Origin of the sequence: Pseudomonas sp. Irchel s3f10, from assembly GCF_900187515.1 — a bacterium.
Lineage (GTDB): Bacteria > Pseudomonadota > Gammaproteobacteria > Pseudomonadales > Pseudomonadaceae > Aquipseudomonas > Aquipseudomonas tensinigenes.
In genome coordinates this window covers 682,563-740,233 of record NZ_FYDZ01000002.1, presented here as the reverse complement: position 1 = coordinate 740,233, position 57,671 = coordinate 682,563, and the positions used below count along the sequence as shown (strand labels likewise).

Annotated in this window: 47 protein-coding genes (2 of these 47 cut by a window edge); 21 read left to right on the top strand and 26 right to left on the bottom strand. The window is 59.3% G+C overall.

Going from position 1 to position 57,671, the window contains the following annotated elements; all coding sequences use genetic code 11:
• From ptsP to CKW17_RS08565, 4 genes are all read left to right on the top strand, one after another.
• Positions 1 to 103: the final stretch of a phosphoenolpyruvate--protein phosphotransferase gene (ptsP, locus tag CKW17_RS08580; RefSeq protein ID WP_095119518.1), read on the top strand. 2,759 nt of this gene lie to the left of the window's left edge; the window shows 103 of its 2,862 coding nt (coding positions 2,760-2,862); its start codon lies beyond the left edge, outside the window; its stop codon occupies positions 101 to 103.
• A complete protein-coding gene (gene pfkB, locus CKW17_RS08575; protein WP_095119517.1) occupies positions 103 to 1,044 on the top strand; it encodes a 1-phosphofructokinase in 942 nt (313 codons plus the stop codon). Before ptsP ends, pfkB begins: the two co-directional genes overlap by 1 nt.
• 11 nt (positions 1,045 to 1,055) lie before the next feature.
• Entirely contained in the window at positions 1,056 to 2,789 is a 1,734-nt protein-coding gene (locus CKW17_RS08570; protein ID WP_095119516.1) for a PTS fructose-like transporter subunit IIB, read from the top strand.
• 186 nt (positions 2,790 to 2,975) lie between these two features.
• Positions 2,976 to 4,517: an alkaline phosphatase gene (locus tag CKW17_RS08565; RefSeq protein WP_095119515.1), complete on the top strand. Its 1,542-nt coding sequence runs from the start codon at positions 2,976 to 2,978 to the stop codon at positions 4,515 to 4,517.
• 223 nt (positions 4,518 to 4,740) lie between these two features.
• On the opposite strand, the gene CKW17_RS08560 is transcribed toward CKW17_RS08565, so the two are convergent.
• Positions 4,741 to 7,269, bottom strand: a complete 2,529-nt coding sequence (locus CKW17_RS08560) for a sulfite reductase flavoprotein subunit alpha (protein ID WP_095119605.1) — start codon at positions 7,267 to 7,269, stop codon at positions 4,741 to 4,743.
• 214 nt (positions 7,270 to 7,483) lie between these two features.
• A complete protein-coding gene (locus CKW17_RS08555) occupies positions 7,484 to 9,799 on the bottom strand; it encodes a TonB-dependent siderophore receptor (RefSeq protein ID WP_095119514.1) in 2,316 nt (771 codons plus the stop codon).
• Positions 9,800 to 10,006: 207 nt separating this feature from the next.
• On the opposite strand from CKW17_RS08555, the gene CKW17_RS08550 reads away from it, so the two are divergent.
• Both CKW17_RS08550 and CKW17_RS08545 read left to right on the top strand, forming a co-directional pair.
• Positions 10,007 to 10,687 carry a Fe2+-dependent dioxygenase gene (locus CKW17_RS08550; protein WP_095119513.1) on the top strand — a complete coding sequence of 227 codons (681 nt, stop codon included), beginning with the start codon at positions 10,007 to 10,009 and terminating at the stop codon, positions 10,685 to 10,687.
• A complete protein-coding gene (locus tag CKW17_RS08545) occupies positions 10,684 to 11,424 on the top strand; it encodes a tetratricopeptide repeat protein (protein ID WP_095119512.1) in 741 nt (246 codons plus the stop codon). Before CKW17_RS08550 ends, CKW17_RS08545 begins: the two co-directional genes overlap by 4 nt.
• Before the next feature lie 73 nt (positions 11,425 to 11,497).
• Here CKW17_RS08545 and CKW17_RS08540 read toward each other — a convergent pair whose 3' ends face one another.
• The 6 genes from CKW17_RS08540 to CKW17_RS08515 form a co-directional block, all read right to left on the bottom strand.
• Entirely contained in the window at positions 11,498 to 12,640 is a 1,143-nt protein-coding gene (locus tag CKW17_RS08540; RefSeq protein WP_095119511.1) for an IS481 family transposase, read from the bottom strand.
• Between the two features lie 325 nt (positions 12,641 to 12,965).
• Positions 12,966 to 14,129, bottom strand: coding sequence for a type III PLP-dependent enzyme (locus CKW17_RS08535; RefSeq protein WP_016986476.1), 1,164 nt, complete (start codon positions 14,127 to 14,129; stop codon positions 12,966 to 12,968).
• A gap of 640 nt (positions 14,130 to 14,769) precedes the next feature.
• A complete protein-coding gene (locus CKW17_RS08530; RefSeq protein ID WP_095119510.1) occupies positions 14,770 to 15,927 on the bottom strand; it encodes a betaine/proline/choline family ABC transporter ATP-binding protein in 1,158 nt (385 codons plus the stop codon).
• Positions 15,924 to 16,577 carry an ABC transporter permease gene (locus CKW17_RS08525; RefSeq protein WP_007915307.1) on the bottom strand — a complete coding sequence of 218 codons (654 nt, stop codon included), beginning with the start codon at positions 16,575 to 16,577 and terminating at the stop codon, positions 15,924 to 15,926. Before CKW17_RS08525 ends, CKW17_RS08530 begins: the two co-directional genes overlap by 4 nt.
• A gap of 12 nt (positions 16,578 to 16,589) precedes the next feature.
• Positions 16,590 to 17,483: a glycine betaine ABC transporter substrate-binding protein gene (locus tag CKW17_RS08520; RefSeq protein WP_095119509.1), complete on the bottom strand. Its 894-nt coding sequence runs from the start codon at positions 17,481 to 17,483 to the stop codon at positions 16,590 to 16,592.
• Between the two features lie 21 nt (positions 17,484 to 17,504).
• Positions 17,505 to 18,194, bottom strand: a complete 690-nt coding sequence (locus CKW17_RS08515; RefSeq protein ID WP_169844036.1) for an ABC transporter permease — start codon at positions 18,192 to 18,194, stop codon at positions 17,505 to 17,507.
• Between the two features lie 358 nt (positions 18,195 to 18,552).
• Here CKW17_RS08515 and CKW17_RS08510 point away from each other — a divergent pair, with 358 nt between their 5' ends.
• From CKW17_RS08510 to CKW17_RS08500, 3 genes are all read left to right on the top strand, one after another.
• Positions 18,553 to 20,136 (top strand): peptide chain release factor 3, encoded by a 1,584-nt coding sequence (locus tag CKW17_RS08510; protein WP_064119440.1) that lies wholly within the window; start codon positions 18,553 to 18,555, stop codon positions 20,134 to 20,136.
• A gap of 976 nt (positions 20,137 to 21,112) precedes the next feature.
• Positions 21,113 to 22,309, top strand: coding sequence for an MFS transporter (locus CKW17_RS08505; RefSeq protein WP_095119508.1), 1,197 nt, complete (start codon positions 21,113 to 21,115; stop codon positions 22,307 to 22,309).
• Between the two features lie 160 nt (positions 22,310 to 22,469).
• Positions 22,470 to 22,733: a hypothetical protein gene (locus CKW17_RS08500; protein ID WP_095119507.1), complete on the top strand. Its 264-nt coding sequence runs from the start codon at positions 22,470 to 22,472 to the stop codon at positions 22,731 to 22,733.
• A gap of 209 nt (positions 22,734 to 22,942) precedes the next feature.
• On the opposite strand, the gene CKW17_RS08495 is transcribed toward CKW17_RS08500, so the two are convergent.
• The 9 genes from CKW17_RS08495 to CKW17_RS08455 form a co-directional block, all read right to left on the bottom strand.
• Complete coding sequence (locus CKW17_RS08495) at positions 22,943 to 23,923, bottom strand: peptide ABC transporter ATP-binding protein (RefSeq protein WP_007917625.1); 981 nt, start codon at positions 23,921 to 23,923, stop codon at positions 22,943 to 22,945.
• Complete coding sequence (locus CKW17_RS08490; RefSeq protein WP_095119506.1) at positions 23,923 to 24,891, bottom strand: ABC transporter ATP-binding protein; 969 nt, start codon at positions 24,889 to 24,891, stop codon at positions 23,923 to 23,925. The genes CKW17_RS08495 and CKW17_RS08490 overlap by 1 nt, the downstream gene beginning before the upstream one ends.
• Before the next feature lie 10 nt (positions 24,892 to 24,901).
• On the bottom strand, positions 24,902 to 25,828 hold the full coding sequence (locus CKW17_RS08485; RefSeq protein WP_095119505.1) for an ABC transporter permease subunit: 927 nt from the start codon (positions 25,826 to 25,828) through the stop codon (positions 24,902 to 24,904).
• A gap of 10 nt (positions 25,829 to 25,838) precedes the next feature.
• On the bottom strand, positions 25,839 to 26,849 hold the full coding sequence (locus CKW17_RS08480) for an ABC transporter permease subunit (protein ID WP_007953665.1): 1,011 nt from the start codon (positions 26,847 to 26,849) through the stop codon (positions 25,839 to 25,841).
• 73 nt (positions 26,850 to 26,922) lie between these two features.
• The gene (locus tag CKW17_RS08475; RefSeq protein ID WP_095119504.1) at positions 26,923 to 28,518 is read right to left on the bottom strand and encodes an ABC transporter substrate-binding protein; all 1,596 of its coding nucleotides are present in this window, start codon (positions 28,516 to 28,518) and stop codon (positions 26,923 to 26,925) included.
• A gap of 77 nt (positions 28,519 to 28,595) precedes the next feature.
• Positions 28,596 to 30,011 (bottom strand): OprD family porin, encoded by a 1,416-nt coding sequence (locus CKW17_RS08470; RefSeq protein ID WP_095119503.1) that lies wholly within the window; start codon positions 30,009 to 30,011, stop codon positions 28,596 to 28,598.
• Positions 30,012 to 30,186: 175 nt separating this feature from the next.
• The gene (locus CKW17_RS08465; RefSeq protein ID WP_095119502.1) at positions 30,187 to 31,785 is read right to left on the bottom strand and encodes an ABC transporter substrate-binding protein; all 1,599 of its coding nucleotides are present in this window, start codon (positions 31,783 to 31,785) and stop codon (positions 30,187 to 30,189) included.
• A 300-nt stretch (positions 31,786 to 32,085) separates the two neighbouring features.
• Positions 32,086 to 33,711, bottom strand: a complete 1,626-nt coding sequence (locus CKW17_RS08460) for an ABC transporter substrate-binding protein (RefSeq protein WP_095119501.1) — start codon at positions 33,709 to 33,711, stop codon at positions 32,086 to 32,088.
• Between the two features lie 260 nt (positions 33,712 to 33,971).
• On the bottom strand, positions 33,972 to 35,573 hold the full coding sequence (locus CKW17_RS08455) for an ABC transporter substrate-binding protein (protein ID WP_095119500.1): 1,602 nt from the start codon (positions 35,571 to 35,573) through the stop codon (positions 33,972 to 33,974).
• Positions 35,574 to 36,639: 1,066 nt separating this feature from the next.
• Here CKW17_RS08455 and CKW17_RS08450 point away from each other — a divergent pair.
• Positions 36,640 to 37,005 (top strand): DUF6124 family protein, encoded by a 366-nt coding sequence (locus CKW17_RS08450; protein ID WP_256586201.1) that lies wholly within the window; start codon positions 36,640 to 36,642, stop codon positions 37,003 to 37,005.
• Between the two features lie 171 nt (positions 37,006 to 37,176).
• Here CKW17_RS08450 and CKW17_RS08445 read toward each other — a convergent pair whose 3' ends face one another.
• A complete protein-coding gene (locus tag CKW17_RS08445; RefSeq protein ID WP_095119498.1) occupies positions 37,177 to 37,893 on the bottom strand; it encodes an SIMPL domain-containing protein in 717 nt (238 codons plus the stop codon).
• A 237-nt stretch (positions 37,894 to 38,130) separates the two neighbouring features.
• On the opposite strand from CKW17_RS08445, the gene CKW17_RS08440 reads away from it, so the two are divergent.
• The 4 genes from CKW17_RS08440 (at position 38,131) to CKW17_RS08425 (ending at position 42,707) form a co-directional block, all read left to right on the top strand.
• Complete coding sequence (locus CKW17_RS08440) at positions 38,131 to 39,393, top strand: ATP-binding protein (protein WP_038357512.1); 1,263 nt, start codon at positions 38,131 to 38,133, stop codon at positions 39,391 to 39,393.
• Positions 39,386 to 39,946 (top strand): response regulator transcription factor, encoded by a 561-nt coding sequence (locus CKW17_RS08435; RefSeq protein WP_003221630.1) that lies wholly within the window; start codon positions 39,386 to 39,388, stop codon positions 39,944 to 39,946. Before CKW17_RS08440 ends, CKW17_RS08435 begins: the two co-directional genes overlap by 8 nt.
• Positions 39,947 to 40,042: 96 nt before the next feature.
• A complete protein-coding gene (locus CKW17_RS08430; protein WP_095119497.1) occupies positions 40,043 to 41,770 on the top strand; it encodes an ABC transporter ATP-binding protein/permease in 1,728 nt (575 codons plus the stop codon).
• 190 nt (positions 41,771 to 41,960) lie between these two features.
• Positions 41,961 to 42,707, top strand: coding sequence for a FadR/GntR family transcriptional regulator (locus CKW17_RS08425; RefSeq protein ID WP_016984324.1), 747 nt, complete (start codon positions 41,961 to 41,963; stop codon positions 42,705 to 42,707).
• Positions 42,708 to 42,714: 7 nt separating this feature from the next.
• Here the strand turns inward: CKW17_RS08425 and CKW17_RS08420 are convergent, their stop codons facing one another.
• Together CKW17_RS08420 and CKW17_RS08415 are read right to left on the bottom strand one after the other, a co-directional pair.
• Positions 42,715 to 43,053 (bottom strand): hypothetical protein, encoded by a 339-nt coding sequence (locus CKW17_RS08420; RefSeq protein WP_141234560.1) that lies wholly within the window; start codon positions 43,051 to 43,053, stop codon positions 42,715 to 42,717.
• Positions 43,054 to 43,225: 172 nt separating this feature from the next.
• Positions 43,226 to 43,606 carry a hypothetical protein gene (locus tag CKW17_RS08415; protein WP_095119495.1) on the bottom strand — a complete coding sequence of 127 codons (381 nt, stop codon included), beginning with the start codon at positions 43,604 to 43,606 and terminating at the stop codon, positions 43,226 to 43,228.
• 296 nt (positions 43,607 to 43,902) lie between these two features.
• Between CKW17_RS08415 and kdgD the strand changes: the two genes are divergently transcribed.
• The 5 genes from kdgD to CKW17_RS08390 all read left to right on the top strand — a co-directional run bounded on the left by kdgD (position 43,903) and on the right by CKW17_RS08390 (position 50,619).
• The gene (kdgD, locus tag CKW17_RS08410) at positions 43,903 to 44,814 is read left to right on the top strand and encodes a 5-dehydro-4-deoxyglucarate dehydratase (RefSeq protein WP_034154457.1); all 912 of its coding nucleotides are present in this window, start codon (positions 43,903 to 43,905) and stop codon (positions 44,812 to 44,814) included.
• Between the two features lie 75 nt (positions 44,815 to 44,889).
• Entirely contained in the window at positions 44,890 to 46,335 is a 1,446-nt protein-coding gene (locus tag CKW17_RS08405) for an aldehyde dehydrogenase family protein (RefSeq protein WP_034154458.1), read from the top strand.
• Positions 46,336 to 46,478: 143 nt separating this feature from the next.
• Positions 46,479 to 47,840: an MFS transporter gene (locus CKW17_RS08400; protein ID WP_007915342.1), complete on the top strand. Its 1,362-nt coding sequence runs from the start codon at positions 46,479 to 46,481 to the stop codon at positions 47,838 to 47,840.
• A gap of 11 nt (positions 47,841 to 47,851) precedes the next feature.
• Complete coding sequence (gene garD, locus CKW17_RS08395; protein WP_095119494.1) at positions 47,852 to 49,405, top strand: galactarate dehydratase; 1,554 nt, start codon at positions 47,852 to 47,854, stop codon at positions 49,403 to 49,405.
• 272 nt (positions 49,406 to 49,677) lie between these two features.
• Entirely contained in the window at positions 49,678 to 50,619 is a 942-nt protein-coding gene (locus CKW17_RS08390) for an AEC family transporter (RefSeq protein ID WP_095119493.1), read from the top strand.
• 117 nt (positions 50,620 to 50,736) lie between these two features.
• Here the strand turns inward: CKW17_RS08390 and CKW17_RS08385 are convergent, their stop codons facing one another.
• The 6 genes from CKW17_RS08385 to gatC form a co-directional block, all read right to left on the bottom strand.
• The gene (locus CKW17_RS08385) at positions 50,737 to 51,117 is read right to left on the bottom strand and encodes a carboxymuconolactone decarboxylase family protein (protein WP_095119492.1); all 381 of its coding nucleotides are present in this window, start codon (positions 51,115 to 51,117) and stop codon (positions 50,737 to 50,739) included.
• Positions 51,114 to 52,175, bottom strand: a complete 1,062-nt coding sequence (locus CKW17_RS08380; RefSeq protein ID WP_095119491.1) for a calcium/sodium antiporter — start codon at positions 52,173 to 52,175, stop codon at positions 51,114 to 51,116. The genes CKW17_RS08385 and CKW17_RS08380 overlap by 4 nt, the downstream gene beginning before the upstream one ends.
• Before the next feature lie 46 nt (positions 52,176 to 52,221).
• Entirely contained in the window at positions 52,222 to 52,593 is a 372-nt protein-coding gene (locus tag CKW17_RS08375; protein WP_095119490.1) for a septal ring lytic transglycosylase RlpA family protein, read from the bottom strand.
• 148 nt (positions 52,594 to 52,741) lie between these two features.
• Positions 52,742 to 54,187 carry an Asp-tRNA(Asn)/Glu-tRNA(Gln) amidotransferase subunit GatB gene (gatB, locus tag CKW17_RS08370; RefSeq protein WP_095119489.1) on the bottom strand — a complete coding sequence of 482 codons (1,446 nt, stop codon included), beginning with the start codon at positions 54,185 to 54,187 and terminating at the stop codon, positions 52,742 to 52,744.
• A gap of 10 nt (positions 54,188 to 54,197) precedes the next feature.
• Positions 54,198 to 55,649, bottom strand: a complete 1,452-nt coding sequence (gene gatA / locus CKW17_RS08365) for an Asp-tRNA(Asn)/Glu-tRNA(Gln) amidotransferase subunit GatA (RefSeq protein WP_095119488.1) — start codon at positions 55,647 to 55,649, stop codon at positions 54,198 to 54,200.
• Between the two features lie 16 nt (positions 55,650 to 55,665).
• Positions 55,666 to 55,953 (bottom strand): Asp-tRNA(Asn)/Glu-tRNA(Gln) amidotransferase subunit GatC, encoded by a 288-nt coding sequence (gene gatC / locus CKW17_RS08360; RefSeq protein ID WP_007901429.1) that lies wholly within the window; start codon positions 55,951 to 55,953, stop codon positions 55,666 to 55,668.
• Positions 55,954 to 56,164: 211 nt separating this feature from the next.
• Here gatC and mreB point away from each other — a divergent pair, with 211 nt between their 5' ends.
• Positions 56,165 to 57,202: a rod shape-determining protein MreB gene (mreB, locus tag CKW17_RS08355; protein ID WP_002555108.1), complete on the top strand. Its 1,038-nt coding sequence runs from the start codon at positions 56,165 to 56,167 to the stop codon at positions 57,200 to 57,202.
• A 141-nt stretch (positions 57,203 to 57,343) separates the two neighbouring features.
• Positions 57,344 to 57,671 carry the start of a rod shape-determining protein MreC gene (mreC, locus tag CKW17_RS08350; RefSeq protein WP_095119487.1) on the top strand. Its footprint extends 800 nt past the window's final position, so only the first 328 of its 1,128 coding nucleotides appear in the window; its start codon is at positions 57,344 to 57,346; the stop codon falls past the right edge of the window.

The window sequence follows — 57,671 nt, the reverse complement described above, 5'->3', positions numbered from 1 at the left end:
GCGCATCCGCGAACTCAGCCTGACCCAGGCGCAAACCCTTGCTCAACAGGCCCTGGCCGTGGGCAGCGCCAATGAAGTGCGCGCATTAGTGGAGGCCCTGTAATGGCCAAGATTCTTACCCTGACCCTCAACCCGGCACTCGATCTCACCGTTGAGTTGCCACAGCTGGAGGCCGGTCAGGTCAATCGCAGCGACGAGATGCACACTCACGCCGCCGGCAAAGGCGTGAACGTCGCCCAGGTGCTCGCCGACCTCGGCCATCAACTGACGGTCAGCGGGTTTCTCGGTGAAGACAACCTGCAAGCGTTCGAAACGCTGTTCGCCAAGCGTGGTTTTGTTGACGCGTTTATCCGTGTGCCCGGTGAGACGCGCAGCAACATCAAAGTAGCTGAACAGAGTGGACGCATCACTGACATCAACGGCCCGGGGCCGGTGGTCGATGCCGCCGCGCAGCAGGCGTTGCTGGATCGTCTGGTGCAGATTGCACCGGGTCACGATGCGGTGGTGGTCGCCGGCAGTTTGCCGCGTGGCGTAACCGCGCAGTGGTTGCGTGAACTGATCGAGCGGCTCAACCAGCTCGGTCTGAAAGTCGCTCTCGACTCCAGCGGCGAAGCGTTGCGCGAAGCTTTGAAAGCCAGTCCATGGTTGATCAAACCGAACACCGAAGAACTCGCCGACGCCCTCGGTTGCGACGTGGTTTCTCACACGGCGGAAGCGCAAGCAGCGGCGCGTTTGCATGCGCAAGGCATCGAGCACGTGGTGATTTCTCACGGTGCTGATGGCGTGAACTGGTTCAGCGTCGGCTCGGCGCTGCACGCCACGCCACCAAAGGTCAGCGTTGCCAGCACGGTGGGTGCCGGTGATTCGCTGTTGGCCGGCATGCTCCACGGTTTGCTCAGCGCCGACACGCCTGAACAAACCCTGCGCACGGCTACCGCGATTGCGGCGATGGCGGTGACCCAGATCGGTTTCGGCATCAACGACGCTGCGCAACTGGCGCAGCTCGAACAGGGCGTGCGCGTGCGTCCCCTGACAGAACAATAAGAGGGTTTGTCATGAAATTAGCCATTGTTACGGCTTGCCCGAACGGCATGGTCACCAGTGTGCTGTGCGCGCGTTTGCTCGATGCGGCGGCGCAGCGTCAGGGCTGGAGCACCAGCGTTGAAGTGGTCGATGCGGCGCACCCCGAACGCGAATTGTCGGCGGCGACCATTGCCGCGGCCGAGTGGGTTTTGCTGGTCGCCACCGGCGCGGTCGACATGACGCGTTTTGTCGGTAAACGTGTTTTCCAGATTGCCCCGGCGCAGGCGTTGCAGGATGTTGAAGCGGTGCTGCGTCGTGGTGCTGAAGAGGCTGAAGTTTACGTCGCCGGCGCTGTTGAACCGGTTGCTGATGCGCCGCGCGCGCCACGCCTCGTCGCCATCACCGCGTGCCCGACCGGTGTCGCCCACACCTTCATGGCCGCCGAAGCTTTGCAGCAAACTGCCAAGCGTCTGGGCTATGAATTGCAGGTCGAAACCCAAGGCTCGGTGGGCGCGAAAACCCCATTGAGCGCAGCGGCGATTGCTGAAGCTGACGTGGTGTTGCTGGCGGCGGATATCGAAGTCGCCACCGAGCGTTTCGCCGGGAAGAAGATCTATCGTTGCGGCACCGGGATCGCCTTGAAGCAGTCCGAAGCCACGCTTAAAAAAGCCTTGGCCGAAGGTGCAGTGGAAAGCGCCGCGAGTGACGGCAAGGCACCGCCCAAGCAAGAGAAAACCGGCATCTATAAACACCTGCTGACCGGCGTGTCATTCATGCTGCCGATGGTCGTGGCCGGCGGTTTGATGATCGCGCTATCGTTCGTGTTCGGCATCACCGCGTTCAAGGAAGAGGGCACGCTGGCGGCCGCGCTGATGCAGATCGGCGGCGAGACCGCGTTCAAATTGATGGTGCCGTTGCTGGCTGGTTACATCGCTTATTCAATCGCCGACCGCCCGGGCCTGGCGCCGGGGATGATCGGTGGTTTGCTGGCGAGCACGCTGGGCGCCGGGTTTATCGGCGGCATCGTCGCCGGTTTCATCGCCGGTTATGCGGCCAAGGCGATCAGTCGTTATGTAGCGTTACCGCAAAGTCTTGAGGCGCTGAAACCGATTCTGATCATCCCGTTGTTCGCCAGTCTGTTTACCGGGCTGGTGATGATTTACGTGGTCGGCAAACCGGTCGCCGGCATGCTTGGGGCGCTGACGCATTTCCTCGACAGCATGGGCACCACCAACGCGATTCTGCTCGGCGTGTTGCTCGGCAGCATGATGTGCGTCGACCTCGGCGGGCCGATCAACAAAGCCGCTTACGCGTTCTCGGTGGGGCTGCTGGCGTCGCAGAGTTATGCGCCGATGGCCGCGACCATGGCGGCGGGCATGGTGCCGCCGATTGGCTTGGGTATCGCTACGTTTATTGCGCGGAGAAAGTTCGCCCAGACTGAGCGCGAGGCCGGCAAAGCGGCGCTGGTGCTGGGGTTGTGCTTTATCTCCGAGGGGGCGATTCCGTTTGCCGCGAAAGATCCGTTGCGGGTGATCCCGGCGAGCATTGCCGGTGGTGCGCTGACCGGTGCGCTGTCGATGTATTTCGGCTGCAAGTTGATGGCGCCGCACGGTGGCTTGTTTGTGCTGGCGATTCCGAATGCGATCAACCATGCGTTGCTGTATTTGCTGGCGATTGTCGCGGGGAGCCTCTTGACCGCCGTTGTCTATGCGACGGTCAAACGCCCGGAGGCCGTTGAGCTGGCGCTGGAACCGGCGAAGGCCTGACCGACAACACAAAACCCTTGTAGGAGTGAGCCTGCTCGCGATAGCGGTCTGTCAGTGACATGAATGTTGGCAGATATACCGATATCGCGAGCAGGCTCACTCCTACAATTGGTTCTGTGGTGTGTCTGGTGTCATGTCTGTTTCATGATCGCGTGCTTAAGTTTTCCTTTTTTCAGGGAGAACACCATGAGCGATTTCAACCCCGGTCGCCGGCTTGTCATGCAAGTCGTTGGTGCCGGTCTGCTGATGCCAAGCCTGGCGCCGGCGGTGATTGCGTCGGTCAAGGATCGGCCGCAACTGACCGATGGCGTGCAGTCCGGCGATCTGCAAGGCGACCGCGCGATGATCTGGAGCCGCAGCGATCGCCCCGCGCATATGGTGGTCGAGTGGGACACCCGCAGCCAGTTTCGCCACCCGCGCCGGGTGGTCTCGCCGCTCGCCGATGCCCGCAGCGACTTCACCGCCCGGGTCGAGCTCACCGGGCTGCCGGCCGATCAGGCGATTTTCTATCGCGTGTATTTCAAGGACGCCCGCACCGGCGTCGCCAGCGAACCGTGGTTGGGTCACCTGCGCAGCGCTCCGACGGCGCGGCGCAATATTCGTTTCGTCTGGAGCGGCGACACCGTCGGCCAGGGCTTTGGCATCAACCCGGACATCGGCGGCATGCGCATCTACGAAGCGATGCGCCTGCGTCTGCCGGACTTCTTTATCCACAGCGGCGACACCATCTACGCCGACGGCCCGGTGCCCGCGCAGCTCACCACCGAAAACGGTCGCATCTGGCGCAACCTCACCACCGAAGCCAAGAGCAAAGTCGCGCAGACTCTCGACGACTATCGCGGCAACTACCGCTACAACCTGATGGACGAAAACATTCGCCGCTTCAACGCCGAAGTGCCGCAGATCTGGCAGTGGGACGACCATGAGGTGGTCAACAACTGGTCGCCGGGCAAGCAACTCGACGAGCGTTATCAGGAGAAAGATATCCACACCCTGGTCGGGCGCGCACGCAAGGCGTGGCTGGAATATTCACCGATGCGTTTGCAGGCTGCCGACGGCGGCGGGCGGATTTATCGCAAGCTCAGTTATGGGCCGATGCTCGATGTGTTCGTGCTCGACATGCGCAGTTATCGCGGCGCCAATGACGACAACCTCGGCGCGGCGAAACCGTTTCTCGGGCGTGAGCAACTGGACTGGCTCAAGCGCGGTTTGAAGAAGTCGAAAGCGCAATGGAAGGTCATCGCCGCCGACATGCCAATCGGTCTTGGCGTCCCGGATGGCGAGGTCAGCCCGGGTGTCGCGCGTTGGGAGGCGGTGGCTAACGGTGATCCGGGACCGGCGCAGGGGCGCGAGGTGGAAATCGCCGAGTTGCTCGGTTATCTGCGCGCGCAGCAGGTGCGCAATTTTGTTTTCCTCACGGCCGACGTGCACTACTGCGCGGCGCATCACTATCACCCGGATAGGGCGGCGTTTCAGGATTTCGAGCCGTTCTGGGAGTTTGTCGCGGGGCCGCTGAATGCCGGGAGTTTCGGGCCTAATCCGCTGGATAAAACCTTTGGCCCTGAAGTGGTTTTCGAGAAAGCGCCACCGGCGCAGAACACTTCGCCGTTTGCCGGGTTTCAGTTTTTTGGCGAGGTGAATATTGAAGGGGGGAGTGGGGAGATGAGTGTGGTGTTGCGGGATTTGAATGGGGTGGCGGTTTTTGAGAAGAAGTTGCAGCCCGCTTGAAGATCAAAGGCTGACCCTCACCCCAGCCCTCTCCCGGAGGGAGAGGGGGCTGACCGAGTTGTCTTGCGTCATACATCGACCTGAGAGATCGAGTCGATTATGAGATCAGCACAAAGCCTTTCTCGATTATGGATTCGGTGAGGTACGTTCAGGTCGGCGTATTGCGTGAATCTCGCAAGGTCAGTCCCCTCTCCCTCCGGGAGAGGGCTAGGGTGAGGGGCTTTTAATAGACATCACGCCGATATCGACCCTGCTCAATCAACCGCTCCACTTCGGCTGCCCCGAGAATGTCGTTAAGCACCTGATCAACCCCCGAAGCCATCCCCTGCAAACTGCCACAAATGTAAATCACCGCCCCGTCCGCCAGCCACTTCTTCAACTCGTCAGCCGATTCACGCAAGCGATCCTGCACATAAACCTTCTCCGCCTGATCCCGCGAAAACGCCAGATCCAGCCGTTCCAGATCACCATTGATCAGCCACTCTTCCAGCTCGGCGCGGCAGAGGAAATCGTGTTCACGATTGCGCTCGCCAAACAGCAACCACTGGCGCTGTTGACCATCGGCAATCCGCGCCTTGAGCAAACTGCGCAGCCCGGCCAGACCCGTACCGTTGCCCAGCAGAATCATCGGCACTGGTTCGTTCGGCAGATGGAAGCCACTGTTGCGGCGCACCCGCAGACTGATGCTGCCACCGACCGGCGCATGCTCGGTCAACCAGCCAGAACCAATGCCGAGGGTGCCGTCGGCATGCTGTTCCTGGCGCACGATCAGCTCCAGCACGCCATCGGCGGCAATCGAGGCGATCGAGTATTCGCGCATGGCCAGCGGCACCATCGCATCGACCAGCGATTGCGCATGCAAACCGACCAGATGGGCGCGGTGCTCGGGCAATTGCCGCGAGGCCAGCGCGACTTCCAGAGGTTCGTCGAGGTCGTTGATTTTTACTGTGGTCTCGCCACGAATGCCGAGGCCGTCGAGGAAGTGTTCGATGGCCCACGGGCAGTTGCGTGGCAGTACTTCGACCAGGTCGCCGGCCAGCCAACTGCTGGTGTTCGGTGCGCTCAAACCCAGCAGGTAAACCGGCGCACCGCTGCTGTCCGGGTTCATCAGCTCACGGCGCAGAAGCGTCCAGTTGTCGTAACTCGGCGCCTGCCAAGTATCGATGGGGGCTTGCCCGGTGAGCAGGCCCAATTGAGTCTGCCAGTGGCGCAGCGCGTACGGATCGCCGCTGTCGACTTCCACCGGGGCGAACAGGGTCTTGCCGCCGTGCTCGCTTAGCCATTGATGCAGGCGTTTGGCGAAACCGCAGAAGTGCTGATACTGACGATCGCCGAGGCCAAGCACCGAGTAATTCAGGCTGTCGAGCGTTGCCGCCGTGCTCAACACCTTGCGCTCAAATCCGCGTGCGCTGTCCGGTGCTTCGCCGTCGCCAAACGTGCTCACCACAAACAGCGCGTTGTTCGATTCACGCAGATCCTGTTCGCTGACATTCGCCAGTGGTTGCACCTTCACCGGCAATCCGGCGGCCTGCAATTGCCCGGCGGTCTGCCACGCCAGTTGCTCGGCAAAACCGCTCTGGCTGGCGAAACCGATCAGCCACGCCGAAGCATCGCCGGCCGGTTGAGCGAGGCCTTTGCGTGCATCCTTGATCTGCTTTTTCTTGCGCCGACGATCGAGGTACAGCAGCCAGCCAGTGATGAAAAACAGCGGCATGCACACTGCCGCGAGGGTGATGATGATTCGCCCGACCAGGCCGAAGTAACTACCGACGTGCAGCGCATAAATGCTGGTCAGCAGTTGCGCCTTGAAGCTTTTGTCGGCGTAACGATCGACGCGTTTGACGATGCCGGTGGCCGGGTCGAGGGTGATCTGGTTCAGCGCCCGGTCATGCGGCGAGCTGTCGAGCAGGTAGAACACGGTCGCCGGTTGGCCAGCGACGGCCGGCATACGGATGTTGTACGCCGCCAGACCCGGGCCGGCAGCGCTGTAAATGCTGCTCCACATCGCTGCGTAATCGGCGATCGGTGCCGGGCCTTCCGGCGCCGGGCCGCGACCACCGCGCACGCGCTCGTTTTGTGGCGAGTCGGAAAGCAGTCGGGTCAGGCCTTTGTTGTACCACTCGTACGACCACGACAACCCGGTCAACGCCAGCAGCAGATAGACCAGCAGGCACCAGGTGCCGGCCACCGAGTGCAGATCCCAGTTGAAGGCGCGGCCTTTTTTCTTCCAGTCGAGCGTCAGCCAGACGCGCCAGCTGTTCCACTGACGCGGCCAGCGCAGGTACAGACCGGAGAGGCAGAAAAACAGCAGGATCAATGTGCAGGCGCCGGTGATATTGCGCCCGGTGTCGCCCATGGCGAGGAAGCGGTGCAGTTGCAGCATCAGGCCGAAGAAGTCCTGGCCGACGGCGTTGCCCATGAATTCGCCGGTGTAGGGATCGAAATAGCGCATCTCACCGCGACGCTCGCCTTTGGGCGGCGTGAAGAAGACGCGAGCCGCGTTGCCGCTATCGGTTTCGACCCAGAGCATCGAAACCTTCTTGCCCGACGTGGCTTCGATGCGCTCGACCAGCTCCACCGGTGGCAAGACACCGGCGACCTGTTTTTCTACTTGCAGGACGGACGGATTCAGCGCCCGCAGGATTTCGTCCTGAAACGAATAGGCCGCGCCGGTGATGCCCATCAGGGCCAGCACCAGGCCTGCGGTGATGCCAAAAAACCAGTGCAACTGGAACAGGGTTTTCTTCAACACGTCACTCGCCGTCCATTCGGAAATTGTCTTCACGGCGCGCATTATGCCGTGGGTTATCGAGAAGCGTTCTTTCTTACGCACAAAAGCCCCGTTCAATTGAATGAACGGGGCCCACTGTTTTTTGTAGGAGTTGCCGAAGGCTGCGATCTTTTGATTTTTTTTCAGAATCAAAAGCAAGATCAACAGATCGCAGCGTGCCGCAGCTCCTACAGGATCAGAAGTGGAAGTTGGTGCTCAACAGTGCCGTACGGCCCGCCGCCTGATTGGCGAAGTGGGTCGAGAAGGCTTTGTCGTAGTAGGTTTCGTTGGTCAGGTTCTGCACGTTGAGTTGCAGGTCGACGTTCTTGGTCAGCTTGTAAGCCGCCATCGCGTCGTAGCGGACATACGAGTCAACCATGGTGGTGTTGGCCACGCTGCCGTACACGTCGTCGACGTAGAACGCACCGCCACCGATGGTCAGCTTCGGCGTGACCTGGTAAGTGGTCCACAGGCTGGCGCTGTTTTTCGGCGTGTTAGGCAGTTCGTTGCCGTCGTTGGCCTTGCCCATCGGGCCGCCGTCGACTTGTTCGCTGTCCATGAAGGCGTAACCGGCGAACACTTGCCACTTGTCGGTGATCTTGCCGCTGGCCGACAGTTCGACACCTTGCACGCGGGTCTTGCCGGCGTTTTCGTACGAGGTGGTGTCGACTTGCACACGAGCGTTTTCTTTCTCGGTGCGGAAGATATCAGCGGTCAGCGACAGGCGATCGTTGAGCAGATCCCACTTGGTGCCGATTTCATAGTTCTTGGTGGTTTCCGGCTCCATGTCGCTGCTCAGCAGGTTGCCGCTGCGATCCGGCGTGCCGCCCAACGGGTTGCCTTCCTGACCTTCGCCCAAGGTGTTGCCCGGCGGCGTGGCCGAGGTGGCGTAGGAGGCGTAGATGCTGCCGTTTTCTGCAGGCTTGTAGACAACGCCGAACTGACCGGTGACGAACTCGCTGGTGTCATCACCCTTGGAGGTGGTGGTGCCAGCGGCGTTGTAGGTCTTGTAGTCGGTGTCGAAGTGGTCGTAACGCAGACCCATGTTCACCAGCCACTGCTCGTTCAGCTCCAGGGTGTCGAACACATACAGTGCGTAGGTGTTGGCCTGGGTGTCGGTGCCGGCGTAGTTGCGCGAAATGGCGCCGTTCCACGGATCGTTCGGGTTCGGGTTCGACAGCGAGGTGCAGTTGTAGCCGCTGGCTGCGCCGATCAGACCCGGGTTGCAGTTAGTGGTCGCTGCGCTGGTGCGCGGCGTGGTGTCGGTATTGACGTTGTACGAAGACTTTTGGCTTTCCTCACGGGTGTATTCAACGCCAGTGGAGAAGCTGTTTTTGAAGCCAGCGACGTAGAAATTGCCGAACAGATCAGTCTGGTTGGTGGTGGTCTCGGTGTTGCTCACCCGCGTATTCGCCCGACGCCAGACCGTGCCGTTGTTGACGTTGCCCTTGCTGTCGTCCGGCTGGGTGAGGATGTAATCCTGCATGCTGGTGCCGTGGCGCAGGGTGTTCTTGATCGTCAGCGAGTCGCTCAGGTCATGCTCGATGGCGAAGGTCGCGGTGTCGGTGCGGCCCTTGCGGAAGTCGCGATCCAGACCGTAGAAGTTGCTGTGATCACCGCCGGCGTATGGCTTGTCCGGATTGGACTTGGTGCGTGCAGCGGAGCCACCGGCCGGAATGGTGTACGGCACGCCCGAATCCGGGGTGTCGTTGCTCTCGAGATGGTAGTAGTCGAGGTTGACGCGGGTGTCGGTGCCCAGACCAAACGCCAGGGACGGGGCGATCCCCCAACGGTCGTAGTCGACCTTGTCGCGACCGGCGACATTGCTCTCGTGGCTCATCAGGTTCAGACGGCCAGCAGCGGTGTCGCTGAACTGGTAGTTGCCGTCGAGGGTGTAGCGCTGGGTCTGGTCGGAGCCGTAGGTGAAGCCGCCGTCGAACGAGTTGCCCAAGTGCGCTTTCTTGCTCACCAGGTTGATGCTGCCGCCGGCCGCGCCACGACCGCCGATGGCGGAGTTCGGGCCCTTGCTGACTTCAATGTTTTCCACGGCGAAGATCTCGCGGCTCTGCGAACCGGTGTCGCGCACGCCGTCGAGGTAGGTGTCGCCCTGGGCGTCGAAACCACGAATGAACGGACGGTCGCCCTGGGGGTTGCCGCCTTCACCGGCGCCGAAGGTGATGCCCGGCACGGTGCGCAGCGCGTCCTGCATGTTCAGGGCGCCGGTGTCTTTCAGAACCTGTTGCGGAATAACGGTGACCGAGCGCGGCGTGTCGACCAGCGGCGCGGTGTACTTGGGCGAGGAGGCTTTTTCGACCTGGTAGGACGTCGAGTCCTGCGCTTCGCCGGTGATGGCGGTGGCGTCCAGGGCGATGGCATTGCCGGCGGCTTTGCTGTCGGTTTTTTCCGCGGCGAACACCATCTGGCCAGCGGAGCCGGCGGTGATTGCCACACCAATTGCAGAGGCGAGCAGACGTGGTGAACTGACCGGTAATTGTGCGTGTTGACGTGCCATTTTTATTCCCCTCCCCAAGGATTTGAGGCGGCGGAATATAGGGTAAACAGGTATTCGTATCAATTGCGAAACATTGTTATTCGCACTGAATTTACATTCTTTACAATTTAACCTTACGGTTTTTGCCAGTTCATTCGTCTCTCGGGTTTTACACAGTCAATAAGAATCAATACCATTGCCGCCTCTTTGCCATCAGGTGACATCGCCATGCTGCTGCACATCCCCGGACTGTTCGCGAAAGACGAAGTGCAGCGCATTCGTGAGGCGCTGGAGCAGGCCGATTGGGCCGATGGCAAGATCACCGCCGGCTTTCAATCGGCCAAGGCCAAGCACAATCTGCAACTGCCAGAAGGCCATCCGCTGGCCAAGGAAATCGGCGCGGCGATGCTTGAACGGCTGTGGAAAAACCCGCTGTTCATGTCCGCCGCGCTGCCGCACAAAGTCTTCCCGCCGTTAGTGAACTGTTACACGGCCGGTGGCAGCTTCGATTTCCACATCGACAACGCGGTGCGCCAGCCCAAGGGCAGTATCGAACGGGTGCGTACCGATCTGTCGGCGACGCTGTTCTTCAGCGAGCCTGAGGATTACGACGGCGGCGAACTGGAAATCCAGGACACCTACGGCACGCAACGGGTGAAGTTGCCGGCCGGCGATATGGTGTTGTACCCGGGCACCAGCCTGCACAAGGTCAACGCGGTCACTCGTGGTGCGCGTTATGCGTCGTTCTTCTGGACCCAAAGCCTGGTGCGCGAAGACAGCCAGCGTGCGTTGCTGTTCGAGATGGACGGGGCGATTCAACAGCTCACGCAGGACATGCCAGATCACCCTTCGCTGATCCGCCTCACCGGCACCTATCACAACCTGCTGCGGCGCTGGGTCGAGGTATGAGTTTTCAACTGCGCCGCGCGGAAGTCCTCGACGGCGAACAACTCAGCGCCATGCTCGGCGAAAGCCCGGCACGCGCGGCGCAGGCAATTCTGCTGGCGGCGGGTGAGGGCGAGGTTGAGGCGCAGGCGTTGCTTGGACAGATCCTGCTCGACGGCCAAGGCATCGCCCAGGATCAAGCGCTGGCGCTGCGCTGGTTCGGCATCGCCGCCGGGCGCGGGCATCTGATGGCGCGCAACATGCTCGGGCGTTGTCATGAGCATGGCTGGGGCGTGGCTGCGGATGCGTTGGTTGCTGCGCAGCATTACCGGATCGCAGCGAATGCCGGGCTGGATTGGGCGATGTACAACCTCGCCAATCTGCTGGCGACCGGGCGGGGTGTGGCGGTGGATCATCAACAGGCGTTGGCGCTGTATCGGCGTGCGGCTGAGTTGGCTCATGCGAAGTCGATGAACCTGCTTGGGCGGTACCTGGAAGAAGGGCAGGTGTGCCCGGCGGATCCGGTTGCGGCGCGCGATTGGTATCGGCGTTCGGCCGAGGGTGGGGATTTTCGTGGGCAGTTCAGTTTCGCGGCGGTGTTGGCGGATGAAGGGCGGATTGATGAGGCGGTCGATTGGCTTGAGAAAGCTTTGGTCGGCGGCAATCTGAATTTTCTGCGGGTGGCGAGTCAGACGTTGGCGAGTGCTGTAGATCCGAAGATTCAGGCGTTGGCTGGGCGGTATGCGCTTCGGTGCCAATAGCCCTCACCCTAACCCTCTCCCTGTATGTACCGGAGACATGGTGGACACATGTTCGGAGACATGGTGGACGGTTTTAGATCTTCTTACCTGCCGTCACGATCTGCAAGTTCAAGTCGATTCGGGCGATACGATGTCTACTCCAGTAGACATCGTGGATGCCGTCCTCCGTCGTTTCCCGGATAGCCACTGACCTCCCGTAAAATGCTTTTCCGACAGTGTATTCACGGTTGCCCCAGTAGATCTCGCCCTTCACCTGAACCTTCCTGACCACATCCCCATCGTCGTACTCAGGCGCCGCCGGTTGCTCCTGATATTCCCGCGGGCTGCTGCTGTAACGAGTAGCAGGAACCTGCATGTCCAGCGCTTGATGCGGGCGCTTCTGGTTGTAAATCTCACGCCAGATATCAAACGCACGCTGTGCATCGTCCAGATCGATGAAGAGCTGGTCTCGCAGGACTTCATTTTTCAGGCTGCGGTGGAAGCGCTCCAGCTTTCCCTGGGTTTGCGGGTGATAAGGTCGGGAGTGGCCGACCTTGATGCCCTGGCTCATCAGCCAGACCTCCAGCGCGGTATAAACGCCGGTCTGGTCACCCCATGGCGAACCGTTGTCCATCGTCATGCGTAAAGGCAGGCCGAAGCGCCGAAAGGTCCGGATTAGATGCTCCTGAACGGTTTGGCGCTGCTCATTGATGCATGCCGCGATGCACAGCGAAAACCGTGAATGATCGTCCAATATCGTCAACGGATGGCAACGCCCCTGAGCCAGGCTGATATGTCCCTTGAAGTCGATCTGCCAAAGATCGTTGGGCGCCTCGTGCTCGAACCGGATAAACGGTTTGACCTCGGCAGCCTTTGGATCAACGCGCGAATGACGCTGTAAAACCGCATGCACGGTGCTGACAGAGGGCATCACTTTGCCGTCGTCTTCCAACACACGCTTGAGCTTGCGAGCGCCCCAAGCGGCGTACTCCTGACTCACGGTCAGAATCTGCTGCTCAACCTCTTCAGCGCAGCGTTTGGGTGACGTCTTTGGTCGTCGAGACTGATCGATCAATCCCTCTGCACCTGAGGTTTCAAACCTGTTGAGCCATTTGTAGGCAGTGCTTGGGCTGATATTGAATCGACGGCAAAGCTGTCGAACATTGGCCCCTTCTTGCCGAGCCAAAAGCACGAATTCTGAACGAAGCTGCACGGTGGACACCTCTTCCCAGGACACAGGCCATCTCCTTCGCGATGAGCAATGTGTCTATTAAAATGTGTCCACCATGTCTCCGAACACCTGTCCACCATGTCTCCGGTACATACACTCCCAGAGGGAGAGGGGACTGACCGAGTTGGATGTTCCAGGTACACCGACCTGAGATATCCAGTCGACCTCAGGTTTTGAAAAGCCCCCGATCTGCTCCCTTTCCCCCTCGCCCCCTTGGGGGAGAGGGCTGGGGTGAGGGGGATAGATCGAAAGCACACCACAAATCTCAAAGCCAGACACAAAAAAGCCCATGACACGTCATGGGCTTTTCACTTGCAGCTAGCAGCTGCTCTTACACGTAAAACGACTTCAACGGCGGAAAACCATTGAACTCAACCGCGCTGTAACTGGTGGTGTACGCACCGGTCGACAGCCAGTACAGACGATCACCGATCGCCAGGTTCAACGGCAGACCGTACTTGTAGTTCTCGTACATGATGTCGGCGCTGTCGCAAGTCGGGCCGGCGATGACCACTTCTTCCATCTCGCCTTTTTTCTCGGTCCAGATCGGGAACTTGATCGCTTCGTCCATGGTTTCGATCAGGCCGGAGAACTTGCCCACATCGGTATACACCCAACGCTCGACCGCAGTGCGCGATTTGCGTGCAACCAGCACCACTTCGCTGACCAGAATACCGGCGTTGGCGATCAGCGAACGGCCCGGCTCAAGAATGATTTCCGGCAGATCATCACCGAAGTCTTCCTTCAGGAAGCGGATGATTTCTTCAGCGTAGGTTTCCAGGCTGTTGGTGCGGGTGATGTAGTTGGCCGGGAAGCCACCGCCCATGTTGATCAGCTTCAGATGGATGCCGTCTTCTTCTTTCAGGCGCTCGAAGATTACTTTGACCTTGGCGATCGCTGCGTCCCAGACGCTGATGTCGCGTTGCTGCGAACCGACGTGGAAGGAGATGCCGTAAGGCACCAGGCCGAGGTCGCGAGCAAGGATCAGCAGGTCCATGGCCATGTCGGTCTGGCAGCCGAATTTGCGCGACAGTGGCCAGTCAGCCGTGGTCGAGCCTTCGGTAAGAATCCGCACGTAGACTTTCGAGCCCGGTGCAGCCTTGGCGATGTTGCGCAGGTCGGCTTCGGAGTCGGTGGAGAACAGACGCACGCCCTTCTCGTAGAAGTAGCGGATGTCCTTGGATTTCTTGATGGTGTTGCCGTAGCTGATACGGTCGGCGCTGACGCCGCGATCCATCACCTTGTCCAGCTCGTAGATCGAGGCGATGTCGAAGCTCGAACCTTTCTCTTTGAGCAGGTCGATGATTTCGACGGCCGGGTTGGCCTTGACCGCGTAGTAGACCTTGGCGAATTCGAAACCGGCGCGCAGGTCATCGTAGGCCTGGCTGATCATCGCGGTGTCGATCACCACGAACGGGGTTTCCTGTTTGTCGGCGAACGCCTTCATTTTGTCGAATGTAGCGCGCGCGAAATAGTCTTCGACCTGGATCGACATGCTGGGAGCTCCTATGGGCAAACAAGTAAAAACAATGGGTGCAAATGAACGTCCTCCGTATCCCCACTTTGGTTCGCCTACTTCCCAAGGCATGTCGCCGAAAGCAAAAAGGCCATGGGAGGTGCAGCTTTCCCTTGGCCTTGCTGTCTCGTCGTCAGTACTTGAGCCGGATGGATCGTTTCCAGCATGGACGTTCGGCGCGAACTTTAGGGCGTGAGGGGCGTGAGATCAACTAAAAATGTCGCGTTTTTGCACGCTTCTGACGTGCGTCGCGTTCATCACTCTTTGTAGCCGACCGAGATGACGGGCAGATGTTCCCCGAGAATTTTCCAGTGTTAAAAATACCTGCACGTTCGCGGATTATGTCGGCGAAGTCGTGGGTAAGTGTGATGGCTGCAACATCGGCGACGTTGGCCGCGAGAGGAGGGGTTGAGGGGGATTTTGGCGGTTTCGCAAGCTGTTCCAGACGTGCTGTCCGGATCTTGGGTGTTGAGATTCTTTTCCGCCTGATGAATGAATAAACAATCACGCAAATCCTGTGGGAGCGAGCCTGCTCGCGAAGACTTTTTCACAGTCGACATCATCATCGACTGACATTTCGCCTTCGCGAGCAGGCTCGCTCCCACAGGTTGGGTATTTTTTAGGCGACTACCGCTTCAGCTGGCGAGACGATATTGGTCTTCATCCCGCGCGAACGCCCCGAACTCAGATAAGCCGCAATCGACTCCTGCGTCACCTCGCCAAGGAACACCCGCTCGGCATCCATCACCGGCAACCACGAGCGGTTGAACTCGTACATGCGCGACAGCAGGATGCGCAAATGCTCGTCGTAAGCCGCCGTGGCATTGAACTCACGCAGGAACTGCGCGCAAGTGCCAGTCTGACGGTGCAGATCGCGACGACGCACATAGCCCAGCGCCTTGTTCTCGGCACAGGTGACCACCACGTAGCGACGGTCATGTTCGTCCATCAACTCCAGCGCATCGGCCACCGGGGTTTCCGGGCTTACTGACGGCGCGTTGTCCGCCGCATCTTCTGCCTTCACCAACAACAGACGCTTGAGCGTGCTGTCCTGGCCGACGAAGTTGCTGACAAAGTCGTCCGCCGGGTGCGCGAGCAGCGTGTCCGGATGATCGATCTGCAGCAGTTTGCCGGCGCGGAAAATCGCGATCTTGTCGCCGAGTTTGATCGCTTCGTCGATGTCGTGGCTGACCATGATCACGGTTTTGTTCAGCGCCCGTTGCATTTCGAAGAATTCGTTCTGGATCATCTCGCGGTTGATCGGGTCGACCGCACCGAACGGCTCATCCATCAACAGCAGCGGCGCATCGGCCGCCAGTGCGCGAATCACGCCGATGCGCTGTTGCTGACCACCGGACAATTCACGCGGATAGCGATGCAGATACTGCTTGGGCTCCAGCTTGATCATGCTCATCAATTCGCGGGCGCGGTCGTGGCATCTCTGTTTGTCCCAGCCGAGCAGTTTCGGCACGACGACGATGTTCTCTTCGATGGTCATGTTCGGGAACAGGCCGATCTGCTGGATCACGTAACCGATGTTACGGCGCAGGGTCACCTCGTCGAGATCGGTGGTGTCTTCGCCGTTGATGAGGATCTTGCCCGAGGTCGGTTTGATCAGGCGATTGATCATCTTCAGCGTGGTGCTTTTGCCGCAACCCGATGGCCCGAGGAACACGCAGATTTCGCCTTCATTGACGGTCAGGCTTACCGAGTCCACGGCTTTGACGTCTTTGCCGTTGCTTTGGAAAGTTTTGCTGAGGTTTTGAAGTTCGATCATTTGAGCAGTCCTTTTGGAGTCAACGAGCGTTGCAGCCATTGGAGAAACAGGTCAGCGAAAATGGCCAGAAGACTGACCAGCAGTGCGCCGACGATCAGCATCGACATGTCACTGCGGCTGATGGAAGCGAGGATCAACACACCGAGGCCGCCGGCGCCGATGGTCGCGGCGATGGTCATCACGCCGATGTTCATCACCACGGCAGTGCGTACGCCGGCGAGGATCACCGGCACGGCGATCGGCAACTCGACCATGCGCAGGCGCTGGCCGAAGGTCATGCCGATGCCGCGTGCGGCTTCACGGATGCCCGGTTCCACGCCGGTGAGGGCGAGGTAGGTGTTGCGCATGATCGGCAACAGTGAATAAAGGAACACCGCGGTGATCGCCGGCATCGGGCCGAGGCCTTGGCCGAACTTGGAGTAGAACGGCAGCAGCAGGCCGAACAGGGCAATCGACGGCACCGTCAGCAGCACCGTGGCGCTGGCCTGCAAAGGGCCGGCGAGGGTCGGAAAGCGTGTCATCAGAATGCCCAGCGGCACGCCAACGACAATCGCCAGGGTCACGGCGATGCCGACCAGGGTGATGTGCTGCCAGGTCAGGTGCATCACCTGCTGCCAGTCGAGGTGGGAAAAGGCGTTCAGAAATTCCATGACTTTTCCTCCTTAGTTAAATGGGTGCTGGCGCAGGAAATCGGCGGCCACTTTCGAAGGGCTTTCGTGATCGACGTCGACCCGCGCGTTGAGCTGGCGCATGGTTTCGTCATCGAACAGTTCGGCCAGTGGTTTGAGTTGCTCGGCCAATTGCGGGTGCGCGTCGAGGTAGGCCTGACGCACCACTGGCGCGGCGGTGTAGTCGGGGAAGTAGTGCTTGTCGTCTTCCAGCAGCTTCAGGCCGAAGGCGTTGAGGCGACCGTCGGTGGTGTAGACCAGACCGGCGAACACCTGACCGTTGCGCAGCGCCGTATAAACCAGCCCGGCATCCATCTGGCGGATGTTCTTGCGGCTCAGGTTCATGCCGTAGAGATCGACCATGCCGATCAGACCATCGGAGCGGTTGGCGAACTCGGTATCCAGCGCCACCAGATGATTGGTCTTGGCTTCGGCGCGCAGCACTTCGTTCAACTGGCTGATGTTGTTGATCTGCGGATATTCCTCGGCGACCTTTTTCGGCAGGGCGAGGGCGTAGGTGTTGCTGAATTTCGACGGGGTCAGCCAGACCAGGCCTTTTTTCGCGTCGAGTTCTTTTACCCGAGCGTAGGACTGTGCGCTGTCGAGTTTTTCGGTGACATGGTTGTAGGCCACCAGCGATACGCCGGTGTATTCCCAGAGCATGTCCAACTGCCCGCTTTCGTGGGCACTGCGGGCGAGGTTGCTGCCCAGACCACCGGTGATCTGCGCGTCGTAGCCTTTGCTGCGCAGGTATTGCGCGGTGATTTCCGCGAGCAGGGTTTGCTCGGTGAACACCCGCGCGCCGAGACGGATAACCGGTTTTTCAACGGCTTGGGCGACGCCTGCGAACAGCAGGATGCAGCCCAGAATCAAACTAAATCGTTTCATAGGTATTCCTTCGCAAAAGCCTTAAGACGGGCGCAAACCGCGTTCCAGCCAGAGACGGCTGGCGAGGGTGACGACGCCATCGAGCAGCAAGGCCAGCAGCGCGGTGCACGCGGCGCCGAGCAGCAGTTGCGGCTGATTGTTCAGGGCGATGCCAGGGAAGATCAGGCTGCCGAGGCTGTTGGCGCCGATCAGGAACGCCAGCGGCGCGGTGCCGACGTTGATTGCCAACGCCACGCGCACACCACCGACAATGATCGGCACAGCGTTGGGCAATTCGACTTTCCACAGCACTTGGCGCGGGGTCATGCCGATGCCGACGGCCGCTTCTTTCAGCGAGCCCTGCACGTTTTTCAGGCCTTCGTAGGTGTTGCGCACAATCGGCAATAAGGAGGCGAGGAACAAAGCGAAGATCGCCGGGCCACTGCCGATGCCGAGGACGCCCAAGGCGATCGCAAGCACGGCCAGCGGGGGCACGGTGTTACCGATATTGAAGATCTGCATGAAGCGTTCAGCACGGCCGACCATGGTCGGGCGACTGAGGAAGATGCCGGCGGGGATGCCCACGACAAGGGCGGCCAGCATTGAAGCGAGGACGAGAATCAGATGAGCTTGCAGGTAAAACAACAAATCGTCCCGGTAGTGTTCGATCGTGTTGATGCCGATCCAGTGGACCAGCAGGGCCAGGAGCGCGATCACCACCGCACCTCCCATCAGCCCTTTGCCATAGCGGATAGCCACAGGCGGACTCCTTTTTTTGTAGTCGGCGAACGCCCTCCCGTGTGGCATGCCATACATGGCTGCCGGGAATAAACGTTCGCGAGAAGCAGCTCCCTCAGCACCGGCAAAAAGCGGTCTGAAAGCGAGCCATGAGCGCAGCCTCGTCAGGCTAACTTGCTGATTTTTCAGCCCCTGACGAAAATTCGTAACAGGGGATGGACGTCTCCGTGCTTTAAAAGGTTCCCATCTGCGGCAGCATTTGGCCACCCTTAATGTGCTCAACGGTTCGGTTATTGCATCGAGTTGGGCTATAATCGCGGCCCTTTTTTGAATCACCGCCAGGCGATTTCCCATGACCAACCAGGCCGCCGAAGTCGCGAAACGCCGCACTTTCGCCATTATTTCCCACCCCGATGCCGGTAAAACCACGATCACCGAAAAGCTCCTGTTGATGGGCAAGGCGATTGCAGTGGCCGGTACGGTGAAATCCCGTAAATCCGATCGCCATGCGACATCCGACTGGATGGAGATGGAGAAGCAGCGGGGTATTTCCATTACCACGTCGGTCATGCAGTTCCCGTATCGCGAACACATGATCAACCTGCTCGACACCCCGGGCCACGAAGACTTCTCCGAAGATACCTACCGCACCCTGACGGCGGTGGACTCGGCATTGATGGTCCTCGACGGCGGTAAAGGTGTAGAGCCACGGACCATTGCGCTGATGGATGTCTGCCGTCTGCGTGACACGCCGATCGTCAGCTTCATCAACAAACTCGACCGTGACATCCGCGACCCGATCGAACTGCTCGACGAGATCGAAGCCGTGCTGAAGATCAAGGCGGCGCCGATCACCTGGCCGATCGGTTGCTACCGCGACTTCAAGGGCGTGTACCACCTGGCTGACGACTACATCATTGTCTACACCGCCGGTCACGGTCACGAACGCACCGAAACCAAGATCATCGAGAAGCTCGACTCCGACGAAGCCCGCGCGCATCTGGGCGACGAGTACGAGCGTTTCATCGAGCAGCTGGAACTGGTTCAGGGCGCCTGCCACGAATTCAATCAGCAGGAGTTCCTCGACGGTCAGCTGACCCCGGTGTTCTTCGGTACGGCATTGGGCAACTTCGGTGTTGACCATGTACTCGACGCCGTCGTTGATTGGGCGCCGCGTCCGCTGGCCCGTGTGGCCAACGAGCGTACCGTCGAGCCGGTCGAAGAGAAGTTCTCCGGCTTCATCTTCAAGATCCAGGCGAACATGGACCCGAAACACCGCGACCGCATCGCCTTCATGCGCATTTGCTCCGGCAAGTACGAGAAAGGCATGAAGATGCGCCACGTGCGCACCGGCAAGGACGTGCGCATCGGCGATGCCCTGACGTTCTTCTCCTCCGAGCGTGAGCAGCTTGAAGAAGCATTTGCCGGCGACATCATCGGTCTGCACAACCACGGCACCATCCAGATTGGCGACACCTTCAGTGAAGGTGAAACCCTCGGGTTTACCGGTATCCCGCACTTTGCGCCGGAGCTATTCCGTCGTGTGCGTCTGCGTGATCCGCTGAAGTCCAAGCAACTGCGTCAGGGTCTGCAGCAGTTGGCCGAAGAGGGTGCAACGCAGGTGTTCTTCCCGGAGCGCAGCAACGACATCATTCTTGGCGCCGTCGGTGTGCTGCAGTTCGATGTGGTCGCCAGCCGTTTGAAGGAGGAATACAAGGTTGAGTGCTCGTACGAGCCGATTACTGTGTACTCCGCGCGCTGGATTGAATGCGGCGACAAGAAGAAGCTTGAGGAGTTTTCCAACAAGGCTGTGGAGAACCTGGCGGTCGATGGCGGTGGTCACCTGACCTATCTTGCGCCGACGCGGGTTAATCTGGCGTTGATGGAAGAGCGTTGGCCGGATGTGAAATTCCGCGCGACGCGTGAGCATCACTAAGCGCTGAGCTGTTTTGTCCAAAGCCCTCGATGTGAAAGCATCGGGGGCTTTTTGTTTTGGTCTTGGCGGCCTGTGGGTCGACCAGGTTCTTGGGGTTTTGGGTGAATATCCGTTGCTACGGGGGTTGCTGCTGGCGGTTTCGCTCTTACAGCGAGTCCCTTTGGCAAACGCCCCAAAGGAACCAAAGGTCTGCGCCCTGACGTTCGGCCCACTCGCTGGGGCTCGGGGTTCCTTCGCTCCGGGATCGATCCGGGGGCATCGCTTCCGGTTTGCTTCGCTGCACCTCCTTTCGATGTGTTCGACTTCGTCGAACGGCGCTGCGCGCCTACCCCCGGATCAATCCCTCCACTCAGCCTGCCGACGGGCTCCAAGATCAAAAGCAGGCGAGCTGACACTCGGCCTATTGAGTGGTTAAGGGCCAAGCGGTGTTCGGCTCTTGATTTGTGTTGGGGCTGCCCCTCACCCCAGCCCTCTCCCGAGGGAGAGGGAGCCGATTTGTGGGCCTTTCAAAACCTGAGTTTGGTTCGGTATTTCACGTCGGCGTAGCTCTCCCAAACACCTCGGTCAGTCCCCTCTCCTCCGGGAGAGGGCTAGGGTGAGGGGCCTTTGACCTGTTTCAGAATCTGAGTTCGACTCGGTATTTCACGTCGGCGTAGCTCTCCCAAACACCTCGGTCAGTCCCCTCTCCCTCCGGGAGAGGGCTAGGGTGAGGGGCTTTTGATCTGTTTCAGAATCTGAGTTCGGCTCGGTATTTCACGTCGGCGTAGCTCTCCCAAACACCTCGGTCAGTCCCCTCTCCCTTTGGGAGAGGGCTAGGGTGAGGGGCTTTTGATCTCAAGTCGGTTTCTGGTTTAGTCCGCGCAATGGCTGTAGGACGACTCGGCTTTTTGTGGTTTCGATGTTCTTGAACGCGACAACCTGCCTGCTGACCGTTAGTGTTCCAGCTCCCCGCACGTCGCTTTGAGAGGTCAATGGAATGACGAGTCGACTGACTCATTTGCTACGACTGAACGGCTATTTCAGCGTGATGGCCTGGGTGCTCGCGGCGCTGTTGTTCATCAATCGCCTGAGCAGCATGGTCAAGCTGTTCATGGCGCTGTATCTGCGTCAGGAGCTGGGCCTGGCGATCGAGACGGTTGGCTGGTTGTTGTCGGCGTACGGCGCGGGGTTGCTGGTCGGGTCGATGCTCGGTGGCTGGCTCAGTGATCATGTGCGCACGGCACGGCTGACGGCGGCGTTGTTCTTTGTTTCGGTGTGGGTGCTGATTCTGCTGGGGCTGGTGACGCAGGTGTCGTTGCTGGCGGCATTGCTGTTGCTCAGCGGGGGCATCGACGGGGCTATTCGCACGCTGCATCAGCGGCTGATCATGGAATATTGCGAGGTGGCGCAGCGCTCGCGTGCGCAGGCGTTGAGTCGGGTTGCGCGCAACCTTGGGATGGCCGCCGCCGGTGTGGCGGGCGGGGTTTTGGCGCAGGCTGATTTTCGCTGGGTATTTTTCGGCAGTGCGGCAATGACGTTGCTGGCCTTGATGTGGTTTGTCCGCACTACGTGGCGTCGACCGGTGCTGATCAATGACGAAAAGTCCACGGACGACGCAGGTTCCGGGGTGCCGCATCGCGACAAACCGTTCCTCTGGTTGCTGGCGGCGACGGCCGTGCTTGGCATCGCGTTCGACACGGTCTACAGCACGCTGGGCAATTATCTGCGTGATTACTACCACCTGAGCACCGAGGCCATCGGTTGGCAGTTCGGCCTCAATGCGTTGTTGGTGATCGCCCTGCAGATTCCGCTGTCGCATTGGGCCGAGCGCTGGGGCATGCGTCGACAAATGCTGCTCGGCAGTGTGTTGCTGGCCTGCGGGCTCGGCATGTTGCCGTTCGGTTCCGGGCTGTTTTACGTCTGCCTGTCGACGCTGATCTGGACCTTGGGCGAGGCCTTTTTCATGCCGCCGCTGAATGTGCTGGCCATGCACTTTGCCCAGGGCGGCAAAAGCGGTCAGTACTTCGGCCTGTTCTTTATGAGCTGGAGCGCGAGTGCGCTGTTGTCACCGGTACTCAGTGGCCAGTTGTACGGTCAATTCGGTGGCCACAGTGTGTGGCTGGCGAGTGCGCTGATGGTGTTGATTTCCATCCCGCTGACTTGGCAGGCCACGCGCCTGCGCCCGGTCGCTTAGCTGATCCGGCGATTGGGGTTATTCGAAAGCAATCTGTCTGTCGAGGGCATTTCTGCGTGCTCGTTAGCGTCCTATCTGGTGAACCCGATGGATCGGAACTAGATTTCACACAGCGCCAGTCAGGCACAAATGTCTCACCTGAAAATGGATGGAGTCGGCTATGAAAAGCAGGTTGCTACGGGTTTTATTGCTGTTGAAAGTGATGGTCATGCTGTCCGTCGGTACCGCGACGGCCTGGGCCGAGTGCGAGGATCACGATTCTCAGGCGTTCAACGGCCAGGTCGGGCACAGCGGCTTGATGCTGGCCAAATCCGAATCCGAGCCGGGCGATCAGGGGCAGGGTGGCAGCGCCGATGATGACAACTCGACTACCGATGAGCCGGACTCTGATGATCCGGACGACGAAGGCGATAGCCAGACGTAAATCGCAGACAAAAGAAAACCCCTTCTGCCTCGACTGATGCGCAATCGAGGTGGGAGGGGTTTGCTCAACACTTTATCCCTGAATAAACACGATCCCTGTAGGAGCTGCGGCACGCTGCGATCTTTTGATTCTGATTCTGACAATCAAAAGATCGCAGCCTCCTTTCACTCGACAGCTCCTACAGGTTTCGTGTCGCTCTCCAGATTTGCTTACGCCGCGCCGTCGAGGAATTGCTCGGCGTAGTGGCAAGCCACCTGCCGGCTGTCGAGCTGGCGCAACGCCGGCTCTTCCGTGCTGCAACGCTCGGTCGCATACGGGCAGCGCTTGTGGAAAGCACAGCCCGGTGGCGGGTTCAGCGGGTTAGGCAGTTCGCCGACGATCTTGATTTTCGGCTTGTTCGGGTCCGGGTGAATGGTCGGAGTCGCCGACAGCAGCGCCTGGGTGTAAGGGTGCAACGGACGCTCGTAAATGTCGTTTTTCGGACCCAGTTCCACCGGGCGACCGAGGTACATCACCATCACGTCATCGGCCACGTGTTGCACCACCGCGAGGTTGTGCGAGATGAACACGTACGCGGTGTTGAACTCCTGCTGCAAATCCATGAACAGGTTCAGCACCTGCGCCTGAATCGACACGTCCAGTGCCGAGGTCGGTTCGTCCGCCACCAGCACTTTCGGTTGCAACATCATCGCCCGAGCCAGAGCGATACGCTGGCGCTGACCGCCGGAGAACATGTGCGGATAGCGCTGGTAATGCTCAGGACGCAAGCCGACCTGCTTCATCATCGCCTGGACTTTCTCGCGACGTTCGGCAGCGGAGAGGTTGGTGTTGATCAGCAGCGGTTCGCCGAGCTGATCGCCGACTTTCTGCCGTGGGTTCAACGACGCGTACGGGCTTTGGAAGACCATCTGCACGTCTTTGCGCAGTTGCTTGCGCTGGGCCTTGTCGGCACCGGCGACTTCCTGGCCGGCGATTTTCAAGGATCCGGACGACGGGTCTTCAATCAGCGTCAACGCGCGGGCGAGGGTGGATTTACCGCAGCCCGATTCGCCGACAACAGCGAGGGTCTTGCCGGCTTCCAGTTCGAACGACACGCCGTTCAGTGCGCGTACGGTCGCATGGCCTTTGAACAGGCCACGGGAGACTTCGTAGTGACGGGTCAGGTCGCGGGCGGTAAGTACGACGGCCATTACGCCACCTCCTGGTTCAGCGGGAAGAAGCAGCGGGCGAGGCTGTGGCTTTTCGGATCAAGACCTGGACGCTGCACACGGCAGCTGTCCTGCACGTACGGGCAGCGCGGCGACAGCAGGCAACCCTGCGGACGGTCGTAGCGGCCCGGGACGATGCCCGGCAGGGTCGACAGGCGTGAGGCGCCGAGGCTGTGCTCGGGAATCGCCTTGAGCAGCGCTTCGCTGTACGGGTGCGCCGGGACGTCGAACAGTTGCGGCACTTGGCCGACTTCAACGGCTTGACCGGCGTACATCACGCAGACGCGCTGGGCGGTTTCCGCCACGACCGCGAGGTCGTGGGTGATCAGCACCAGGCCCATGTTCTGTTCTTTCTGCAACGCCAGCAGCAGATCCATGATCTGTGCCTGAATCGTCACGTCCAGCGCAGTGGTCGGTTCGTCGGCGATCAGCAGTTTCGGCTCGCCGGCAATCGCCATGGCGATCGCAACACGCTGGCTCATACCGCCGGACAGTTGGTGCGGGTAGGCGTCCATGCGGCTGGCGGCGCCCGGAATTTCAACTTTTTCCAGCAGTTCGATCGCACGTTTGCGCGCTTGCTTGCCGGACATTTTCAGGTGCAGGCGCAGCACTTCTTCAATCTGGAAACCGACGGTGTAGCTCGGGTTCAGCGCGGTCATCGGATCCTGAAAGACCATCGACAGATCTTTGCCGACGATCTGCCGACGCTGACGGTTGCTCAGTTTGAGCATGTCTTTGCCGTCAAAGCTGAGCGCGTCGGCGGTGACGATGCCGGGGTGCTCGATCAGGCCCATCAGCGCCATCATGGTCACGGATTTACCCGAACCCGACTCGCCAACGATGGCCAGTACTTCGCCTTTGTCGACTTTCAGGTCGAGGCCATCGACCACCGGGGTCGCGGTCTTGTCGCCGAAGCGAACGTTGAGATTCTTGATTTCTAGCAGTGACATGGGAATCTCCTCAGGCGGCGTTCTTGAGTTTCGGGTCCAGCGCATCGCGCAGGCCGTCGCCCATCAAGTTGATTGCCAGCACGCTGAGCAAAATGGTCAAACCAGGCAGACTGACTACCCACCAGGCGCGTTCGATGTAGTCGCGGGCCGAGGCCAGCATGGTGCCCCACTCAGGGGTTGGCGGTTGTACGCCAAGGCCGAGGAAGCCCAGTGCGGCGGCATCGAGAATCGCCGAGGAGAAGCTCAAGGTCGCTTGAACAATCAGCGGCGCCATGCAGTTCGGCAGCACGGTGATGAACATCAGACGTGGCAGACCGGCACCGGCCAGGCGCGCGGCGGTCACGTAGTCGCGGTTCAGTTCGCCCATCACGGCGGCTCGGGTCAGACGCACGTAGGACGGCAAGGACACCACAGCAATCGCAATCACGGTGTTGATCAGGCCAGGGCCGAGGATGGCGACGATCGCCACCGCCAGCAGCAGCGACGGCAGGGCCAGCATGATGTCCATCAGACGCATGATGGTCGGGCCGATCATCTTCGGGAAGAAACCGGCGAACAGACCGAGGAGGATCCCCGGAATCAGCGACATCACCACCGACGACAAACCGATCAGCAGCGACAGGCGCGAGCCCTGGATCAGACGCGACAGCAGGTCACGCCCCAGTTCATCGGTGCCGAGCAGGAACTGCATCTGCCCGCCTTCGAGCCACGCCGGCGGCGTCAGCAGGAAGTCGCGGTATTGCTCGCTAGGGTTATGCGGTGCGACCCACGGCGCGAAAATCGCGCAGAAGATGATCAGCAGCATGAACAGCAGGCCGGCAACCGCGCCTTTGTTTTTGGAGAAGGCTTGCCAGAATTCTTTGTACGGAGACGGGTACAGCAGGCTTTGATCCGCGTTTGCGGCGGACGTGGCTACTGAGGATGTTGGAGTGCTCATGGTATGGACCTCAGCGCTGATGACGGATGCGTGGGTTGGCAAAGCCGTAGAGGATGTCCACTACGAAGTTGACCAGAATCACCAGGCAGGCGATTAACAGGATGCCGTTTTGCACAACCGGGTAGTCCCGGGCGCCGATGGCTTCGATCAGCCATTTACCGATACCGGGCCAGGAGAAAATGGTTTCGGTCAGGACTGCACCGGCCAGCAGCGTGCCGACTTGCAGACCGACCACGGTGAGTACCGGAATCAGCGCGTTACGCAGACCGTGGACGAATACCACGCGCGACGGCGACAGGCCTTTGGCCTTGGCGGTGCGGATGTAGTCTTCGCGCAGCACTTCGAGCATCGACGAACGGGTCATCCGCGCGATCACCGCTAGCGGAATGGTGCCGAGTACGATGGCTGGCAGGATCAGGTGATGCAGAGCATCGAGGAACGCGCCCATGTCATCGGCCAGCAGCGTGTCGATCAGCATGAAACCGGTGCGCGGCTCGATGTCGTAGAGCAGGTCGATCCGCCCGGATACCGGCGTCCAGCCCAGGCTCACCGAGAAGAACATGATCAGGATCAGGCCCCACCAGAAGATCGGCATCGAATACCCCGCGAGGGAGATGCCCATCACCCCGTGGTCGAACAGCGATCCTCGCTTGAGTGCCGCAATCACCCCGGCCAGAAGCCCGAGAATGCCGGCGAACAGCAGGGCGGCCATGGACAGTTCCAGGGTCGCCGGGAAGAGGGAGGTGAACTCGGTCCACACGCTTTCACGGGTACGCAGGGATTCGCCGAGATCGCCGTGGGCCAGTTTGCCGATGTAGTCCAGATATTGGGCATACAGAGGCTTGTTCAGACCTAGGCGTTCCATTGCCTGAGCGTGCATTTCGGGGTCGACCCGACGTTCGCCCATCATCACTTCCACGGGGTCGCCCGGAATCATGCGAATCAACGCGAAAGTCAGCAAGGTGATGCCGAAAAACGTGGGGATCAACAACCCCAGTCGGCGGGCAATAAAACTAAACATCGTGTGTGGTACCTCATCAGCCGGTTAGGCGTGCCCGGTGTCCCTGGGGTCAGGGACACCGGGAGTTTCTTATCTACTTCACCTGGGTGGTGGCGAAGTTATTAGTGGTGAGAGGGCTGATGTGATAGCCCTCTACGTTGTTGCGCATTGCAGTAAACATCCTGGTGTGGGCCATGCTGATCCATGGCTGATCCTGATTAAACAATACTTGCGCCTGTTCGTAGAGCGCGGCGCGTTCGGCCGGATCTACTTTAGCCCGTGCTTCATCCAGCAGCGTCTGGAATTTCTCGTTGCACCAGCGCGCGTAGTTCTCGCCGTTTTTTGCCGCCTCGCAACTGAGCATAGGCGTCAGGAAGTTATCCGGGTCGCCGTTGTCGCCCGCCCATCCGGCCGAGACCATATCGTGTTCGCCAGCCTTGGCGCGCTTGAGCATTTCACCCCATTCCATCACGCGGATGTCGATCTTGATCCCGACTTTCGCCAGGTCAGCCTGCATCATTTGTGCGCCGAGCATCGGGTTGGGGTTGGTCGGGCCGCCACCGTTGCGGGTAAACAGGGTAAACACGGTGCCTTCCGGAACTCCGGCTTCCTTGAGCAGGGCGCGGGCCTTGTCGAGGTCGCGTGGCGGGTTCTTCAGGTCGTGGTTGTAGCCCAGCAGCGTGTCCGGGTACGGGTTGACCGCAACGGTCGCATTGCCCGGGCCGAACAGCGCGTTGACGTAAGCCGCTTTGTCGAAGGCGATATCGATCGCCTTACGCACGCGCACGTCGCTCATGTATTTGTGCTGAGTGTTCATGGCGATGTACGAGACGGTCATCGCGTTCAGCTCTTCGACCTTGAGCTTGTCGTCTTTCTTGATGCTCGGGATGTCGTCCGGTTTCGGATACAGCGCGATCTGGCACTCGTTGGCCTTGAGCTTCTGCAGGCGCACGTTGTTGTCGGTGGCGATCGCCAGAATCAACGCGTCGGCCGGCGGCTTGCCACGGAAGTAATCCGGGTTGGCCTTGAAGCGCACCTGCGCATCCTTGGCATAACGCTGGAAGATGAACGGGCCGGTGCCGACCGGCTTGTTGTTCAGATCGCCAGTCTTGTTGGCCTTGAGCAACTGATCAGCGTATTCGGCGGAGTAGATGGCGGTGAACGGCATCGCGACGTCGGCCAGGAATGGCGCTTCGCGGCGGGTCAGGGTGAACTTGACCGTGTGGTCGTCGATTTTTTCGACGCTTTTGAGCAGTTCTTTGAAGCCCATGCTTTCAAAGTACGGGAAGCCCACGCTCGACAGCTTGTGCCACGGGTGATTCGGGTCCAGCTGACGCTGGAAGCTCCAGACCACGTCGTCGGCGTTCATGTCACGGGTCGGCTTGAAGTATTCGGTGGTGTGAAACTTGACGCCTTTACGCAGGTGGAACGTGTAGGTCAGGCCGTCTTCACTGATTTCCCAGGTGTCTGCCAGGGCCGGAACGATTTCCGTGGTGCCGGGCTTGAAGTCCACCAGGCGGTTGAAGATGGTTTCGGCCACAGCGTCCGCCGTGACTGCAGTTGTGTACTGGACCATATCGAAGCCTTCCGGACTGGCTTCGGTGCAGACCACCAAGGGTTTGGCCGAGACGCCGATGGCGGCGCTCAACAACGCAGCCGCGATGGCCGCACGTAGGGGAAGCATTTTCATCGATAACCCTCTGCAATCGGTTGAAGACAAAAACCGAACGGCCGACTCATCATGAGTCAGCCGTCGGCTGGCGTTTTTTACAGGATGTTGAATGGAATCGTGGTCACGAGACGGAACTCGTTGATGCTGCCGTCAGCCTGGTTTTCGCTGGCGCGGTGAGCGGTGTAGGTGCCGCGAATCGTGGTGGCTTTGAGTGGCCCGCTCTGTACGGCATAGGTTGCACCGATGCCGTATTCATAGTGGTGCTCGCCGTCCATCGATTGCACACCGTCGTAGCCGCCACCCTTGTAGTGAGTGCCGTCGATGCCCCAGCCGCGCGCCTGGTAGATGTTGAACTTCAGGCCCGGTACACCGTATTCGGCCATGTTGATGCCGTAGGAAACCTGGAAGGACTTCTCGTTCGGGCCGTTGAAGTCCGAGAGCAGGGAGTTGGCCAGGTAGATACCGTTGGTTTCGTGCAGGTAGTCGAAGTACTCGTTACCGTTCACTTCCTGATACGAGAAGGTCAGGGTGTGTGCCAGGTGAGTCAGGCCGAACGACAGCGAGTAGGTGTCGTTGTCGATGTCGCCCAGCAGTTTTTTGCCTTCGTCGACAGTCTTGTAGTAGTTCAGGCCGGTGGTCAGGCTGAGGATCGAGCTGTCACCCAGCACGTGGGTGGCGCCGAAGTAGTACTGGTTCCACAGGTCTTCAGCCTGGGTGCCCCACAGGCTGGTGGTCAGGCTGGCGAACGGCTGGTACGAGATACCGGCGGTGTTCACGTGGTCAGCTTCGGCGTCGATGTTGCCGTATTCGGAGCGGAACTTGCTGAGGCTCTCTTCGGTACGAGGCGAGACGCGGTCGAACGTTGCCAGGTCGAACGAGAGGTTGTTCAGCTCTTCGCTGTGGATCGCGATACCTTCGAAACTCGACGGCAGCGGACGGTTGCCGATCACGTCGACCTGCGGGCTGCTGAAGTTCATGCGGCCGGCGGTCAGGGTGGTATTGGAGATACGTGCCTTGATGTTCGCCAGGCCCAGTTTGCTCCACTGACCGACGGCATCGCCGCCTTCACGGGTCAGCGTACGGTTGTTGCCCGCGCCTGGACGGGTGCCCGGTGCACCGCCGTTGTTGGAGGCGAGGTTTTCGCGGTCACGCTCAAGAGCGATGGCGTTGTAGGCCGCCACTTCGGTGCTGAAACCGACAGTACCTTCGGTGAAACCCGAGTTGTACTTGATGATCGTACCTTGCACCCAGTTGATGCGGCGGTCAGTTTCGGTCGATTGGCCGTTCTTGCGATAGGCGAACTTGCCGCCGCGCTTGAGTTGCTCGTTGGCGTACCAGTTGCGGGTCGAACCGCTGATCGATTGACCTTCGAGGAAACCGGTGGCTTCGGCCTGGGCGCTCTTCTCGTTGACGGTCACTGGAGTGAACGCCTGACTTTGGGTTTCTGCGTACGCCGTGGCGGTGACGCTGCTGATGGCCAAGGCCAGTATCGCGGTGCTGCTCAGTTTCATGGGTGAAGCTCCTTTACTTTCTTTTTATGCCGGCTTTTTTTGGTATGCCGGTTATTGGTTTAGAACTCATTCACACATCGCAAACGTTTGCAAAAGGCCGGATTGGCGAATTTCGGCAAAGCGCTTGCGTGAGGGGCTAGACAGCGCCCCCCAGCGTTGCGGCTAATCGTCTGGTTTAATCGATACCGACACCCGAGAACACGTTGCGACCGAACGGGCTGACTTTGAACCCTTCGATCCTCGCGCTTAACGGTTGGTTGACCGTCGAGTGGGCGACAGGCGTGATCGGCACTTGTTGTTTAAGCAATTGCTGAGCCTGTTTGTAGAGCATGGTGCGCTGGTCGCGGTCAGTGACGACCTTGGCTTGTTTGATCAGCTTGTCGTAAGCCGGGTCGCACCACATGGAATAGTTGTTGCCGCCGATGGCATCGCAGCTGTACAGCGTGCCGAGCCAGTTGTCCGGATCCCCGTTGTCACCGGTCCAGCCGATCAGGCTGATGTCGTGCTCGCCATTTTTGGTGCGCTTGATGTACTCGCCCCATTCGTAGCTGACGATTTTCACTTTCAGGCCGATCTTGGCCCAGTCAGCCTGGAGCATTTCGGCCATCAGTTTGGCGTTCGGGTTGTACGGGCGCTGCACCGGCATCGCCCACAGGGTGATCTCGGTGCCTTCTTTGACGCCGGCAGCCTTGAGCAGCTCTTTGGCTTTTTCCGGGTTGTAGGCGGCGTCTTTGATGGTGTCGTCGTAGGACCATTGGGTCGGCGGCATGGCGTTGACGGCCAGTTGGCCGGCGCCTTGATAAACAGCGTTGAGAATCCCTTGTTTATTCACCGCCATGTCCAGCGCCTGACGCACTTCGAGCTGGTCGAATGGCTTGTGGCGGACGTTGTAGGCGATGTAGCCGAGGTTGAAACCCGGCTTGGAGATCAGTTGCAGTTTCGGGTCGGCCTTCAGCGCTTCAACATCCGCAGGGCGCGGATGCAGGGTGATCTGGCATTCGCCGGCCTTGAGCTTCTGCACGCGCACCGAGGCGTCGGTGTTGATTGCAAAGATCAGGTTGTCGAGCTTGACCCGGCTCGGATCCCAGTAATGTTTATTACCGGTGTAACGGATGTTCGAGTCTTTCTGATAACTCTTGAACACGAACGGCCCGGTGCCGATCGGTTTCTGGTTGATGTCGCTCGGCTTGCTTTCGGCCAGCAATTTGTCGGCGTATTCGGCGGACAGAATGGAGGCGAAGCTCATGGCGATGTTCTGAATGAACGCGGCGTCGACGCTGTTGAGCGTGAACTCCACGGTCAGCGGCCCGGTCTTCTCGACCTTGGCGATGTTCTTGTTCAGGCTCATGCCGTTGAAATACGGGAACTCGGTCGGATAAGCCTTACGGAAAGGTTGCTGGGCATCCAGCATGCGATTAAACGTGAACAACACATCGTCGGCGTTGAAGTCGCGGGTCGGTTTGAAGTACGGCGTTGTATGAAACTTCACACCTTCACGCAGGTGAAAGGTGTACTTGAGACCATCCTCGGAAATATCCCACGTGGTCGCCAGGCCAGGTACGACATTGGTCGCGCCTTTTTCGAACTCGACCAAACGGTTGTACAGCGGCTCGGCGGCGTCGTTATCGGTCGCTGTCGTGTATTGCGCGGTATCAAAACCCGCCGGGCTGCCTTCAGAGCAGAACACCAGGCTTTTGCTGGCGGCGAAACTGGCGGACGAGGCGGCCAACAGGCCGGCGCCCAGCAATGCGGAACAAATCAAGGTATGGCGCATGACGCTCCCTCTTTTTTAGTGTTGTTCAATGCGCCGTCGTCTCATCCGGAGACGTTTGGCTACATCGAGCTCAATCCAGTACGTACGGCAAACCGGTGGCCCACGCAGAAACTGGTCAGTACCCGACGGTAGGGGCCGCGGTCCTGGCAGTAAATGCGTAAATGCCTTAAAGCTCGTAGGAAAAGGCGACACGTCCTATACCGCTGCGGTAATCCACAGTGGAATTGGCTGTAGGCAATTTCCTAAATTCCCGGCAGGTAAAATAGCGGCGACGTTAAAAAACGTCGCCGCTGCAGTGCCTTATTTGCTGACGCTGACGCCGTAGAAGGAGTTCAAGCCAAATGGGCTGATCTTGAAATCCTGCACGTTGGCGCGCATGGGTTGGAACACCGTCGAGTGAGCGATAGGTGTGTAGGGAACAGCATCTTTAAGGACGTGTTGCGCCTGTTTGTACAGTTCGGTGCGCTTGGCCTGATCGGGGGTGCGCTTGGCATCCTTGACGAGACCGTCGTACTTCTTGTCGCACCACTTGGAGAAGTTGTTGCCGTTGAGCGAGTCGCAGCCGAACAGCACGTTCAGCCAGTTGTCCGGATCCCCATTGTCACCGCTCCAGCCAATGATCATGGCCTGGTTCTCGCCACCTTTGGAACGCTTGATGTACTCGCCCCACTCGTAGCTGGTGATCTTCACTTTCAAGCCGATCTTGGCCCAGTCGGACTGGAGCATTTCAGCCATCAGTTTAGCGTTCGGGTTGTATGGACGCTGCACCGGCATCGCCCACAGAACGATCTCGGTACCTTCCTTGACGCCGGCTTCCTTGAGCAGCTGTTTGGCTTTCTCAGGATCGTACTTGGCGTCCTTGATGGTGGTGTCGTAAGACCACTGGGTCGGCGGCATGGCGTTGACGGCCAGTTGGCCGGCGCCCTGATAAACCGAGTCGATGATCTGCGGCTTGTTCACTGCCATGTCCAGCGCCTGACGGACGCGCAGGTCAGCCAGCGGGTTGGCTTCGTTGCTGCCTTTGACCTTGTCCATCACGTTGTAGGCGATGTAGCCGAGGTTGAAGCCAGCCTGATCAGGCATCTTCAGCGACTTGTCTTCTTTCAGCGCTTTCAGGTCGGCTGGACGCGGGAACAGGGTGACCTGGCACTCGTTCTTTTTCAGCTTCTGAATACGGACCGACGGGTCGGTGGTGATGGCGAAGATCAGGTTGTCGATCTTCACGTCATCAGGCTTCCAGTACTCTTTGTTCCCGGTGAAGCGGATGTTGGAGTCTTTCTGGTAGCTCTTGAACACGAACGGACCAGTGCCGACCGGCTTCTGGTTGATGTCGGCAGGCTTGCCTTCTTTCAACAGTTGCGCTGCGTATTCGGCGGACTGCACCGAGGCGAAGCTCATGGCCATGTTCTGGATGAACGCAGCGTCGACTTCTTTCAGAGTGAACTTGACGGTGTGGTCGTCGACTTTATCGATCTTGGTGATGTTGGTGTCCATCCCCATGTCGGTGAAGTACGGGAATTCGGTCGGGTACGCCTTACGGAACGGGTCATCCTTGTTAATCATGCGATTGAAGGTGAACAGCACGTCGTCGGCGTTGAACTCACGAGTCGGCTTGAAATACGGGGTGGTGTGAAACTTGACGCCTTCACGCAGGTGGAAGGTGTACGTCAGGCCATCATCGGAAATGTCCCACTTGGTCGCCAGACCAGGAATCACGGCGGTGCCGCCGCGCTCGAACTGGGTCAGACGGTTGAACATGGTTTCGGCTGAGGCGTCGAAGTCGGTTCCGGTGGTGTACTGGCCTGGGTCGAAACCGGCCGGGCTGCCTTCGGAGCAGAACACCAGGTTAGTCGCAGCGGATGCGAAAGGTGCGGAGGCTAACAAGCCTGCGCCGACTAAAAACGGAATGACCGCGTGTTTAAGCATGTTGGCCTCATGATTTGTTGTCATTTTTTAGTTGTGAGGTACGACCTCGTGAGTCGTGCCTGCGGATACTTATGCAGGGGCCATACCCAATGCAAGATCCAGAGCGGTCGGCGGCCTCAAACGGTGGCACGAACGTACCTTAATGTCGCATCTGTATAACTTTTGACGCATTTGACCGTTTGCGAGTGGTTTTAACGGTGCAAATGGAGCCCCAAAACGGTGCGCTGGTCACCTTGTGCGCGCCGCCTTGGGGCTCGGTGTTACTTATTTATACCTACGCCATAGAAGGGGGTTAGACCGAACGGGCTGATCCGGAAGTCGGTGACTTCCTTGCGCAGCGGCTGGAACACTGTGGAGTTGGCAATCGGTGTGATCGGTACTTGCTGTTTAAGGATCAGTTGCGCCTGTTGATACAGTTTTACCCGCTGTCCTTTGTCGGTGGATAACTTGGCCTGTTGCACTAGTTTGTCGTAGGCCGGATCGCACCATTTGGCGTAGTTGCTGCCTTTTACCGCCGCGCAGCTGTAGAGCACGCCAAGCCAGTTGTCCGGGTCGCCGTTGTCACCTGTCCAGCCATAGATCATGGCGTCGTGCTCGCCATTTTTCGCACGTTTGATGTACTCGCCCCATTCGTAACTGACGATGTTGGCCTTGATGCCGATTTTCTCCCAATCCTGCTGGATCATCTGTGCCGACATCCGCGCATTCGGGTTCGATGCGCGTTGCACTGTCATCGCCCAGAGGTTGATGGTTGTACCTGGCGCAACCCCTGCTTCTTTCAGTAGCACCCGGGCTTTGACCGGGTCGTAAGGGGCATCCTTGATGGTCGGGTCATACGACCATTGCGCCGGCGGTAAAGCGTTTTGCGCCAACTGGCCGGCGCTTTGGTAGACGGCTTTGATGATTGCCGGTTTGTCGATGGCCATGTCCAGCGCCTGCCGCACTTTGAGCTGATCGAGAGGCGCGTGGGTGGTGTTGTAAGCGAGGAAGCCGAGGTTGAATCCGGCCTGTTTGAGCACGCGCAGGTTCGGGTCTTTTTCCATCACTTCGATGTCGGCCGGACGCGGGTAGCCGCTGACCTGGCATTCGCCGGCCTTGAGCTTCTGCAGGCGCACGGCGGCGTCGGGAGTGATCGAGAAAATCAGGTTATCGATTTTGACGTCTTCGGGTTTCCAGTAGGTCTTGTTGGCGGTATAGCGGATTTGTGAATCCTTCTGGTAGCGCTTGAACACGAACGGTCCGGTGCCGATCGGCTTCTGGTTGAGGTCGGCGGCTTTGCCTTCCTTCAACAGTTGCGCGGCGTATTCGGCTGATTGCACCGAGGCGAAGCTCATGGCGAGGTTTTGCACGAACGCGGCGTCAACGTTGTTGAGGTTGAAGCGCACGGTTTGCTCGTCGAGTTTTTCTACCGATTTGATTGTGGTGTTGAGGCCCATGTCAGTGAAGTAGGGGGATTCGGCGGGGTAGGCCTTGCGGAAGGTGTTGTCCGGGTCGAGCAGGCGCTGGAAGGTGAAGAGCACGTCATCGGCGTTGAAGTCTCGGGTGGGTTTGAAGTAGTCGGTGGTGTGGAATTTTACGTTTTGGCGCAGGTGGAAGGTATATTGCAGGCCGTCGTTGGAGATGTCCCATTTTGTTGCCAGGCCGGGTTCGATGTCGGTGCCGCCGCGTTTGAATTGGGTGAGGCGGTTGAAGACGGTTTCGGCGGAGGCGTCGAAGTCGGTGCCGCTGGTGTATTGGCTGGGGTCGAAGCCGGCGGGGCTGGCTTCGGAGCAGTAGACCAGGGTGGTGGCGGCGTTGGCGATCGGGGCTATGGCGGTTAGTGCGAGGGAGATCAAGAGCGGTTTTAGGGTGGATCTTGGCATGGGGTCCCCGGGGAGTCGGCGGTGGTAATCGTGGAAGAGTAGCTGGGGCGGGGGTGTTGGCGGAAATATCGTTTTTCCTGTTGAAGCGTCTATCTCGGCATATCTAGCGCTTGTGGGTATATCCGTTGCTGCGGTAACGGCGGCTTAGGGTTTCGCCCTTACGGCGACTCACTTTTTTTCAAACGCCAAAAAAAGTAAGCAAAAAACGCTTGCTCCTACGTGCGGCCCGCTCGCTGGGGCTCGGGGTTCCTTCGCTGCGGGATCGATCCGGGCGCAGCGTCTCCGGTTTGCTTCGCTGCACCTACCCCCGCTGTGTTTGGCTGCGCCAAACGGTCGCTGCGCTCCCACGCCCGGATCAATCCCTCCACTCAGCCTTCCGACGTCGCCCGTGGATCAAGATCAAGAGCAGGCGAGCTGACACTCGGCCTATTGAGTGGTGAAGAGCGCGGGTGTTCGGCTTTTGATTTGCGTTGTTGCTGCCCCTCACCCCAGCCCTCTCCCGAGGGAGAGGGAGCCGATTTTCGGGCGTTTCAAAACCTGAGTTCGGCTCGGTATTTCACGTCGGCGTAGCTCGCCCAAACACCTCGGTCAGTCCCCTCTCCCTCCGGGAGAGGCTAGGGTGAGGGGCTTTTGATCTGTTTCAGAATCTGAGTTCGACTCGGTATTGCAAGTCGGCGTATCTCTTCCAAACACCACGGTCAGTCCCCTCTCCCTCCGGGAGAGGGCTAGGGTGAGGGTTTGCTTTTGACTGTTTAAATCTGTGTCAGAAAACCAGAACCTTCCCACAAGGTTTTCAGGTTGTCCGTCGGACGTCGGCTCTCTAGGCTCTGGGTGTCGCTGAATGTTCAGTGACCGGGTGTGAGAACCCGCCGAGCTTGAAACTAGCACCAGTAAGACCATAATTGCGGCCGGCTTATTAGCTGTCGCAATGCCTTATGGCGGCTGTGTGCGGGCAGACTTCGGTCTGGCCGGTTTTCTGCTCACCGGTTTCTCACTCCGCACATAGCTGCCACCCTTTGCCACGTGAGAAATGGCCAAGGGCGGCTCGAATGACGAGCAGATTTTCATGAAAGATAAAATTGTCCCCGATCCACCTATCGATCCCACATCCCCACTCGAAGACGCCATCCGCGCCGACGACCAAATCAAAACCCGTGAAGCCATCAAACGCGCCCTGGATTTCTACCTCAGCCCCGAGCCCGTCAAACCTAGGCAACCGAGCACAATGTTCCTGATCCAGCCGAACATCGACACCGAAAGCCTGCTGGCGCATGCCTGTGAATCACTGGCGTCGGCGAACACGTTAACCGGTAACTTTGCCGATCAGTTGGGCCGGCCCGAGCGTAATACGGCGTTGGCGATTCAGCAGATCATCATGCTGGCCGAGCTGGCGGTGAATCGGGCGCTGGATCGGGTTGATCCGCAGACCTGAGACCGCGTTATCGTTCTTCGCGAGCAGGCTCGCTCCCACAGGTGGAATGCATTTCAAACTGTGGGAGCGAGCCTGCTCGCGAAGACGGTGGTTCATCCACAGCAAATCCCGGGCACAAAAAAACCGCCAATCATTCACCGATCGGCGGCTTTTTATTCAGCCCACATCAAATCACTGCATCAACACTTCAATCGAACCATCAGCGGTCATGCTGACCTGGCTCGTACCCGCTTCAACTTCCGGCGTAACCGGCGCGGAATCCATCGCCGCCGCTTTCATCATCATCGGTGCGCGCAGGTACGGTTGTGGATAACCGTTGCTGTTGAGGTTCAGGTTGACGATTTTGTAGCCCTTGCCGCCCAGTGCATCGGTGGCCAGTTGGGCGCGGGCCTTGAAGGCGGTCACGGCTTCTTTGAGCAACTGGTCTTCACTGGATTTGCGGGTCGGGTCGGCGATGGCGAAGTCCATGCCGCCCATTTTCAGGTCGCCCAACAGTTCGCCGGTGAGTTTGGACAGGGCGGCGAAGTCAGCGCTTTCCAGGCGCAGTTCGGCGCGTTCACGCCAGCCGGTGATCTTCTGGCCTTTGGTGTCGTAGATCGGGTAACTGTTGCGGCTGCCCTGGCGCAGGGTGATGTCTTTGACTTGCTTGGCCTGGGCCAGCGCCTTGTTCATGGTGGTGCTGACGTCGGCGGCGAGTTTCGCCGGGTCGGTGTTTTGCTCTTCGGTGTAGAGGGTGACGATCATCAGGTCGCGGGCCACTTCCGTGCTGACTTCGGCGCGCAGGGAAATCTGGTTGTAGTGCAGCTCGTCGGCGGCCAGGGCCGGAAGGCTGGCGACGCTGCCGACGGTCAGGGCGAGAAGGGCGGCGCTGCGGCGAAATGTGTGCATGAAAGCTCCTTGATGAGGGCGCAGGTGATGGTTCGGGGGCCTGCGTGAAACCATCAGACTCTATAAAGCAGCTTCAAGTTGCAAGCGTCGAGCTGCAAGCTAAAAGCTTTTACTTGTAGCTTGCAGCTCGAAACTTGCAGCTTGTGCGGTGTGGTCGTTTGCCGCACTTTCGCCTCTCAGGGCCGCGGCTTGGTTATACTCCGTGCGATCCGCCTGGAGCGCTCATCAGGAGAGCTCATGCTCGCCCCCGTACAACTGACTTCCGCCACTCGCCAGAACCTCTGGCGGCTGACTTTCATCCGCACCCTGGTGCTCGCCGCGCAGGCCGGCTCCGTTGGTCTGGCCTACTGGCTGCAATTGTTGCCGTTGCCGTGGGTGCAACTGGCGATGACCCTCGGCTGCTCGACGCTGCTCTGCGTGTTTACCGCGGTGCGTTTGCGTACCTCGTGGCCAGTGACCGAGCTCGAATATGCCCTGCAACTGGCCTGTGATCTGGTGATCCACAGTGCGCTGCTGTACTTCTCCGGCGGTTCGACCAACCCGTTTGTTTCCTATTACCTGGTGCCGCTGACCATCGCTGCGGTGACGTTGCCGTGGCGCTATTCGGTGATTCTGTCCGGCATCGCGCTGGCGCTGTACACGGTGATGCTGACGCGTTTCTATCCGCTGGAAACCCTGCCGGTCGCCCGCGAAAACCTGCAGATCTACGGCATGTGGCTGAGCTTCGCGCTGGCCGCTGCGGTGATCACCTTCTTCGCGGCACGCATGGCTGAAGAGCTGCGCCGTCAGGAAGAATTGCGCGCGATCCGTCGTGAAGAAGGTCTGCGCGATCAGCAGTTATTGGCCGTCGCCACTCAAGCTGCTGGTGCCGCCCATGAACTGGGCACACCGCTGGCGACCATGAGCGTATTGCTCAAGGAAATGCAGCAGGATCACCCCGACCCGATGCTGCAGGATGATCTGAAGGTCCTGCAAGATCAGGTCAAACTCTGCAAAGAAACCTTGCAGCAACTGGTGCGTGCCGCCGAAGCCAATCGTCGACTGGCCGTCGAGATGCAGGACGTCACCGACTGGCTCGACGAAGCGCTGAACCGCTGGCACCTGATGCGTCCGGAGGCCAGTTATCGCTTCCACCGTCTCGGCCAAGGCACCGTGCCGCGCATGGCGCCGCCGCCGGATCTGACTCAGGCGCTGTTGAATCTGCTCAACAACGCCGCCGATGCCTGTCCGGAAAATCTCAAAGTGACCCTGGACTGGGACGCGGAAACCGTGACCATCAGCATTCGTGACCACGGCGCCGGTGTGCCGCTGGCCATCGCCGAGCAGATCGGCAAACCGTTTTTTACCACCAAGGGCAAAGGTTTCGGCCTGGGCCTGTTTTTGAGCAAGGCCAGCGTGACACGCGCCGGCGGCTCAGTGAAACTCTATAGTCATGAGGAAGGCGGCACGCTCACCGAGCTGCGCCTGCCCCACGGCGCCCGAGGAGACCAACATGAGTGACGAAATCCAAGTCGAAGGCGAAGAACTGCCGCATTTGCTGCTGGTCGACGACGACGCAACGTTTACCCGAGTGATGGCCCGCGCCATGGCTCGCCGTGGCTTTCGCGTCAGCACCGCCGGCTCCGCCGAAGAAGGCCTGACCATCGCCCAGGCCGATCTGCCTGACTACGCTGCGCTCGACCTGAAAATGGACGGCGATTCCGGTCTGGTGTTGCTGCCCAAGTTGCTGGAACTGGACCCGGAAATGCGCGTGGTGATTCTCACCGGTTATTCGAGCATTGCTACCGCGGTCGAAGCGATCAAACGCGGCGCCTGCAACTACCTGTGCAAACCGGCCGACGCCGACGATGTGCTGGCGGCGTTGCTTTCGGAGCACGCTGACCTCGACAGTCTGGTGCCGGAAAACCCGATGTCGGTCGACCGCCTGCAGTGGGAGCACATTCAGCGTGTGCTGACCGAGCACGAAGGCAACATCTCCGCCACTGCCCGTGCCTTGGGCATGCACCGCCGCACCCTGCAGCGCAAACTGCAGAAGCGCCCGGTTCGTCGCTGAACCTGCGCTGAACGACTATCGCCAGCCCTCGCGATAAAACGCACCGATCATCTATGATCGGTGCGTGTCTGTTCTTTTCTATATTGAGCCTTATCCATGAATCAGAACGCTGAATATTCCGCGGTCAACGATGCTGTGCGCGGGCAGTTTTTCCGCAAAGTGTGGGCGATCATCACGCCTTATTGGCGCAGTGAAGAGAAGGGCAAGGCCTGGACGCTATTGATTGCGGTGATCGCCCTGTCGTTGCTCAGTGTGGGCATCTCGGTGTGGTTCAACACCTGGTACAAGGATTTTTACAACGCCCTGCAAAAGAAGGATGAAGCGGCGTTCTGGCGCTTGATTCTGTATTTCTGCGGCATTGCGGCGGTGGCCATTGTCGGTGCGGTGTATCGGCTCTACCTGACGCAGATGCTGACCATCCGCTGGCGTGCCTGGCTCACTGAAAAGCATTTCTCGCGTTGGCTTGCCGACAAGAATTACTACCAGCTGGAGCAGGGCGGTTACACCGATAACCCGGACCAGCGGATTTCCGAAGACCTTAACAACTTCACTTCCAACACCCTCGAATTGGGTATCGGGCTGCTGCGTAATATCGTCAGTCTGGTGTCGTTCTCGATCATTTTGTGGGGCGTGTCGGGCAGTATCGAAGTCTATGGCATCACCATTCCCGGCTACATGTTCTGGTGTGTGCTGGTTTATGCGGTGGTGGGCAGTTGGCTGACGCATTTGATTGGTCGTCGCTTGATTGGTCTGAACAACCAACAACAACGCTTTGAAGCTGACCTGCGTTTTTCCATGGTGCGGATTCGCGAGAATGCCGAAAGCATCGCGTTGTACAACGGCGAACCGAATGAGAACCGCCGATTGAGCGCTCGCTTCGGGAATGTCTGGCACAACTTCTGGGACATCATGAAAGTGTCCAAGCGCCTGACCTTCTTCACCGCCGGTTACAGCCAGGCGGCCATTATCTTTCCGTTCATTGTGGCTTCGCCGCGTTACCTTTCCGGCAAGATCGAACTGGGTGAACTGATGCAGATCAGTTCGGCATTCGGCAACGTCCAGGAGAGTTTCAGCTGGTTCATCAGTGCGTACCAGAGCCTCGCGTCCTGGCGCGCCACCTGTGATCGTCTGCTGAGTTTCCGTCAGGCCATGACCGACAACGAAGAACGCACGCCAGCAATCGACGTGCAGAATCAGGGCAACGAATTGCAGGTGCACAACCTCGGTCTGGATCTGGCCGACGGTCGTCATCTGCTGACCAGTGCCGATATGACTGTGGAACCAGGTGAGCGAGTGATGCTCAGTGGGCGTTCCGGCAGCGGCAAGTCGACGCTGCTACGGGCGATGGGGCATTTGTGGCCAGCGGGGCACGGCAACATCCGTTTGCCGGCGGCGCGTTATCTGTTCCTGCCACAGAAACCGTATCTGCCGATCGGCACCCTGCGTGAAGCCTTGAGTTATCCACAACCGGGCGACACCTACGCGTCGGAACGTTATGCACAAGTGCTGGAAACCTGCCGCTTGCCGCATCTGGTCGCGCGGCTGGACGAGGCCAATCACTGGCAACGCATGCTGTCGCCGGGCGAACAGCAACGACTGGCCTTCGCTCGCGCGTTGCTGTACGCACCGCAGTGGCTGTACATGGACGAAGCCACTTCGGCGATGGATGAGGAAGACGAAGCGACGCTGTATCAGGCGTTGATTGATCAGATACCGGGGTTGAGCATTGTCAGTGTCGGCCATCGCAGCAGCTTGAAACGCTTCCACCCACGGCATGTGCGGATCGACAGCGGCCATTTGGTTGAACAGACCGTGACTGCCTGATCACCGCTAAACCCCTGTAGGAGTGAGCCTGCTCGCGATAGCGTAGGGTCAGTCACATTGATGCTGAATGTGCGGACGTCATCGCGAGCAGGCTCACTCCTACATAAAGCGATGTAAACCGGAAAGTGATCGTACAACCCGCTTGAGCTATCATGCCTTCAAGCCGAATTTTCGAGACTAGATGCACACCATGGAAAACCTGATCGAAACCCCGCGTCTCCCGCGCAAGCGCCGCAGCCTGGCCCAGGAACTGGTGACGGTGCTGAGCGAGCAGATCCGCGATGGCCTGCTCAAGCGCGGTGACAAACTGCCTACCGAGTCGGCGATCATGGAAGCCCATGGCGTCAGCCGCACCGTGGTGCGCGAGGCAATTTCCCGTTTGCAGGCTGCCGGTCAGGTTGAAACCCGCCACGGCATCGGCACCTTCGTACTCGACACGCCAAGCCCGAGCGGTTTCCGCATCGACCCGGCCACCGTCGTCACCCTGCGCGATGTGCTGGCCATTCTCGAGTTACGCATCAGCCTTGAAGTGGAATCTGCCGGCCTTGCCGCGCAACGTCGCAGCGCCGAGCAACTGGCGACCATGCGCGCCGCCCTCGATGCGCTCAACGAAAGCGCCGCCCACGCCAGCGATGCTGTGGCTTCGGACTTCGCCTTCCACCTGGAAATTGCCCTGTCCACCGGCAATCGCTACTTCACCGACATCATGACCCACCTGGGCACCAGCATCATTCCGCGTACGCGGCTGAACTCGGCGCGACTGGCCCATGATGATCAGCAGCATTACATGAGCCGCCTGAGTCGCGAACACGAAGAAATCTACGATGCGATTGCCCGGCAGGATTCCGATGCTGCGCGTGCGGCGATGCGTCTGCATTTGACCAACAGCCGTGAAAGACTGCGCCAGGCCCATGAAGAGGCGCAGGCGCAGGGATGATGGGTAATTAAGGCTGGATTAGAACTTCCAGCGCTGGCGACACCAAATTAGTACCGTCGCGGGTAGTGGTGTAATAAATTGAGGCGTGTTCGTACGAAACGAGGATTTTCTCAAAAACATCTTTGGGAATGGCGAAGCTGAGGGGAGCCCCTGTAGCCTTCAGAGTCAATTCGATTTTTTCGTAGGTAGAAGTTTGTATGAACAGCGTAACCATGCAACTTTCGTCGAGGAATTCGGATTCCGGCAAATGGCATTGAACGTTTCCAACTATCCTCCCAACATAAAGAACACCATTATCGGTTTCGCGTAGAAATGGTTGAGCTAAATTTTTCGTTTGTTGAGTCATGACCATATTCCTTTTCGCTATCTCTTTAAACCGTTGAGCGAGCGCAAGCGATTGCATGCGCTGTCGGAGCCGGTTCTTTACTCCTCAGTCATTAGGCGAGTGACCGGGAGTAGCTGGCACCTGTAAGAAATACCAGTTTCGACGAACGGTAACCTCTACCGCACGACGCGATTCAGCCCTCGATCCGCAACCTCAACACCTCCGAAAACGGCTCCATGCTCGACTCATCACAAAACTTGTAGCGCAATTCGACCTCCCTGTTCAGGTACGGACGCAGCGCTTCTTTGGGGATCTGCAACTCGATCCCCGTCAGTTTTTCCATCTCGTCTTCAGCATCGTCCCAGGTGCCAGTGTCCACTTCTTCGCCTGCCCATTCCGGTTCTTCCGGGTCGCCGCCGAGAATCGGGTAAACGCTCCAGTTCGCTGGAAAATCGCTGGAATCCGGGACTTGCATGATCAATACATCGGGTAGCGCGGATAGCTGAAGGGTGAGGGTGTCAGAGGCAGAGGACGCGATTTGCGCGAGGGTCGGTGCAGCATAATTCACGAACATTTCGGTTTCCTTCGAAGGTCCGCCACGATCCTTCGTGGCAGTTGTCGCACCTTACCGGGCGTTTCTCCAACGCTCAGTAAACGAATCTTGACCAGACATTTCCGCGCCATAACCCTTTAAATACGGGCTTTTGCGACGCGTCCTGGCAAGCCTTAAACAGTTTTGTCCGACAAAAAAACACCCACAACGATGAAATGCAGTTGACGGTTATTATTTAAGTTGTACGATGACCTACAACTTCAGCGAAGGCTGAACGGACCAATCACAAAAAACGTTGCTACCAGGGTGTTCGAATAATGAATCCACAAGAACTGAAGTCCATCCTCTCTGCCGGCCTGCTGTCTTTCCCGGTGACCGATTTCAACGCGCAGGGCGATTTCAACCGCGCGGGCTACATCAAACGTCTGGAATGGCTGGCTCCGTATGGCGCTTCGGCCTTGTTCGCCGCCGGTGGCACCGGTGAGTTTTTCTCCCTGGCTGCCAGCGAATACTCGGAAATCATCAAGACTGCCGTCGACACCTGTGAAACCAGCGTGCCGATCCTCGCCGGTGTCGGTGGTTCGACCCGTCAGGCCATCGAATACGCTCAGGAAGCCGAGCGTCTGGGCGCCAAAGGCCTATTGCTGCTGCCGCACTACCTGACCGAAGCGAGCCAGGACGGTGTTGCCGCTCACGTTGAAGCCGTGTGTAAATCGGTCAACATCGGCGTAGTCGTTTACAACCGCAACGTTTGCCGCCTGACCGCGCCGCTGCTGGAACGTCTGGCCGAGCGCTGCCCGAACCTGATCGGTTACAAGGATGGTCTGGGCGATATCGAGTTGATGGTGTCGATCCGTCGCCGCCTCGGTGATCGCTTCAGCTACTTGGGTGGCTTGCCGACCGCCGAAGTCTACGCCGCTGCCTACAAGGCGCTGGGCGTACCGGTTTACTCGTCGGCGGTGTTCAACTTCATTCCGAAAACCGCGATGGACTTCTACCACGCGATCGCCCGTGAAGATCACACCACCGTCGGCAAGATCATCGACGACTTCTTCCTGCCGTACCTCGACATCCGCAACCGCAAGGCTGGTTACGCCGTGAGCATCGTCAAGGCAGGCGCGAAAATCGCTGGCTATGACGCAGGCCCGGTGCGGGCACCGCTGACCGACCTGACTGGCGAAGAGTACGAAATGCTCGCCGCGCTGATCGACAAGCAAGGTGCGCAGTAACACCCGACAAAAACGCGGCCGCTGAGTAATCAGCGGCTTTTTGCGTAAAGGCTTTTAGTTTTGAGGGCTGCCCCTGTGACAAATGCAAAACGCTACGACAACTACATCAACGGCGAATGGGTTGCCGGTGCCGACTACTCGGCCAACATCAACCCGTCGGAACTGAGCGACACCATCGGCGATTACGCCAAGGCTGACCTGACTCAGGTTCACGCTGCCATCGACGCCGCCCGCGCGGCATTCCCGGCGTATTCGACTTCGGGTATCCAGGCCCGTCACGATTCGCTGGATAAAGTCGGTACGGAAATTCTCGCCCGCCGCGAAGAACTCGGCACCCTGCTGGCCCGGGAAGAGGGCAAGACCCTGCCTGAAGCCATCGGCGAAGTGACCCGCGCCGGTAACATCTTCAAGTTCTTCGCCGGTGAATGCCTGCGCCTGTCTGGCGACTACGTGCCGTCAGTGCGTCCGGGCGTCAATGTTGAAGTGACCCGCGAAGCACTGGGCGTGGTCGGTCTGATCACCCCGTGGAATTTCCCGATCGCCATTCCGGCATGGAAAATCGCTCCAGCGCTGGCCTACGGTAACTGCGTGGTGCTGAAACCCGCCGATCTGGTACCGGGTTGCGCCTGGGCACTGGCGGAAATCATCTCCCGCGCAGGCTTTCCGGCCGGCGTGTTCAACCTGGTAATGGGTAGCGGTCGCGTGGTTGGCGATGCGCTGGTGCAGAGCCCGAAAGTCGACGGCATCAGCTTCACCGGTTCGGTGGGTGTGGGTCGGCAGATCGCGGTCAACTGCGTTTCGCGTCAGGCCAAGGTTCAACTGGAAATGGGCGGCAAGAACCCGCAGATCATTCTCGACGACGCCGACCTCAAGCAAGCGGTCGAGCTGTCGGTGCAGAGCGCGTTCTACTCCACCGGTCAGCGTTGCACCGCGTCGAGCCGTTTGATCGTCACCGCCGGGATTCACGACAAGTTCGTTGAAGCCATGGCCGAGCGCATGAAGTCGATCAAGGTCGGCCACGCGCTGAAATCCGGCACCGATATTGGTCCAGTGGTTTCCCAGGCTCAGCTTGAGCAGGACATGAAGTACATCGACATCGGCCAGTCCGAAGGTGCGCGTCTGGTCAGCGGCGGTGGATTGGTGACCTGCGACACCGAGGGTTACTTCCTCGCGCCAACGCTGTTTGCCGACAGTGAAGCGTCGATGCGCATCAGCCGCGAAGAGATCTTCGGCCCGGTGGCCAACATCGTTCGCGTGGCTGACTACGACGCAGCGCTGGCGATGGCCAACGACACCGAATTCGGTCTGTCGGCGGGCATTGCGACCACCTCGCTGAAGTACGCCAACCACTTCAAGCGTCATTCGCAAGCCGGGATGGTCATGGTCAATCTGCCGACCGCTGGCGTGGATTACCACGTTCCGTTCGGTGGCCGTAAAGGTTCATCCTATGGATCACGTGAGCAAGGCCGCTATGCGCAAGAGTTTTACACGGTCGTGAAGACCAGTTACATCGGTTCCTGATACACGCAATACCCCTGCAGGAGATGCCGAAGGCTGCGATCTTTTGATCTCGATCTTAAAGATCGCAGCCTTCGGCAGCTCCTACAGGGAATACCAAAGAAGATTCACCCGCGCATAAAAATAATCAGTGGGAGTACATCTACATGCAATCGTCCAAGCCGACTCACGTCCGCTATTTGATCTTGCTCATGCTGTTTCTGGTGACCACGATCAACTACGCCGACCGTGCCACGATCGCCATTGCCGGCTCCAGCCTGCAAAAAGATCTGGGCATCGACGCAGTCACCCTCGGCTACATCTTCTCCGCATTCGGTTGGGCCTACGTGGCCGGGCAAATTCCCGGTGGCTGGCTGCTCGATCGCTTCGGCTCGAAAAAAGTCTATGCCCTGAGCATCTTCACCTGGTCGCTGTTCACCGTGCTGCAAGGCTTTGTCGGTGAATTCGGCATGTCCACGGCGATCGTTGCGCTGTTCATGCTGCGCTTCCTGGTCGGTCTGGCTGAAGCGCCTTCGTTCCCCGGCAACGCGCGCATCGTCGCCGCGTGGTTCCCGACCGCTGAACGCGGCACTGCTTCGGCGATCTTCAACTCGGCGCAATACTTTGCCACCGTGTTGTTTGCACCGCTGATGGGCTGGATCGTTTACTCCTTTGGCTGGGAGCACGTGTTCATCGTCATGGGGATTCTCGGGATCATCTTCTCGCTGGTCTGGCTGAAAGTGATCTACAGCCCGCGTGAGCACCCGCGTATCAACGAAGCCGAGTTCAAACACATCGCTGAAAACGGCGGCATGGTCGACATGGATCAGAAGGGCAAAAAGTCCGACGGTCCGAAGTGGGATTACATCCGTCAACTGCTGACCAACCGCATGATGCTCGGCGTGTATCTGGGCCAGTACTGCATCAACGGCATCACCTATTTCTTCCTGACCTGGTTCCCGGTGTATCTGGTGCAAGAGCGTGGCATGACCATTCTCAAGGCTGGTTTCATCGCCTCGTTGCCGGCAATCTGCGGCTTTATTGGTGGTGTGCTTGGCGGGGTGATTTCCGATTACCTGCTGCGCAAGGGCCACTCGCTGACCTTCGCCCGCAAAGCGCCGATCATCGCCGGTCTGCTGGTTTCCAGCAGCATCGTTGCCTGCAACTATGTTGAAGTGGAATGGATGGTCGTTGGCTTCATGGCCCTGGCCTTCTTCGGCAAAGGCGTTGGCGCACTGGGTTGGGCGGTGGTTTCCGACACCTCGCCAAAACAGATCGCCGGTCTGAGCGGTGGCCTGTTCAACACTTTCGGCAACATCGCTTCGATTACCACGCCGATCGTGATTGGCTACATCATCAGCTCCACCGGTTCGTTCAAATGGGCGCTGGTGTTCGTCGGTGCCAACGCACTGGTCGCGGTGTTCAGCTATCTGGTCATTGTTGGCCCGATCAAACGTGTGGTCCTCAAAGAGCCGCCAACCAACGGCGGTGTTGAAGCCAGCGGTAAATTGTCCCAAGCGCATTCCTGAGGAGCGGCGTCATGCAGTTGATTGAACATTCCGACTCGCCGCGCCACATCCGCCTGCACGAGCGGGACAATGTGGTGGTCGTGGTCAACGACCAGGGCGCACCGGCCGGCACTGAGTTTGCCGATGGCCTGGTGACGCTGGAATTTGTGCCGCAGAGCCACAAGGTCACCCTCGAAGACATTCCCGAGGGCGGCCAGGTGATTCGCTACGGTCAGGTGATTGGCTATGCATTGCAGCCGATTCGCCGTGGCAGTTGGGTCAAGGAAGATCAACTGCGCATGCCGACCGCGCCGCCGCTGGACAGCTTGCCGCTGTCCACCGACGTGCCAGACGCACAGGCTCCGCTGGAAGGCTTCACCTTCGAGGGTTATCGAAACGCTGACGGCACCGTCGGCACGCGCAATATTCTCGGCATCACTACCACGGTGCAGTGCGTCACCGGCGTGCTCGATCACGCGGTAAAACGCATCAAGGAAGAGCTGCTGCCGAAGTATCCGCACGTCGATGACGTGGTCGCGCTGACTCATAGCTATGGCTGCGGCGTGGCGATTACCGCCACCGACGCCTACATCCCGATTCGTACTGTGCGCAATCTGGCGCGCAACCCGAACCTCGGTGGCGAGGCGTTGGTGATCAGCCTGGGCTGCGAGAAATTGCAGGCCGGGCAGGTGATGCATGAGGACGATGCGTCGGTGGATCTCAGCGATCCGTGGCTGTATCGCTTGCAGGATTCCAGTCACGGTTTCACCGAGATGATCGAGCAGATCATGGAACTGGCTGAAGTCCGTTTGAAGAAGCTCGACCAGCGCCGCCGCGAAACCGTGCCGGCGTCCGAGTTGATTCTCGGCATGCAGTGTGGTGGCAGCGATGCGTTTTCCGGGATCACCGCCAACCCGGCGCTGGGCTACGCCTCGGACTTGTTGTTGCGCGCGGGGGCGACGGTGATGTTTTCCGAAGTCACCGAAGTGCGCGATGCGATTTATCTGCTGACTTCACGCGCCGAAAGCAAAACCGTCGCCGAGGAACTGGTGCGTGAGATGGATTGGTACGACCGTTACCTGGCCAAGGGTGAAGCGGATCGCAGCGCCAACACCACGCCCGGCAACAAGAAGGGCGGGTTGTCGAACATTGTCGAGAAGTCGCTGGGTTCGATCGTCAAATCCGGCAGCAGCGCGATCAATGGCGTGCTCGGCCCGGGTGAGCGCTTCAAGCAGAAAGGTTTGATTTTCTGTGCGACGCCGGCGAGTGATTTTGTTTGCGGGACGTTGCAGTTGGCGGCGGGGATGAACCTGCATGTGTTTACCACCGGGCGGGGCACGCCTTACGGTTTGGCGATGGCGCCGGTGGTGAAGGTGTCGACGCGTACGGAGCTGGCGCAGCGCTGGCCGGATCTGATCGATATCGACGCCGGGCGGATCGCTACCGGGCGCGCGACGATCGAGGAATTGGGTTGGGAGTTGTTTCACTATTACCTGGATGTTGCGAGCGGCAAGCAGCAGACGTGGGCGGAGAAGCACAAGCTGCATAACGACATTACGTTGTTCAACCCGGCGCCGATTACCTGATGGTTTTGGGGGTAGGTCAAAAGCTACCCTCACCCCAGCCCTCTCCCGGAGGGAGAGGGGGCCGACCGAGTTGTCTTGCGCAATACATCGACCTGAAGCACCGAGTTGATGATGGACTCGACAAGCAGTTCTGGATTCAGCGAAGTCATTTCAGGTCGATGGATTTATGCAATATCCCCCGATCGGTCCCCTCTCCCTCGGGGAGAGGGCTAGGGTGAGGGGCTTTTGCTTTATCATTGGCGCCTAACGACGCTCACCCAAGGCTTCCCGGCATGCTGGCAATCTTCCTCGAAACCCTGAACATCACCGCGCCGGTGTTTGCCATGCTGTTTCTCGGTGTGCTGCTCAAGCGCATTGACTGGATCAACGACAACTTCATCCACACCGCCTCGTCGCTGGTGTTCAACGTCACCATGCCGGCGCTGCTGTTCCTCGGCATTCTGCATGCCGACTTGCACGCTGCGTTGCAACCGTCCCTGCTGATCTACTTTTCCCTCGCCACGCTGGTGAGCTTTGCCCTGGCCTGGGGCTGGGCGATTTTTCGCTGCCCGCGTGAAGATCGCGGCATCTATACCCAGGGCGCGTTTCGCGGCAATAACGGCGTCATCGGTCTCGCGCTGGCGGCAAGCATGTACGGCGATTACGGCATTTCCCTCGGCGCAATTCTCGCGGCGCTGGTGATCCTGTTCTACAACACGCTGTCGACCATCGTGCTCGCAGTTTACAGCCCGGTGATCAAGTCCGATCCGTGGAGCATCTGCAAAAGCGTGTTCAGCAATCCGCTGATCATCAGCGTGATTGCGGCGGCACCGTTTGCCTATTTCAAGATCGGTTTGCCGGGATGGCTGGAGACGTCCGGTCAGTATCTGGCGCAGACCACCTTGCCGCTGGCGTTGATCTGCATCGGCGGCACGCTGTCACTGGCGGCATTGCGCAAGAGCGGCAATATGGCGCTGAGTTCGAGCCTGGTGAAGATGGTCGGCTTGCCGGTGCTGGCAACGTTGGGGGCTTGGTTGTGGGGATTTCGTGGGGCGGAGTTGGGGATACTGTTTCTGTATTTCGGCAGCCCGACGGCGGCGGCGAGTTTTGTCATGGCCCGCGCGGCGCAGGGCAATCATGAATTGGCGGCGGCGATTATCGTGATGACCACGTTGATGGCGGCGGTGACCACTAATATCGGGATTTTTGTTTTGCAGTGGGGTGGGTGGATCTGACTGGGGATTTGTAGGGTATGGACCGGCGCCATCGCGAGCAGGCTCACTCCTACAAGGGGAACGCATTCCAAATGTAGGAGTGAGCCTGCTCGCGATAGCTATTTAACAGACGCCAAATTATTCAGGCGTTTGGTAGGTATCGATCACTTCCTGCGCCGCCCGGAACGCATCAATCGCCGCGGGCACGCCGGCATACACCGCGCAATGCAGCAGCGCCTCACGAATCTCGTCGACCGTGCAGCCATTGTTCAACGCACCGCGCACATGGCCCTTCAGCTCTTGCGGACACTTCAACGCCGTCAGCGCGGCGAGGGTGATCAGGCTGCGGGTTTTCAGCGGCAGACCCTCGCGGTTCCACACGCCACCCCAGGCATGCTCATTGACGAAATCCTGCAGCGGCTGGGTGAACTCGGTGGCGTTGCCCAAGGCGCGATCAACAAACGCATCGCCCATTACCTGGCGGCGGACTTCAACCCCGGACTTCTTAGATTCGGTCATGGTTTATCACTCTTGTGGTGTTGGCGGCGCCAGGCGCGGATCGACGTGAACAACAAGAACGTCAGCAGCGTTGGCAGGACATAAAACAACATCATTCGCTCAAGCTTGCCGGCCAGGGGCATGCCGGTGGTGAACGACACCACGTGCAGCCCATAGGCCAGATACAAACCGAGCAGCAACAAACCTTCGGCCCGCGTCACGCGGTAGCCGGAATAGAACACCGGCAGGCACAGCGCGGCGACACCGAGCATCACCGGCAGGTCGAAATCCAGCGCGTTCGGCGATACCGACAGCGGCGTCGGTGCGATCAGCGCGGTGAGGCCCAGCACGCCGAGCAGGTTGAACAGGTTGGCACCGATCACGTTGCCCACGGCGATATCACGTTGCCCACGCAGTGCGGCGATCAGTGAGGTCGCCAGTTCCGGCAGCGAAGTGCCGACGGCGACCACGGTCAGGCCGATTACCCGCTCGGAGAAACCAAGATCGGTGGCCACCACGACGGCAGCTCCGAGCAGAAGATGCCCGGCGAAAACCAGCATCGCCAAACCGACAATGATCATCAGGGAACTGCCGATCCATGACGCCTGAGTTGTTTCAACTCGATCCGTGTGCGGCCGCGTCGAATGCCGTGACTGGCGCAACAACAAGCCGAGATACAGCGCCAGTGCGCCCAACAACAAAATGCCGTCGAAGCGTCCGATCTCCTCGTTCCACGCCAATATGAACACCAGCAGGCTGGCGCCGATCATCAGCGGAATATCCAGCCGCACCAATTGCCGCGAGACGCGCAGCGGAATGATCAGCGCCGACAGGCCGAGGGTGACGAGGATATTGAAGATGCTGCTGCCGACCACGCTGCCAACGGCGATGTCCGGGTTGTGCGCCAGCGCCGCTTGTACGCTGACGGCCATTTGCGGTGCGCTGCTGCCGAGGGCGACGATGGTCAGGCCGATGATCAGCGGCCGTACATGCAGACGCGCCGCCAGACGCACTGCCGCGCGCACCATCAATTCGGCGCCAAAGATCAGCAGGCACAGACCGGCCAGCAGTTCGATCACGCTGATCAGGGGTAAGTCGGCTAATCCGAAAATGGTCAGCGCTCCATCAGTCGAGGGCCTGCACGCGAACCCGTGCGGTGCCGCTGCGCAGCATGCCGAGCTGTTCGGCGGCCTCGCGGGACACGTCGATCAGGCGTCCACGGGTATGCGGGCCACGATCATTGATACGGACCACGACAGATTCATCGTTTTTCAGATTGGTGACCTTCACCCGTGTGCCGAATGGTAACTGGCGATGGGCGGCGGTCAGGGAATTCTGGTTGAACGGCTCGCCACTGGCGGTGCGTTTTCCGTGGTGCCTGGCACCGTAATAAGAGGCGACACCGGTCTGGTCGTAACCGTGCGGGTCGATGGTGTCGGTACTGGCGCAACCGGCCAGTAAAGAGAGCAGGGCGCAACTGATGAACAAACGCTTCATTCAAAGGTTTCCTGAATCAAATCTGGGAGTGAGCCTGCTCGCGATAGCGGTAAGACAGTCAACTTTTCAGTGTCTGACATTGCGCTATCGCGAGCAGGCTCACTCCTACAGGGTATGGAGCCAGGCTGGGGGGCTGGCTCCATTTTCATCAGCCTTCGAGCTTGCTTTTCAGCAGTTCGTTCACTTGCTGCGGGTTGGCTTTGCCTTTCGACGCTTTCATCGCCTGACCGACGAAGAAGCCGAACATCTTGCCGCGCTTGGCTTCATCCGCCGCACGATACTGTTCAACCTGCTCGGCGTTAGCCGCGAGCATTTCGTCCAGTACCGCCGAGATCGCACCGCTGTCGGTAACCTGCTTCAGGCCACGTTTTTCGATGATCTCGTCCGCGCTGCCTTCACCGTTGGCCATCGCTTCGAACACCACTTTGGCAATCTTGCCGGAGATGGTGTTGTCCTTGATGCGCTGCAGCATGCCGCCCAACAGTTCAGCCGAAACCGGCGACTCGTCGATGTCTAGGCCTTGCTTGTTGAGCAGGCTGCCCAACTCGACCATCACCCAGTTCGCCGCCAGTTTGGCGTCGCCGCCGATGCTTGCGACTTTCTCGAAGTAATCGGCTTGCTCGCGGCTGGTGGCCAGCACGTTGGCGTCGTACGCCGACAGACCGAACTGGCTCTGGAAGCGCTCGCGCTTTTGCGGTGGCAGTTCCGGCAGGGTGGCGCGCACCTCGCCGAGGAACGACTCTTCGATGACCACCGGCAGCAGGTCCGGATCGGGGAAGTAACGGTAGTCGTTGGCTTCCTCTTTCGAACGCATCGGACGGGTTTCGTCCTTGTTCGGATCGTACAGACGGGTCTGCTGGATCACTTTGCCGCCGTCTTCGATCAGCTCGATCTGACGCTGGATCTCGGAGTTGATCGCCTTCTCGATGAAACGGAACGAGTTGACGTTCTTGATCTCGCAGCGCGTACCGAACTCAACCTGGCCTTTCGGACGGATCGACACGTTGCAGTCGCAACGCAGCGAGCCTTCGGCCATGTTGCCGTCGCAGATGCCCAGATAACGTACCAACGCGTGGATCGCCTTGACGTAAGCCACGGCTTCCTTGGCGCTGCGCATGTCCGGCTCGGAAACGATTTCCAGCAGCGGCGTGCCGGCACGGTTCAGGTCGATGCCGGTGGCACCGTTGAATTCTTCGTGCAGGCTCTTGCCGGCGTCTTCTTCCAGGTGCGCGCGGGTAATGCCGACACGTTTGACGGTGCCGTCTTCCAGGGCGATGTCCAGGTGGCCCTTGCCGACGATCGGCAATTCCATCTGGCTGATCTGGTAGCCCTTCGGCAGGTCCGGGTAGAAGTAGTTTTTACGGGCGAACACGTTGTGCTGACCGATCTCGGCGTCAATCGCCAGACCGAACATCACTGCCATGCGCACCGCTTCCTGGTTCAGCACCGGCAATACGCCCGGCATGCCCAGGTCGATCAGGCTGGCCTGGGTGTTCGGCTCGGAACCGAATGTGGTGGAACTACCGGAAAAGATTTTCGACCGGGTAGTGAGCTGAGTATGAATCTCCAGCCCGATCACGACTTCCCATTGCATGTGTGTCTCCTCAGAAGCCGGTTGGGGTGCGGGTGTGCCAGTCAGTGTTGAGCTGATACTGGTGGGCAACGTTCAACAGGCGACCTTCCTGGAAATACGGCGCGAGCAACTGCACGCCAACCGGCAAGCCGTCGACAAACCCGGCCGGCATCGACAGGCCCGGCAGGCCCGCGAGGTTGGCGGTGATGGTGTAGACGTCTTCCAGATAGGCAGCGACCGGGTCGCTGTTCTTCGCGCCAAGCTTCCAGGCCGGGTTCGGCGTGGTCGGGCCGAGGATGATGTCGACTTCATTAAAGGCAGCCATGAAGTCGTTCTTCACCAGACGACGGATCTTCTGCGCTTTCAGGTAGTAGGCGTCGTAGTAACCGGCGGACAGCGCGTAGGCACCGACCATGATCCGGCGCTGCACTTCCGGGCCGAAGCCTTCGCCACGCGAGCGTTTGTACAGGTCGATCAGGTCTTTCGGTTGCTCGCAGCGATGGCCGAAACGCACGCCGTCGAAGCGCGACAGGTTGGAAGACGCTTCTGCCGGGGCGATCACGTAGTACGCAGGGATCGCGTGCTGCATGTTCGGCAGGCTGATTTCCTTGATCACGGCACCGAGCTTCTGCAGCTCTTTGATGCTGTTCTGGATCAGCTCGGCGATGCGCGGGTCGAGACCGGCGCTGAAGTATTCCTTCGGCACGCCAATGCGCAGGCCTTGCAGCGAATCGCCCAGGCTTGCGGAGTAATCCGGAACCGGCTCATCGATGCTGGTGGAGTCGTTCTGATCGAAGCCAGCCATACCTTGCAACAAAATTGCGCAGTCTTCGGCCGTGCGCGCCAACGGGCCGCCCTGATCGAGGCTGGAGGCGTAAGCGATCATGCCCCAGCGCGAAACGCGACCGTAGGTCGGTTTCAGGCCAGTGAGGTTGGTGAACGCTGCCGGCTGACGAATCGAACCACCGGTGTCAGTGGCCGTGGCTGCTGGCAACAGACGCGCGGCAACTGCCGCCGCCGAACCACCGGACGAACCGCCTGGTACGTGTTCCAGGTTCCACGGGTTTTTCACCGCGCCGTACCAGCTCGACTCGTTGGCCGAACCCATGGCGAATTCGTCCATGTTGGTCTTGCCCAGGGTCACCGCGCCGGCAGCCGCCAGTTTCGCGACCACGGTGGCGTCGTACGGGGCTTTGAAGTTGTCGAGCATCTTCGAGCCGCAGCTGGTGCGAATGCCCTGGGTGCAGAACAGGTCTTTGTGAGCGATCGGCGCGCCGAGCAGGGCGCCGCTCTCACCGTTGGCGCGGCGGGCATCGGCGGCTTTCGCCTGCTCGATGGCCAGCTCTTCGGTGAGGCTGATGAAACTGTTGAGCTGCGGATCAAGCTGGGTAATGCGCGCCAGCAGGACTTTGGTCAGCTCTTCGGAGGAAAACTTTTTATCGGCGAGACCGCGGGCGATCTCGGCCAGAGTCATTTGATGCATTGCAGGCTCTTTCCCTTTAGTCGATGACTTTCGGAACCAGATACAGGCCGTTTTCGACCGCTGGTGCGATGGACTGGTAGGCCTCGCGGTGATTGGTCTCGGTCACAACGTCGGCGCGCAGGCGCTGACTGGCTTCCAGCGGGTGGGCCAGAGGCTCGATTCCGTCGGTATTAACAGCCTGCATTTCGTCGACCAGACCGAGAATGCTGTTGAGAGCGGAAGTAATGTGTGGAAGATCGGCATCATTGAGGCCAAGGCAGGCCAGATGAGCGATTTTTTCCACGTCGGAGCGTTCTAGCGCCATCGGGATTCTCCTGTGGAAAACAGAACGGACGGCGTCCGTGTGTTAGATTGTCGGAACACTACCGCACTTCTACGGTCATAAGGCCGCGATTGTGGGGCTTGGTGCACAGAAAAGCGGCCAATTTAACATATTGGCGCCTTGCCCAAAATCCCTGTCGTTGTTAGAGTTTGCCGCACTTTTTTACCCACGCGTTGCCTAGGGTCCCTTTCCCATGTTCAAGAAACTGCGTGGCATGTTTTCCAGCGATCTTTCCATTGACCTGGGCACTGCCAACACCCTTATTTACGTGCGCGAGCGCGGTATCGTCCTGAATGAGCCATCGGTTGTGGCCATTCGGACACACGGTAACCAGAAAAGTGTCGTTGCTGTCGGCACCGAGGCCAAGCGCATGCTCGGCCGTACGCCGGGCAACATTGCTGCCATTCGTCCGATGAAGGACGGCGTGATCGCCGACTTCAGCGTCTGCGAAAAGATGCTGCAATACTTTATTAACAAGGTTCACGAAAACAGCTTTCTGCAGCCTAGCCCTCGTGTGCTGATCTGCGTTCCATGCAAATCCACCCAGGTTGAGCGTCGTGCCATCCGTGAATCGGCCCTCGGCGCCGGTGCTCGTGAAGTGTTCCTGATCGAAGAGCCAATGGCTGCTGCGATCGGTGCCGGTCTGCCGGTCGAAGAAGCGCGCGGTTCGATGGTCGTGGATATCGGTGGTGGTACCACTGAAATCGCATTGATCTCCCTGAACGGTGTGGTCTATGCCGAATCCGTCCGCGTTGGCGGCGACCGCTTCGACGAAGCGATCATCACCTACGTGCGCCGTAACTACGGCAGCCTGATCGGTGAGTCCACCGCTGAGCGCATCAAACAGGAAATCGGTACGGCCTACCCGGGCGGCGAAGTTCGCGAAGTCGACGTTCGCGGTCGCAACCTGGCCGAAGGCGTTCCACGCGCATTCACCCTGAACTCCAATGAAGTGCTGGAAGCTCTGCAAGAGTCCCTGGCCACTATCGTTCAGGCTGTGAAAAGCGCGCTGGAGCAATCGCCGCCGGAACTGGCTTCCGACATCGCCGAGCGTGGCCTGGTGCTGACCGGTGGTGGCGCATTGCTGCGTGACCTCGACAAGTTGCTGGCCCAGGAAACCGGTCTGCCAGTGATCGTTGCCGAAGATCCGCTGACCTGTGTTGCTCGCGGCGGTGGCCGTGCATTGGAAATGATGGATAAGCACACCATGGACCTGCTCTCGAGCGAATAATTCGCCGAGTGCAATACGTGGGTGAGCGCGCAGGCAGCACTTTGCAGTGCTGCCTGTTGGCGTTTATCTTCTGTCAGTCTTCATCCAGGCCGGTTTGATGCCGTATGAATAAACAGAACATTTGCCTGGGAGGAGCGGCTTATTAAACCGCTTTTCGCCAAAGGCCCTTCGTTGGGTGTGCGCCTGTTGGTGCTGGCCGTGCTATCGGTCGCGCTGATGGTGGTCGATGCCCGCTTTGATCTGCTCAAGCCTGCACGCAAACAAGCGTCGCTAGTGCTGATGGATGCCTACTGGATCACTGACCTGCCCGGACGGCTGTGGGAAGGGATTGCCAGCCAGTTCGGCAGTCGCACCGAGCTCATCGCCGAAAACGAAAAGCTCAAGACCGAAAACCTGCTTTATCAAGGGCGTATGCAGAAATTGGCCGCCCTGACGGAGCAGAACGTTCGATTGCGCGAGTTGCTCAACT

What these genes read in the sequence shown, in the direction of transcription:
- CKW17_RS08425 (WP_016984324.1), top strand. Translation starts at nt 41,961, where the DNA reads ATGGAAAACCTGATCGAAACCCCGCGTCTCCCGCGCAAGCGCCGCAGC.
- CKW17_RS08515 (WP_169844036.1), bottom strand. Translation starts at nt 18,194, where the DNA reads ATGGGAGGTGCGGTGGTGATCGCGCTCCTGGCCCTGCTGGTCCACTGG.
- CKW17_RS08445 (WP_095119498.1), bottom strand. Translation starts at nt 37,893, where the DNA reads ATGCACACATTTCGCCGCAGCGCCGCCCTTCTCGCCCTGACCGTCGGC.
- CKW17_RS08550 (WP_095119513.1), top strand. Translation starts at nt 10,007, where the DNA reads ATGCTGCTGCACATCCCCGGACTGTTCGCGAAAGACGAAGTGCAGCGC.
- pfkB (WP_095119517.1), top strand. Translation starts at nt 103, where the DNA reads ATGGCCAAGATTCTTACCCTGACCCTCAACCCGGCACTCGATCTCACC.
- CKW17_RS08475 (WP_095119504.1), bottom strand. Translation starts at nt 28,518, where the DNA reads ATGAAAATGCTTCCCCTACGTGCGGCCATCGCGGCTGCGTTGTTGAGC.
- CKW17_RS08545 (WP_095119512.1), top strand. Translation starts at nt 10,684, where the DNA reads ATGAGTTTTCAACTGCGCCGCGCGGAAGTCCTCGACGGCGAACAACTC.
- CKW17_RS08375 (WP_095119490.1), bottom strand. Translation starts at nt 52,593, where the DNA reads ATGAAGCGTTTGTTCATCAGTTGCGCCCTGCTCTCTTTACTGGCCGGT.
- CKW17_RS08460 (WP_095119501.1), bottom strand. Translation starts at nt 33,711, where the DNA reads ATGCTTAAACACGCGGTCATTCCGTTTTTAGTCGGCGCAGGCTTGTTA.
- kdgD (WP_034154457.1), top strand. Translation starts at nt 43,903, where the DNA reads ATGAATCCACAAGAACTGAAGTCCATCCTCTCTGCCGGCCTGCTGTCT.
- CKW17_RS08565 (WP_095119515.1), top strand. Translation starts at nt 2,976, where the DNA reads ATGAGCGATTTCAACCCCGGTCGCCGGCTTGTCATGCAAGTCGTTGGT.
- CKW17_RS08415 (WP_095119495.1), bottom strand. Translation starts at nt 43,606, where the DNA reads ATGTTCGTGAATTATGCTGCACCGACCCTCGCGCAAATCGCGTCCTCT.
- CKW17_RS08430 (WP_095119497.1), top strand. Translation starts at nt 40,043, where the DNA reads ATGAATCAGAACGCTGAATATTCCGCGGTCAACGATGCTGTGCGCGGG.
- gatA (WP_095119488.1), bottom strand. Translation starts at nt 55,649, where the DNA reads ATGCATCAAATGACTCTGGCCGAGATCGCCCGCGGTCTCGCCGATAAA.
- CKW17_RS08385 (WP_095119492.1), bottom strand. Translation starts at nt 51,117, where the DNA reads ATGACCGAATCTAAGAAGTCCGGGGTTGAAGTCCGCCGCCAGGTAATG.
- CKW17_RS08450 (WP_256586201.1), top strand. Translation starts at nt 36,640, where the DNA reads ATGAAAGATAAAATTGTCCCCGATCCACCTATCGATCCCACATCCCCA.
- gatB (WP_095119489.1), bottom strand. Translation starts at nt 54,187, where the DNA reads ATGCAATGGGAAGTCGTGATCGGGCTGGAGATTCATACTCAGCTCACT.
- CKW17_RS08490 (WP_095119506.1), bottom strand. Translation starts at nt 24,891, where the DNA reads ATGTCACTGCTAGAAATCAAGAATCTCAACGTTCGCTTCGGCGACAAG.
- CKW17_RS08505 (WP_095119508.1), top strand. Translation starts at nt 21,113, where the DNA reads ATGACGAGTCGACTGACTCATTTGCTACGACTGAACGGCTATTTCAGC.
- CKW17_RS08525 (WP_007915307.1), bottom strand. Translation starts at nt 16,577, where the DNA reads ATGGAATTTCTGAACGCCTTTTCCCACCTCGACTGGCAGCAGGTGATG.
- CKW17_RS08520 (WP_095119509.1), bottom strand. Translation starts at nt 17,483, where the DNA reads ATGAAACGATTTAGTTTGATTCTGGGCTGCATCCTGCTGTTCGCAGGC.
- CKW17_RS08465 (WP_095119502.1), bottom strand. Translation starts at nt 31,785, where the DNA reads ATGCGCCATACCTTGATTTGTTCCGCATTGCTGGGCGCCGGCCTGTTG.
- CKW17_RS08485 (WP_095119505.1), bottom strand. Translation starts at nt 25,828, where the DNA reads ATGAGCACTCCAACATCCTCAGTAGCCACGTCCGCCGCAAACGCGGAT.
- CKW17_RS08570 (WP_095119516.1), top strand. Translation starts at nt 1,056, where the DNA reads ATGAAATTAGCCATTGTTACGGCTTGCCCGAACGGCATGGTCACCAGT.
- gatC (WP_007901429.1), bottom strand. Translation starts at nt 55,953, where the DNA reads ATGGCGCTAGAACGCTCCGACGTGGAAAAAATCGCTCATCTGGCCTGC.
- CKW17_RS08555 (WP_095119514.1), bottom strand. Translation starts at nt 9,799, where the DNA reads ATGGCACGTCAACACGCACAATTACCGGTCAGTTCACCACGTCTGCTC.
- CKW17_RS08495 (WP_007917625.1), bottom strand. Translation starts at nt 23,923, where the DNA reads ATGGCCGTCGTACTTACCGCCCGCGACCTGACCCGTCACTACGAAGTC.
- CKW17_RS08400 (WP_007915342.1), top strand. Translation starts at nt 46,479, where the DNA reads ATGCAATCGTCCAAGCCGACTCACGTCCGCTATTTGATCTTGCTCATG.
- CKW17_RS08510 (WP_064119440.1), top strand. Translation starts at nt 18,553, where the DNA reads ATGACCAACCAGGCCGCCGAAGTCGCGAAACGCCGCACTTTCGCCATT.
- CKW17_RS08435 (WP_003221630.1), top strand. Translation starts at nt 39,386, where the DNA reads ATGAGTGACGAAATCCAAGTCGAAGGCGAAGAACTGCCGCATTTGCTG.
- CKW17_RS08455 (WP_095119500.1), bottom strand. Translation starts at nt 35,573, where the DNA reads ATGCCAAGATCCACCCTAAAACCGCTCTTGATCTCCCTCGCACTAACC.
- CKW17_RS08390 (WP_095119493.1), top strand. Translation starts at nt 49,678, where the DNA reads ATGCTGGCAATCTTCCTCGAAACCCTGAACATCACCGCGCCGGTGTTT.
- CKW17_RS08440 (WP_038357512.1), top strand. Translation starts at nt 38,131, where the DNA reads ATGCTCGCCCCCGTACAACTGACTTCCGCCACTCGCCAGAACCTCTGG.
- CKW17_RS08420 (WP_141234560.1), bottom strand. Translation starts at nt 43,053, where the DNA reads ATGACTCAACAAACGAAAAATTTAGCTCAACCATTTCTACGCGAAACC.
- CKW17_RS08480 (WP_007953665.1), bottom strand. Translation starts at nt 26,849, where the DNA reads ATGTTTAGTTTTATTGCCCGCCGACTGGGGTTGTTGATCCCCACGTTT.
- CKW17_RS08500 (WP_095119507.1), top strand. Translation starts at nt 22,470, where the DNA reads ATGAAAAGCAGGTTGCTACGGGTTTTATTGCTGTTGAAAGTGATGGTC.
- mreB (WP_002555108.1), top strand. Translation starts at nt 56,165, where the DNA reads ATGTTCAAGAAACTGCGTGGCATGTTTTCCAGCGATCTTTCCATTGAC.
- garD (WP_095119494.1), top strand. Translation starts at nt 47,852, where the DNA reads ATGCAGTTGATTGAACATTCCGACTCGCCGCGCCACATCCGCCTGCAC.
- CKW17_RS08470 (WP_095119503.1), bottom strand. Translation starts at nt 30,011, where the DNA reads ATGAAACTGAGCAGCACCGCGATACTGGCCTTGGCCATCAGCAGCGTC.
- CKW17_RS08530 (WP_095119510.1), bottom strand. Translation starts at nt 15,927, where the DNA reads ATGATCGAACTTCAAAACCTCAGCAAAACTTTCCAAAGCAACGGCAAA.
- CKW17_RS08535 (WP_016986476.1), bottom strand. Translation starts at nt 14,129, where the DNA reads ATGTCGATCCAGGTCGAAGACTATTTCGCGCGCGCTACATTCGACAAA.